The organism is Celerinatantimonas marina (assembly GCF_046054165.1).
Lineage (GTDB): Bacteria > Pseudomonadota > Gammaproteobacteria > Enterobacterales > Celerinatantimonadaceae > Celerinatantimonas.
On the sequence record NZ_JBFNXK010000002.1, the window covers coordinates 230,686 to 288,356 of the forward strand.

Here is a 57,671-nt window from a genome sequence, read left to right on the forward strand (position 1 = left end):
GGCACCACCAATGCCTAATTTAAATCCCAGCTGATAAAACCGCTGGGCCTGCAACAATGATCCCTGAAAGGCATGAACAATGCCACCGTGAGGAACAGAATGTTGTTTGAGCAATGAATAAAGTTCATCATACATTCGAACGCAATGAAGAATCACCGGCAGCTCATACTGATGAGCATAATCGAGCTGACGGATCAAAAGTTGTCGCTGCCAAGGCATATGAGAGACAAATCGGCGATCCAGACCACATTCACCAACAGCCACGATCTGTGAGCGATGCTGATCAAGTAACATTCCCAACGCATCAGCAGCGGCCATAACATCCCCTGAAGGCATAAAACAAGGATGAATGCCTAAGGCAATATGAATATTTGGAATTTTCCCCAATGCCAGAACGGACTCCCAATTCGAAGGCCCGACAGCCGGAACGACAAAACGGCTAATCCCCTGCTGTTGCCAATGAAACAGTTTATCGGCTAGAGGTTGAAAACAAGGAAAATCCAAATGGCAATGGGTATCAATCAGTTGCATAGAGGATCCAATACGATATAAACCTTCAATAATCTATCATAATTTGGGACCTAAATAAGTGTTCCTAACACTAAATCACATAGGCTAAACAACACCTTAGCGATCCTCACATATCATCGCCTGATGCCCCCAATATATCTCACGATTCTTCCTGTAGTACTTTAGCCTGTTTAGACTTATTCATATTAAATACAACAATTCCAATAATAATCATACAGGATCCTAAAACCATAACTGACGACATTTTTTCAGACAATATAAAATAACCCATAACAATCGTTGTAACTGGAACCAAATACATATATAACATTGTTTTGGAAACACCAATATATTCAACTGCTTTATTCCAAAAAATATAACAGGCTCCTGAAGCTACAATGCCTAAAAATAAAATATTATATAAATCAGAAGTAGCAAAAAAATGATGATTTAAAAACGATTCATTTAAAAACAACATGACAATGAAAATTGTAATAATAGCGTAGGCAAATATTTTTCTCACTCTAATGATAGTATCAATTTCATCATCAATACAATCCAGCGTAATTGCAAACAAAGACCATACAATCGCAGCGAGCAATGCTAAAAGATCACCTTTCGGATTAATATTGATATCCAGTGATCCCTCCTTAATGACTAAATAAACACCGATAATTGATATCAGGGTTCCTAATAAATTTTTTCGATTGAAATTATTTTGTTTAAATAAAAGAAAAATAAAAACAGTCGATATAATTGGGGAAGTTGTGACGATTAAAGATGCATTACTGGCATAGGTCATCTGGAGTGCATAATTTTCAAATAAAAAATAGATAGAAACGCCAAATAGGCTCGCTAAAAAGTATAACAATTCATTTTTTATGTTTATTTTATAAAAAAATTTCGGCCTAATTATAGCTAATACAATCCATGCCACAATACAGCGATAAAATAGAATTTGAATAGGCGATAAATCTTGCAAAAGAACTTTAGTGGAAATAAATGTACTGCCCCATACAATCACAGAGATAAGCGCTAATAAATGTCCATAATAACGTAAAAGCATAACTCCAACCTTCAATAAATCCTTTTTATTTTTACAATATGATTTAGAAATTAACCACTTAATATTTAGTTCCAATAGATTAAAATATAGGTCATTAATGTTCAGAAACCTTTTTTAATTTAACAATCATCATACAAATGTCAATGGTAGATAAAGATATATATAGTTTACTCTTTATAATAAGAAATATAGTTTTTTATACTAAATTTATGCTCTATTTAAAGTTGTTTTTATATTTATATTCACAATATAACTTAATTAGCAGTTATTTTATCGACTATTTTATTTCGACATCCTCTAAAGTTTACATTAAACTTTTTACATTTATTCACACTAATAGTGACAGACTGAACCGCATTCAGAGCACAACGTCTATTTCAATTCGCCAATACACAGGCCCAGAGACCATGCAATGGGATCTCAGAATGAATGGCAAAATATAAGGTTGTGTATTTGAGAGAAATAATGATAAGGACAGAAGATAAGAATGAGAGCTGCATCCTGTGATGCACATAGATCCAAGCAATAAACAGACATACCGGCCCAGATAACCGGTATGTCCAAACCAATTAATGCTCTCGGGTTTTACAAAATTCAATATCCGGATGACGTTCAATCGCCAAGTTTAGATTAACCATCGTGGGGGCCAGATAGGTCAAATTATCACCACCATCCAGAGCCAGATGTTCATGCGCTTTACGTGTAAACTCATCCACTTTACGCTCGTTCCCATAACACCAGCGAGCCGTCGCGACATTGATGGTTTCATACACCGCTTCCACTTTATACTCAGTTCTCAAGCGATGTACGACCACATCAAACTGCAGTACCCCAACCGCACCGACGATTAAATCGTTATTCCGCAGCGGCCGAAAAACCTGTACGGCGCCTTCTTCTGAAAGCTGGATCAATCCTTTCTGCAGTTGTTTTTGCTTGAGTGGATCTTTTAACCGAATACGACGGAACATTTCCGGTGCGAAGTTCGGGATCCCGGTAAATTTGAACGTATCCCCTTGCGTAAACGTATCGCCAATCTGAATCGTACCGTGATTATGTAGACCGATAATATCGCCGGCAATAGCGCGTTCCGCAGCGCTGCGATCCCCCGCCATAAAGGTCACGGCATCCGAGATACTTACATCTTTACCGATCCGAACATGGTGCATCTTCATGCCTTTAGTATATTCACCGGACACAACCCGCATAAAGGCGATCCGGTCCCGATGTTTCGGATCCATATTGGCCTGAATTTTAAATACAAAGCCACTGAACTTATCATCTTCAGCTTGAACCGCTGCGACATCCGTTTGACGAGGCATCGGTGCTGGAGCCCAAGCAGTCAGACCATCTAACATATGATCGACCCCAAAGTTACCCAATGCAGTACCGAAAAATACCGGGGTCAGTTCTCCCGACAAGAATAGTTTTTCATCAAATTCGTTCGATGCCCCCAGCACTAACTCCAGCTCTTCACGCAGAGCTTCCGCCAAGCCAGAACCAATAGCGGCATCAACTTTGGGATTATTTAACCCTTCAATCACCCGGCGTTCCTGAATCATATGCCCCTGACCGCTTTTATAGAGCACCACTTCATCACGCAGAATATGATAAACCCCTTTAAACTCTTTCCCGCAGCCAATCGGCCAAGTGATCGGCGCACAGGCAATTTTCAATTCATCTTCAACTTCATCTAACAGTTCCATTGGATCACGGGTCTCCCGGTCCAATTTGTTCATGAAGGTTAAGATGGGCGTATCGCGCAGCCGGGTGACTTCCATCAATTTGCGAGTTCGATCTTCCACCCCTTTAGCAGCATCAATCACCATCAAACATGAATCGACAGCGGTCAGAGTTCGATAGGTATCTTCTGAGAAATCTTCATGTCCCGGAGTATCCAACAGGTTGACAATACAGTCATTATACGGAAACTGCATCACTGACGTGGTCACAGAAATCCCACGCTCCTGCTCCATCTGCATCCAGTCTGATTTGGCATGATGACTACTGCCCCGACCTTTCACGGTACCCGCCGTCTGGATTGCATGTCCGAATAACAGCACTTTTTCAGTAATCGTGGTTTTACCCGCATCCGGGTGCGAGATAATAGCGAAAGTTCTTCGCTTATTGATTTCATTAAGAAAATCTTGGTTTGCCATGTATAAATTCTTTTAGTTTGTACACGGATTTGTACACACTTTTGGAAGTACTCTCTTTTCAGTTCTTCGCTGATCAAATCCGTTGTGTTAATCGTAATTGGCCGCTATTTTCGCCGATCTTGACTTTATAAACAATCAATGGTTACCTAATCGATTACCATTTACGCTCAGTATGCACCAATGCTCAGTTGTCGCGGTTTGTAATCGTTACTTCTTCAGCCCATGAACAATGGTGACTGAACCACGCCTCCATCGTTACCCAAAATCGATGATCGCTTGTCGAACTACACCAATAATGGTGCAATTACTGTTGATTGGTATGACAGGGTATTGAGGATTCAAAGGTTTTAGGTACTTCTGTTCACCCTCAATGATCAACTGCTTAAAGATAGCTTCTTTAGAATCGTCCAAACGCGCAACAACCAATGAGCCTGATGAAGCAGGCCATTCAGGATCGACAACGATCACAGCACCTTCAGGTATTGACTTTTTACCGCTTGGATTTTCCATACTATCGCCCTTTACACGAAGTGCGAAACAACCCTCATGCGCTTTCCCAGAGACTTCACGCCACTTCTCAATATCTTCATGGGTAAATCCCTCCGCTATTTCACTCCAATCACCAGCCTGAACCCAGTTAATAAGAGGAATTCTTCCCTTCATATCAAGCCCCACGTCTACATTACTGACCCCCAAGCCAATGTCACCCTCCCCGGTGGCGAGCCAATGAGCATTTACGCGAAGCGTCTCCGCGATCTGCATGGTGTAACGAGACCGAACCGATTTACCAGAGCAAATCTGGCTGATCGACTGCTGTTTGATACCAATGCAACGAGCCAGCTCAGACTGAGTCATCTCAGTAAGCTGCAAGGCATGGTTTAGTCGTTCGGATAAAGTTTTCATAAATCTATATTTTACAAATAAAACTGTAGCCTTTAAACAATTTTAACTGTTAAATTATCGATGGGGTAATCAGAAAAAGGTTCTACTGGCGCGCCAAGTGAAGCGCCTTTGCGATCTCAATAAAGTGTTCCAAGGCTGCAGAACGGCTATCTTTTCTCCAAACAAGCTCGATATTGACAGGTAAGTTAAGATCCTCAAGCTCGATAACGGAAAGGCCGGATGGCAATCCTTGCAACACCGTTCGGGGAACAATGGTGCACCCTACACCAGACGCCACAAGAGAGAGCATCGTGATAGCATCACTGCCTTTCTCAATAATACGTGGCTCTAGTCCCCGGTGTTGCAAAAACTGAAGTAATTGGTCATGAAAAATAGGGCTCTTCTCTCGTTCAAACCAAACAAATCCCCAATCTTGGATATCTTTAAGGTAACGAGGCCTCTGCTCAAGTAGTGGAGAATCAGACGGAACGACCAATGCCAATTGATCTTCGTACAATATCATGGAGTTTAGCTCGGGTAATGCCAGCGGAAACATCAATATTCCCGCATCCAACCGTCCCTTTAAAATCGCATCAAGCTGAGGCCCTGAAAGTAAGGTATCGACATCTAACATCACAGCTGGAAACGCCTTCCGATAACGCTTTAAGATCTGATTTATGGGCTCAAGCCAAAGAATCATAACGGTCACGCCGATACTCAACTGACCTTCCAAACCCTGTCCTACTTTCCTCGCTTTGCTTTTGGCTCTATCCAGCTGGGCTAGAACATCCTGAGTATCCTGTAGAAATACTTCACCAGCCGGCGTAAGTTCAACGCCTGATGAATGACGTAAAAATAAAACACAACCAATATCGTCTTCTAATAACTTGATTTGTCTGGTCAGCGCAGGCTGCGCGATATGAATCGCACGGGCTGCAGCAGAAAAGGACCGTGCCACTGCGATCGCATGAAAATAGTGAATTTGCTTTAAATCCATATCGCGTACATCCATATCAAATTGCTATTGAGGAGCAATAAATTAACTATTTTTATTATCGCACACCGCGTGCAACACTGCTAAATATCACCGCCTTAGTTTTAGAAAGGAATTATTTATGCAGACGTTTTTTGAATCATGCCTTGATGATCTTATAGCCCTCCGCCAAGACTTACATCAACATCCGGAACTTGGTTTTCAGGAAATCTATACATCGTCAAAAGTAAAAAGCATTCTAGAGGAACTGAATATTCCATACACTGATGGACTAGGTCATACCGGACTCGTCGCCACAGTTCATGGAACCCAACCGGATAATGGTAAAAAAATCGGTTTAAGAGCGGACATGGACGCACTCCCCATGACCGAGAAAACAAGCCGCACATACGGTTCAAAACACGCTGGTCGCATGCATGCTTGTGGTCACGATGGTCATACCACCATCTTGATTGGTGTCGCTAAATATCTGGCTCAACATCGAGATTTTTCCGGAACAATTTATCTGATATTTCAACCGGCTGAAGAAGGTTTTGGGGGCGGTGATGCCATGGTCAAAGACGGGTTATTCGAGCAGTTTCCAATGGATGCTGTATACGGACTACATAACTGGCCTTATCTCGAAGCAGGGAAAATTGCAGTCGTCGACGGTCCAGCGATGGCTTCCTGTGACCGACTAGATATTATCGTCAATGGCCTTGGTGGACACGGTGGGGCAACACCGCATTTAACCATTGATCCGATTCGAATTAGTGCCTCACTCATTCAGTCTTTACATACCATCATTAGCCGAGAAGTTGCGCCATCCGATCAGGCCGTGTTGAGCCTGTGCGCCATTCAATCAGGTGAGCTAAATGCTTTCAATGTAATCCCACAAAAAGCATACCTGAGTGGGACGATTAGAACCTTTGCTCCTCAAGTTCAGGATAACATTGAAGCAGCCATAAAGAGAATATGCTCAGGCGTCGCAGCTAGCTATGGCGCTCATATTGATGTCAACTATCAGCGAATTTATCCGGCAACGATCAATACCCCCCAATGCAGTCAATTAGTCAGGGAGACCATAGCGCACGTTTTTCCTCCGGGAACACTCGATAACTCAGTCGCACCAAGTTTGGCCAGTGAAGATTTTTCATTTCTGCTCAACGCCTGTCAAGGGGCCTATATTTTTCTGGGGAGTGCCCGACATGAAAACGATGAGCCACTGCACAGCCCAAATTACGATTTTAATGATGATGTTATTATGACAGGAGCAACGCTACTTGCCTCTACAGCATTAAACGCTTTAGCGTCCTAGGAAACCCAAAACGAATAGAGCGCTCAAACACTGAGCGCTCTATTCGAAGTAAGATTATTTTTCTGCGGCCAACCAACGAAATACGGTTCTGGAGCTGATTCCTAGGACTCCCGACACCGTCTCAACTTTCCACCCATTAGCCACGGCCTCCATCGCAATGGGTCTTAGTATAGCGTGAATGATCTTTTGTGAGGGTTTGATCTCTTCACGCGGCTTCCCCACCCCATTCATCAGGCCGCTCGACCTCCGAGATAAAGTTCACGAATTTCTGGATCGTTAAGTAAGTCTTTAGCTTGTCCTTCCAGAGCCACTTGCCCCATCGCAAGTACATAGGCCCTATCCGACATTTTCAAAGCTTCGATCGCATTTTGTTCCACCATCAGAATGGTGACTTGTTCCTGCTCACGGATCTTAACGATGGCATCAAATACATCCAGCAGCATTTTGGGCGACAACCCAGCTGAAGGTTCATCCAACAATAAAATCGATGGCGATGGCATTAATGCTCTGGCAAGCGCTAATATTTGTCTTTCTCCGCCCGACATAGACGATGCAGAGTCAGACCACTTTTTCTTAAGGATGGGATATTGTTCGCAGAGCGCTTCAATTCGTTGCACTTTCTCCTGCGGACTCATAAATAAGCCCCCGGTATGCAAATTTTCTTTTATCGATAACTGGGTAAAAACATTATCTGTCTGCGGAACGAATCCCATGGAACATTCGCGAATTTTTCGATGCACCGGGAGATGACCAACCGACTTTCCCTGCATCGAAATATCCCCTTCTCGGGGCAATAAAAAACCTGCAATAGTTTTAAGTAACGTCGATTTACCACAACCATTGGGTCCCAAGAGAGTCACGATCTCACCCTGCTCAGCATGTAAACTGATACCATTGAGAATATTAATTCCCGGAGTATAACCTGCAACAAGATCCTTCACGTCTATCATACTGCCTCCTGCATTTCACTAAAGTTACCGCCAAGGTAAGCACTGATGACTTCCTTGTTTTTAGACAGATCTTCCGGTAAACAATCCGCCACAATATCGCCACGATTTAAGACGATACAGCGATGGCACAGCTCACGAATGAACTGCATATCATGTTCAATGATAATCAGGGAAAGACCTTTTTTATTCAAACGCACCAAGGTATCGACAATACTTTTCCTTAAATTGGGATGAACGCCAGCCATAGGCTCATCAAGCATAAGCACATCAGGTTCGCCCATCAGCGCACACGCAATACCTAACAGTTTCTTCTGACCTCCAGAAATAGCCGATGCAGGCTGATGGCTTACTTTTGTCAATAACAGTTCTTCCAAAATCGCTTTGGCCTTATGCATTACTTTAGCTTCAAGCTCGGTCATAGAGCGCGTTTTGAACAGGTTTTGCCATAATTTATGTTGTTGTGTATCGGCTGCCATCACGACTTCAAGGACCGACATTTTTGATGGCATAGAAGGTAACTGGAATGTACGAGCAATCCCAGTGCGAATTATTTCATGAGGTTGGCACTTCTCAACATGAACGTTATTCAGTGCGATTTGCCCCGCGTCTGCTGGCGTAAAACCAGAAATGACATTGAGCAACGTACTTTTGCCTGAACCATTTGGACCAAGTAAACCCAATATTTCCCCCTTTTTTAAAGAAAAGGAAATATTCTCTAGCACATGATTTCCACCAAATGATTTTGAAATATGGGTGACATTCATTAACGAACTCATCGTATTTCCCTCACTTGTTCAGGTATCAATCCATCCGACTTTTTCAACAAACATAAAAGTAGAATAAAACCAATGAGTCCCAGACGTATAGCACCGCTGGTATCCGCACTGATATTAAAAATATCTTTGGCAAACGGGATAAAGTTGTAGAGCAATTCAATAATCAAACTCCCCAGGAGTACCCCCGATACGCGCCCTATTCCCCCAATAATGACCATACTCCAAATCACAAATGTTTCAGAGGACAGCAAATAATCAGGGCTGACGTAATTCATATAGAGCGCAAGTATCATTCCAGCTACAGCACTAATCATGCTACTCAGAACCAATGCTTGACACTTTATCGATAAAACATGGTATCCAAGACACATCGCTAATTGGGGTTCTTCACGGATGAGTCGTAACGCTCGACCAAATTTACTCATATAAACTTGTCTGCAGAGTAATGCCGTTATACACAGAAGAACGGCAGTAATAATGAAAAAGGTATAAGACGAACCTGCCGTATCATTGAATCCATGAATCACTATATGGCTGATCCCCTGAGCGCCCCCGGTTAGCTCATCTTCATTGAAGACAATCATACGAATGATTTCAGCAACGGCCAGAGTCGCAATGCCCCAATAATCTGCCGCCAATTTGCGGCCCAACATTCCTATCGCTAGTGCTAATAGCGCGGCTATTGCCAATCCCACAAGAATAGAAAGCAGTAGTGGAATATCCCACATCATGCCGATACCTATCGCATAGGCACCGATTCCCACAAATGCGATATGTCCAAAATTAAGGAGTCCCGTCCACCCAGCCTGAATATTCAGCGCTAAAGCGATCAAGCCATAAATTCCCGTCATGATGATGACATGCAATAAAAACTCAAACACGATGTAGCTCCTTGCTAAATAGCCCATGAGGTCTGACAAGCAAAGCGACAATCAAAACGGTAAACGATATTGCGTTAACATACATCAGTGGGATATAAAGAGGATCACCTCCGAATAACGCGCCAAAATCGATAGTTGTCGCCAGCGTTTCGGTTAAACCGATTAAAGCGGCACCAGCTACGGCACCAACAGGATTTCCAAGTCCTCCCAATATTGCAGCGGCCAAAACAGGCAACAGTAAATCGTTTCCCTGATTGATGTAAGCACTTGAATTCAACGCCAGCAAAGCGCCACCTAACCCTGCCAGAGCGCCCGCAATAAAGTTCACCAAAGGGATAATCGTCTGAGCATTGACACCAGATCCCTGAGCGAGAGCTTGATTACTGGCTAGAACACGAATAGATAAACCAAGTTTGCTACGAAACAGTAAGGCCGAAAACAGAACAACCGAGAGAAGCGAAATTGTTGTAGAGACAATTTGATAACTGGATATTCTCACATCACCCAGCACTATAATTTTGCTGATCGGTAAATTGTAGAGAATAGGTGAAGAACCCATGACCCCCAACATAATCGCCGTAATGACCATCGATACCGCCAATGAACCTATCATGGCATTTGCAGAACCCGATTTGGCCAAGGTCGTAAATACAGCCCGATGAAGTATGAGTGCGATGAGCCCACAAAGAATACAGGCCATCATCAGTGCGAGGGGGAATGGTAAGCCTAACTGTAATAATAAGGCGGTGCCATAGGCACCTACCATTGCGTATTGAACGAATGCAATATTGGGAAATTTCACCAAGCCATAAACGAGGCTAACACTCAAAGCAATCAGTGCTAAATCCGCCGTACGTATCAATACATCTGTAAAAAATTGCATCATATGCTCCTCCTTACCCGCGTGAACTAGCGCAATTCAATTTTGCCATCGGCAATTTTTACGCGCTTATAAGGTTGGGTGGTTCTCATATGGTCTTTATCTAGATTGAATGCACCCGTAATCCCTTCATAAGAAGGGGCAACGTCTAGCATCGCGGCTTGAACTTTGGCTGGCTCACTAGATTTTGCGGTTTCGATTGCCTTTGCGGCTAACATAACGGCGTCATAAGCAAAACTCCCATATGCGGATTGTGGTGCTTTGTGATACTCAGCGGTGTAAGCATCAACATAATGCTTGCCGTCAGGTCCTAAGCTTTGAACCTCCATACCTCGCTGGCCATTGGTGTATTCTTTCGGCGAATCTCCGGTACTCATCGTGAGATATTTTGCATACCATGGGGTTTGATTCAAACCCAGCTGATAAGCATCTCGATTTAATACGATCGCATCTTGCCCATAACTGGTATAAACATAGACATCGGGCTTTAAACGACTTAATCGATCGAGTTCACTACGATAGGTTGGTTGGCCCATTTTATACAACACCGTACCTAGGATTTTTCCGCCAGCCTCTTTGAAGAATTTAGAAAACTGTTTTACGGTTCCTTGTCCATAAGCGCCATTTGGGGCAATCACAACGGCACGTTTGTATCCGAGCGCATAAACATCTTGGGCTGAGAATTGGGAAGAAAGATTATCGAGCCCAATGACACTGTAGGAGTAATCACCGATCTTACGAATATCAGTACTCGTCCCCGATATATTGATATGAACTCGCTTTTGCTGCTCCAGATACTGACCAATGGGAATGGTCACACTAGAAGAAAATGAACCAATAACAACGGGAACATTATTCACTTGGACCAGCTTCTTCACCGCACCGAGACCTGTCATAGGGTTTCCGGCAGAATCTTCAAAAATAACTTTTAATGGTTCGCCAAGAACACCGCCTTTGTCGTTCAATTCTTTAACTGCAAGCTCGATACCTCTTTGCTGATCGATACCATTTTCTGAACTCCCTCCAGTCAAAGGTAAAATAGCGCCAAGCTCGATGTCCGCATGGGCCAAGCCGCTCACTAATACACTACCCGTCAAGCTCATTGTGACCAAAAGGCTTTTAAAACGTTTAAATTGCTTCATGAATCCATCCTTGTCATAAATTCTGACACCATGCACGTGATCTTTGAGTGCAAAATTAAGTCTACGCAAAGTGCATTACAAAGTGTATACACTTACTTATACACTTTAGGCATCAGATATGCCAAGTAATACGATCCTGTCTAAAAAACTCTCTTGTTGTCACATATCGTTTATTAAACATGTACAGCTTATTCATTGATAAAAATACAAATTAATTGTGTTTTTAGCTTGTGAGATGACTGACAAAAACAATTAAACAAGGTGCTACTATTAAACGGGTTGATATTAAAATACCCACTCACGCACGGATCTATTTGGTGCATTTTTGTTCAAATCAGTGCGGAAAATTAATTTATAAAGTGTATACACTTATTTCTTGCGTTATATTTATAGCTATGTTAGTTGTAAAAAAAGCGGTGAGTTATCTCACTGTCATCGGGAAGGAAAGTTATTGTGACAGAAAGCAAACGAGGTACTCGTAGAGCAGATAGCGTTGATAAAGTTTATTCAGAATTAAAAACTTTATCGATAGACTATTATTTTAAACCTGGAAAAAGAATTAATGAAGTTGAATTAGCTCAGCGATTTGGTGTGTCACGAACGCCTATAAGAGAAGCACTTAATCGTCTTGCAAAAGAAGGCTTTATGTATTTTGTGCCAAATAAGGGGTTCTATTCTCGAGATATGACGCCTAAAGGTGTCCATGAATTATATGAATTAAGAGCTATTATAGAGCAGGCTTCTTTTCAATTAGCCTGCCAAAGAGCATCAGATGAAGACATTGAGAGAGCCGCTCAAATATGGGAAGAGAGTTGCCGTAACTTGCCCCAACCCGATCAAATAACAGATTGGACTCCCATTGCCTTAATCGATGAAAAATTTCATATGGAAATTGCAAAAATGGCAAATAACTCAAGACTTTACGATACTCTTGAGAGTTTAAATGCATTGGGCCGTTTTTACAGAAGAATTGATCTGGAAACACCAGAGAGAAGAAACAATGCTTATGATGAACACGTTGAAATAATTAAAGCACTACGGAATAGAGATATTGAACAGGGTGTTAAATTATTAGAAAAACATGTTTCTTTAAGTTCACAACATGCCGTTAGTGTAACGAAAGAAGGATTAGCCAGAATATTTATTGGTGATATTAGTTTAGACGATATTTAAATATATTAAATCTAGCTAATATATTTATTTTTAACAATAGAAATGGATTTGAAAATATGGATATTAGCGAAAAAAAAAGTTTGAGCTTAGATCATATTCTACTAACTGTAAAAAATTATTACTCTGCATATGAAAACTTAAAAAAATTAGGTTTTCAAATGACACAAATAAGTAATCACCCATGGGGGACAGCAACAAGTTTTGCCGTATTTCAAGGAAACTTTATTGAATTAATTGGTGTTGTTGATGAAACGAAATTTGGTATTAATGCAACGAATGGTTTTTGTTTTGGCCGACAAATAAATAAATTCCATGCAAAAGGCGAAGATGGCATTTCAATGATTGCTTTACATTCAAAAGATACCGTAGGCGATTATTCCGAACTCAATGAACATCATAATGAAACACAAGGTATTGTTGATTTTCGTCGCACCATCACTCTAGAAGATGGTACTCCGGATGACGTAGTGGTCACTATCGGACTCTTCCTTGATTCTCAACATACCGAAGCGTCCAGTTTTATTTGTCATCAACACAGACCCGATCTCATTTGGAAAGATGAATGGATGGTTCATCCCAATGGCGCGATCAAAATTGAGGCGTTAACTTATATCGGAGAAGATCTGTCCTTTTTAGAAAATCGTTGGACCCAAGACTATGGTTGCATTGAAAAAACTGAGACTTCTTTTTCGGTCAACACCCAATCAGGCCTCTTGAGAGCCGTTTCGCCATCAGAGTTCCGACAAACTTATTCACAAATAGATCTGCCCGTATCAAACAACCCCACTCCGCATGTAGCAGCAGTCACCCTATCAACGGCCTCACTCGATCCATTGATTGCTATATTGGATGATAATGAAGTCCCCTACTACAGCGATCACCATCGAGTATTGGTTTCTCCGACATACTCAGGAAACGTAATACTTGAATTTATTCCATGGCAAGCAGCTAATTAATAAAGGAATAACCATGCTTACTCAACAGATACATTTTTTCGGTGCCGGACAAATGGCTGAAGCGATGATTCGCGCCACAATTAATAGCCAATGTTTCGCTGCGGATCATATTTCATGTTTTGATATTCGCCCAACCAGAACGGCCGAGCTATCACAGCGATACGGGATCCTTGAGCAAGAAGACTTAGAGATAAACCTCGCCAATACCGATATCATCGTGCTCGGCGTACGGCCTCAAGACGATTTAGTGGCTATTGCCAATAGAATTAATCAGTATGCAAAACCCAATGCCACCTTAATCTCAATCATCGCTGGTGTTACATTACAACAATTGGAGGATAACTTTGGTGCTGAGCGCCCTATCGCCCGCATCATTCCGAACACACTGACGGATACAGGATTAGGTTTTACGGGTGCTGTCTATAATAATTGGGTTGATAAAGAGGTCGTCGACACCTTTGTAACCAGTTTTGGTAAGATTATGCACGTGGCTGAAAATATGTTGGATATTTTTACGGGCTATGGTGTCGCCGGGATCAACTATGTTTACTTATTCATCGAAGCCTTGGTCGATGCAGGCGTGTTAGCGGGTATGCCTAGAGAACAAGCCAAAGCAATCGCATATGAAAATCTTATTGGCGCAGTAAAAATGCTCAATATCAGTAACTGCCATCCCCGCCAACTACTGGATATTAACAACTCACCAGCGGGGGTGGGTATCAATGGCTTGTTTGAACTCAATCAGAGCAATTTTGCCAGCGCCATTCAAAAAAGCGTACTCACTCAGGTTCGCCGAACCACTGAACTAGCCAAAGGCCAATAAATTAGGAACTCCTGCTGCTCGGTTAGACCACCGGCAGCAGGTCGATTCATTACTTTCCATATTCAATCGAATCAATGACCCTCTCTTTATCCCCATCAGGGCTTTACCACACATCGTCATCCACGGCTTTCTTTAGTCACGCACGTGCTATTGGCAAAATCATCGATGTAGTCTAAATCGCTCTTCTTCAATGCTTTCAAAGAAAGTGGCACGTCATCGAGATCGTCGTTATGACAAGGCGATGAAAGCTAACCCCAAAAAATGAGCCACACACAAACCGCTAGAGACAATTTCAGATATTCACACCCCAACAAAATACAATAAAATCAAATTATTAAGTATTTGTGAGATTATTTCATAACCTATTAATTTCCGCTGATATTGTCTATTTTCAACAAACTCTTATACTAGAGGCGGCTGAACCTTCATGATTAAATTTTGTTCAAATCAACCATATTTGGCACAGGGAAGCAATCTGCGTCTGATCGTTCAACTAGTCACATTTAGCTAAACATAAAAAATAAAAGCATTCCTGTTTTACGGATATCAATCATCATTCGCCGATAAGCCATATCGAGATCAACAACTCATTTATCCTGAATGGGTTGTTATCCCATATTCCCCATGCGATACCGGTCCGAAACTAAACCGTAAGGCTAATGATCCTGATCGAACCAGTGGATGCATTGCAGAGGTCATTTTTACATGAGCGCGGAGCGACTTTCATTGTCAACTCAAAACCATAAGTTCACATTTTTTAGTGCATCCTTATCCCTGATGACTATTTTTATTGCAGCGGGTGCCCCTATCCCGCTGTATGGGATTTACCAAGCCCAAAATGGCATTACCTACCTTGACCTATCACTCAGCTCCGTGGTCTATTTTGTCGGCGCCGTACTCTCTATGCTCATCTGTGGTCGGCTCTCCAACTATTATGGCCGACAATCCATTTCACTGCTTTCGCTGATCTGTGCCGCGATTGCAACCATTTCGTTTTTGCATGTGGACTCAGCCGCACCACTGCTGATTGGTCGTTTTTCTCAGGGGCTGGCAACCGGTTTAGCGTCGACCGCACTGGCGGCATGGATCGTCGATTGCTCTAAATCGGTTCCGGTTTGGATTGCGCCCGCAGTCATCAGCTGTGGTCCGATGACAGGGCTCACCATTGGCGGGATCGGATCCGGCATATTAGTACAATTTGCCCCCATGCCAAGACAGCTTCCGTTTTATATTGTGCTGGCACTACTGGCTATCTGTATCGGTCTCTTGTGTAAAAGTCAGGAAACCATGACTCGAAAATCAGGAGCGCTAGCCTCACTCAAACCTCGGTTTGGTCTGCCCCCATCGGCGAGAAAAGCTTATCCCTTAGCCGCGTGTACGTTCATCAGTACCTGGTCGGTGGGTGGTTTTATTCAGGCCTTTGGCCCAGCCATCGCGCAAGAACAACTCCATTCATCCAGTGCTATTGTGGCCGCACTGACCTTCGCATCTCTAATGGCTCCCAGTTCGTTAGGAGCTTCACTGGTGGGGAACTATAAACCGGAACAGACCCAGCAATGGGGGCTGTTGTTATTCACCGGTTTTCTATGGTGCCTGATTGGCTCTTTATTTGTCGGCTCACTGACAGCCTTTTTGATTGCCGGCATACTGACCGGTATTGCCATGGGGGCCACGTTAACCGGTGGTATTCAAACGATGGTACAAGGGCTAGAACCCGATGATCGAGCCAATGTACTTTCAGTGATCTATGTGACCTCTTACGTCGGCGCCGCAGGACCGACGCTCTTCGCCGGTCATTATGCCGAAACCTATAAACTGGCCAACATCACAGCAGGATATGGGGTGATGGCAATTATTGCCTGTGTGATTGTCTTTAGTGCCGGGGCCCATGCATTGCTGAAACATCACGCCATCCACTCAGAGCGATAACAATCGCTCTGCGGCAGCATCCAGCGTCGCTTCTTGTTTGGCAAAACATAATCGGATCAAACGATGGTTAAATTCACCATCACAGAAGACCGATAGCGGAATAGCGGCGACGCCGACTTCCCGAGTAAGCCACTGACAAAAAGCGACATCGTCTAAGTCAGAGACATCGCTATAATCAGCCAGTAAAAAATAAGTGCCTGAGCATGGCTGAACTTTTAGACGACTGCGACTTAAGGCCTGAGTAAAACGATCTCGTTTAGCCTGATAAAACGCCGGGAGTTCCTGATAATGTTCAGGCTGCGCGTTAAGCATATCCGCAATGGCCAACTGCGCCGGCGTATTTACCGAAAACGTCAGATATTGATGGACCTTACGAATTTCGCGGCTAATCGCCTCCGGTGCCACACAATAGCCCACTTTCCAACCTGTCATATGAAAGGTTTTGCCAAATGAAGAAACGGCCACACTGCGTTCACGTAGCCGCGAATGCGCCAGAACACTAGCATGCCCTTCTGGGGCAAAACAGATATGCTCATACACTTCATCGCTCAACACAAACACCGGGTAATCCGCAATCGCATGAGCTAACGCATCAAAGTCCCGATGGCTCCAAACCGTCGCGGTCGGGTTATGAGGCGTATTCAAAATCACCAGCCGCGTTTTATCACTGAGTAAGGCTTTAAACGCCTGCCAGTCGACCTTAAATTCCGGAGGTTGCAGAGCGATACGCTTTAGAATCCCGCCACTTAACTCAACGGCTGGCGCATAACTATCATAACTGGGATCAAAACAGATCACCTCATCACCCGGACGAACAATCGCCGTAATTGCGGCATATAAGGCTTCAGTCGCCCCCGCCGTTACCGTGATATCAGTGCCGACATCCGGCAGATAGCCATAGAGTGACTCCGTTTTAGCCGCAATCGCTTCACGCAGCGCCACCGCTCCAGTCATCGGAGCATACTGATTGGAGCCTTGGCTCACATGATAAGCCAATCGCTGCTGCAGATAACTCGGCCCATCAAAATCAGGGAATCCCTGTGATAGATTAATCGCCTGACATTGCTGCGCCAGCGCGCTCATTTGGGTAAAAATGGTGGTTCCCAACGAAGGCAATTTACTATCTAAGGATAACGACCGCTGACCCGACATAAAGAACACTCCTTGATTTGGTCATCTATACATATTCAAACCACTATATCACGCTCGACTTGTTTAGCAATCAAGCCATATAGATGGCTAAATAACAAATAGGAATAAATGACAGCCAAAAACCATAATCAGCAAACTCCTGATAAACTGAACAGATGAATAGATTAAAAGCGTACCGGCATATGCGATTCAAATCGGCTCTTTGGTTACTGCTGTTAACACTCTCCGGTTGTACCGGGATCCCCGCTCACGTCACCCCGGTGACCCCTTTTGATGCAAATCGATACCTTGGGAAATGGTATGAGATTGCACGCCTCGATCACTCTTTCGAAGCCGGATTAACACAGGTCAGTGCGAATTACTCGTTACGTCACGATGGTGGACTCAACGTTTTAAATCGGGGATTTAATCCAAAGACGCAGCAATGGAAACAAGCGCAAGGCAAAGCTTTTTGGGTCCGGGATCCAAATACGGGTTACCTGAAAGTCTCATTTTTTGGTCCTTTTTACGGCGCTTATGTGATCTTCTCTCTGGGAGCTGATTATCAATACGCTATGGTCAGCGGACCAAGCCATGACTATTTATGGCTACTCGCCAGAACGCCGCAAGTCTCCGAGAGATTGAAAACTCGTTTTATCTCTCAAGCAAAACAACGCGGATTCGATACTCAAAAAATAATCTGGGTCCAGCAGCCTTAAAACCTATGGATGAGAGTGATATTTATTTGATAAAAATCAACTTCAGCTATTGAGCTTCCTGTGGGTGGAAGCTCTACACTACCGTACTGTTGATGGTATAACTTGTGGTACATCGATTTCTCATGCAAAGCCTTTCTTTGCTTTTTTCTCATAAAATCGCTAAGCGACTCGCTTTATGGTTATTGCTAATCATTTTGAGTCTTTTAGGTTGGTGTTTGATCCATCAAAGCATCACGACTGCGATCGTCCCCATCCATCTATCGACTCCAGAAGCCTACAGTGATCAGTCCTCTCAAAGTGACTGTCATCCTGAATCAGCCTATTCCATTCAACAACATCTTCATATTTGTCAAGAACCACTACTCCAATCGTCTCCCAACAAACTCCATCTCGCTATCTGGGTATGGATTAGCCTGTTGCCGCTCTTTTTATCCCAAGTCCAACGCGTCCAATATACTCATCCTTTAAAACAGCAACCTCATATTGGCGATCCCCCACTTTATCTCACCACCGCCCGTCTGCGGCATTAAACAACACGATTTTCCAGATTCATCAACTGACATAACTGTCCGTGTTTTCTGATCTTATTTTTTAGGAATTCGCTCATGCGAGAATTATATTTGCTCGTCGCTAGCCTATGGCTGGCTCAACCCGTGCTGGCTGATACCTTGCCAGCCACTGATGATTTAACATTATCTCAGGCGACTACCGAAGCGATTCGGCAAGATGATTGGCTCACGGCTAATCGACTCCAACAACAGGCTCTTGAAAATCAGGCCATTGCCGCAGGGACGTTTGCCGATCCGGTCATTTCACTATCGGCCGCCAACTTGCCTTCTGATACTTTATCGCTTCATCAAGAGGGGATGACCCAGATGAAGCTCGGGATCAGTCAGAGTTTTCCACAGGGGAAAACCCTCAGTCTGACCCGAAAAAAGCTGCGGCAGCAAGCGCAAGGAATGCCCTTCGAGCGCGAGCTGCGCAATGCAACCCTGACACTAACAATTCGTCAATTATGGTTCCAAGCCTGGTTAGCCCAACAGAGTATGGCTTTAATTGGGGAACGTCGGGCCATTTTTGAACAATTAGTCGATGTCACTGAAAGTCGTTATCAATCTGCCACGGGTAAAACGCGCCAGCAAGATGTGATCAAAGCCAAATTAGCGCTCACTCGACTGGATGACCGAATCACCCAACTCCAGTTGCAATATGACACTGCCCATCAACAGCTCAGCCAATATCTCCCCGCCGAGATGCTTGCAGGGCCGATGGCCCCCCAATTGCCGATGATTAAGCTCATCCAAGATATCTCCGTTAACGACTGGCAACGACTAGCTCCAGCTTTGGCCGCACATCCACAAGTCCGGGCCTTTGATGCCAAGCTCAAAGCCAGTCAAACCCAGATCGATATTGCCAAACAGAAATACTATCCAGCTTGGGGCGTCAATGCCGGTTACGGATGGCGTGATGACAGCACCATGGGGGCCAAACGGGCTGATTTAATCTCAGTTGGTGTGCAATTTTCCGTACCGCTCTTTACTGCCAATCGCCAAGATCAAACGCTGTCAGCCGCACGACATAACGCCGCAGCCCAAAATGCTCGACGCAATTTAATCATCAATGCCCTACGAGCCCGTTATCAACGAGACCGCCAGCAACTGCAGCGGCTTGATGAACGCGACCACCGTTATCAACAAACATTACTGGCGCAATTTCATCAACAATCACAGGCGTCGCTTAACGCCTATACCGCGGATGTCGATGATTTTGCCGATGTCATGCAAGCCTATATTGCCGAACTCGATGCTCAATTACAGGCTTTATCTATTCACGCTGCCCAGCAACAAACCCGGGCCGATTTGGCTTATCTGTTAGCCGGTCTTGCCACTCAAGGAGAACATTAATATGCGTCGTTTTATCATCATGGGCATCACGCTTATCATCGGCATTCTCATTGGCGTGAGCGCTTACCGCGGGTTTACCCAAAACAAACAAGCCAACAATACGGAACGCAAACCTCTCTATTGGGTTGCCCCAATGAACCCAAGCTATCACAGTGACAAACCCGGTAAATCACCTATGGGGATGGATTTAGTTCCGGTGTATGCCGATGACAACTCACCAACGACCAATGACGCAGGTAACGTGACCATCTCATCCTCCGTAGAAAATAATCTGGGGATCCGTCTTGGCAAGGTCACTCGGCAACCGTGGGAAAATACGATTGCGACCCTTGGGATTTTTCAGATCGATCCCTATCAACAAGTCAATGTCACACCGCGAGTTTCCGGTTGGATTGAAAAACAATTCGTTCAATCCGTAGGCGATCCGATCACACAAGGCCAACCTCTTTATACGCTCTATTCACCCGATTTGGTCAATGCGCAACGTGAATTGTTAGTGGCCTTACGCCGGGGCGATCAAAGTATGATCCAAGCCAGCGAACTGCGCCTGCAAGCTCTGCAGGTTCCCGATGCCACGATTCGAACTTTGAAAAAACAACGCAAAGTACTGCGGTCGATCACTCTTTATGCCCCCGCCTCCGGCATCATGCATCAGATCACCGCTCAGGATGGAGACTTCGTCAAACCTGGGAAAATGCTATTTAGTATCGCGGATCTCTCCAAACTTTGGCTCAATGCAGAAGTGTTTGCCGAAGATGCGGCCGCAGTCCAACTAGGCGCCCCCGTTGAGATTACAGTCTCGGCCCTCCCCGGCCGACAATGGCTTGGTAAAGTAGACTACATCTACCCGGAAGTTGATCCCAGTCGACGAACCATCCATGTTCGAGTCGTCATTGACAATCGTGACAGGGCCCTTAAACCCAACATGTATGCCCACGTCATCATTCATGATACGCACACCGCTGCCGTGCTACAGGTTCCACAAGAAGCCGTGATCCGAACCGGAGCCGAAAACCGCGTCGTAATGACCGATGGGAAAGGCCATTTTAAATCTGTAGCTGTCGAAATTGGTCGCGTCAACGATCACGCCATTGAGATCCTGAAAGGTCTACAAGATGGCGACCAGATCGTGACTTCAGCTCAGTTCTTAATTGATTCCGAATCCAGTATTGACTCGGATCTGGCCCGAATGAGCCCCCCTTCATCGGCAGTCGCTCCCCAAATGGACACCATGAATGGGATGGATATGCCGACCGATCATTCGTCTCACACAGCACATCCGGCATCCCGATCCAACATGGATAACATGAATCAAGCTGCTCATGCGGTGGAACCGGCCGCCACTCATTCATCAGCCCCCCACCAGATGATTATGTCTGACGAACAGCCCCATCCAGTACATCCAATGTCATCAGACCTAAGTTCTCATTCAACTGCCACTCAGCAGGCTTCAGAAACAGCTCACGCGATGGAGCATATGCAGATGAACCACGGAGGTCAGCATGATTAAATCGATTATCCAATGGTCGATCCATAACCGGGTATTAGTCTTAATCGCTACGGCCATTCTGATAGGCGTAGGTATCTGGTCGCTGCAAAAAACACCGGTCGATGCGATTCCCGATCTGTCCGATGTTCAGGTGATTGTCAAAACGCATTATGCCGGTCAGGCACCGCAGGTCGTCGAAGATCAGGTCACTTATCCGCTGACTACGGCGATGTTGTCGGTTCCCGGTGCCCGGACCGTACGTGGTTTCTCATTTTTTGGCGATTCATACGTTTACATCATCTTTGATGATAAAACTGATTTATATTGGGCGCGTAGCCGAGTACTGGAATATCTCAGTCAAGTGGCACCTCAACTTCCTGCCGGGGCGCGTCCGCAGTTGGGACCCGATGCAACCGGCGTGGGTTGGATCTACCTTTATGCATTAGTTGATAAAAGCGGCCATCATGATTTAGCACAATTGCGCTCACTCCAAGACTGGTTCTTAAAATATGAACTACAAACCGTTCCCGGTGTTTCTGAAGTGGCAACCGTGGGTGGCATGGTGCGTCAGTATCAGGTTAAAGTCGATCCGGATAAGCTACGGGCCTATCATCTACGTTTGAAACAGGTCAACGAAGCGATCCGTAAAAGTAACCAAGAAGTAGGTGCTTCGGTCGTTGAGATGTCTGAGGCCGAATACATGGTGCGGACTAACGGCTATTTACAAAAACTCCAAGATCTACGTGATATTCCGCTCGCCAGCTCCCCAAGTGGAACGCCGGTATTACTCAAAGATGTCGCCGATATTCAAGTAGGCCCACAGGCAAGACGAGGTGTCGCTGAACTCAACGGTCAGGGTGAAGCTGTCGGAGGCGTGGTCATTATGCGCTTTGGCGAAAATGCACAGGCCACCATCAGCGGTGTGAAAGCCAAACTAGCGGAACTTAAGCACAGTCTTCCAGATGGCGTCGAACTCAAAACCGTGTATGACCGCTCCGGGTTGATTGATCGTGCCGTGGATAATCTTTGGCACAAACTGTTTGAAGAGTTCATCGTCGTAGCGGTCGTCTGTGCCCTGTTTTTGTTCCACTTACGCTCGTCACTGGTGGCGATTGTGAGCTTACCGGTAGGTATTCTCACTGCATTTGTCGTGATGAACCTACAGGGCATTAACGCCAATATCATGTCGCTGGGTGGGATCGCCATTGCGATTGGAGCCATGATTGATGGTGCGATCGTCATGATCGAAAATCTACATAAACACATTGAGCAAACACCGCTCACTGCCGAAAATCGCTGGCAAATTGTTGCCAAATCAGCCAGTGAAGTCGGCCCGGCTCTATTTTTTAGTTTACTGATTATTACCGTCAGTTTTCTGCCGGTATTCACGCTAGAAGCGCAAGAAGGACGCATGTTCTCCCCGCTTGCCTTCACCAAAACTTACTCGATGGCCGCATCCGCGGCACTGGCCATCACATTGATCCCCGTGCTGATGGGTTATTTTATTCGCGGTAAAATTCGGCCGGAACATCACAACCCCATCAACAAGATCTTAGTTGGAGCCTATATTCCCGCCATTAAACTAGTTTTAACATGGCCTAAAACCACGTTGGTATGTGCGCTGGCCATCACCATCATCGGCTTTTGGCCAGTCTCTAAATTAGGCAGCGAATTTATGCCCCCTCTGGATGAAGGCGACCTGATGTATATGCCGACGACCTATCCAGGGATCTCGATTGGTAAAGCACGGCAACTATTACAGCAAACCGACAAATTAATTAAATCGGTACCGGAAGTTGTTTCGGTGTTTGGTAAAGTCGGCCGAGCCGATACCGCCACCGATCCGGCTCCTCTAACGATGATTGAATCATTTATTCACCTCAAACCACGCAAACAGTGGCGTCCGGGAATGACGCTCGACAAACTCAAACAGGAACTGAACCAGCGGATCCATTTCCCTGGGGTCACCAATGCTTGGGTGATGCCGATTTCGGCCCGAATCGATATGCTCGCCACCGGGATCAAAACCCCGGTGGGAGTCAAAATATCGGGGCCTGATCTAGCGACTATCCAAAAACTCGGCAAACAGCTCGAAGCTATTATCAAACCGATTCCGGGAACCGCTTCGGTCTATTCTGAACGCGTGGTGGGAGGCCGCTATCTGGATGTCGATATCGATCGGATTAAAGCCGCCCGTTACGGACTCAACATGGCGGATGTACAACAGATTGTGGCTACTGCGGTCGGTGGGCAAAATGTTACGACTACCGTTGAAGGCGTGGAGCGATATCCGGTCAACGTGCGTTATCCACAGAGTTATCGTAATAGCCCCGAACAGCTCGCCAGATTGCCACTAGTGACCCCCAGTAAACAAACCATTACCTTAGGTGATGTGGCTACGATTAAAGTCGCTGCGGGTCCTGCGGGGATTAAAAGTGAAAACGCAAGGCGTAATGGCTGGACCTACATCGATATCGATCAGGTCGATATTGGTCATTATGTCGCAACCGCTAAAGCCAAAGTAGAACAGCAGCTCAAATTGCCGCCAGGTTATTCGCTAAGCTGGTCAGGTCAATATGAATATATGCAACGTGCGAAAGCCCGCCTGCAATATGTAGTTCCACTCACTGTGGTCATTATCATGTTACTGCTGTACCTTAACTTCAGACGCATCAGTGAGGTGTTGATGATTATGTTGACACTCCCAGTAGCCGTGGTCGGTGGGATCTGGCTGATGTACCTGCTTGATTATCACTTTTCGGTCGCCGTGGGAGTGGGTTTTATCGCACTCGCCGGGGTGGCGGTCGAAATTGGGGTCATTATGTTAGTGTACTTAAATCAGTCCTATCAACGCTATAAAGAAAGTGGCGAGCCACTAACGCAACAACGACTACAACAAGCCGTCATTGATGGCGCTGGGCTACGGGTTCGCCCGGTCATGATGACGGTTTGTGCCGTCATTGCCGGATTACTCCCAATTTTACTAGGATCAGGTACCGGCTCGGAAGTCATGAGTCGCATCGCCACCCCCATGGTGGGTGGCATGCTTTCAGCCGTAGTATTGACGCTACTGGTACTACCGGTGGTTTATTACCTCTGGCACTGCCGGGATATTCAGCAAAAATAAAACAGGAAGACCAAACAGCCGCTTCAGCAAGCGGCTGTTTTACCAAAATCATGATAAACACCAAACGACCTATGGATAGGGTTACATGCATAGCGCATGTTTAACACGCTTCAGATCCAGTCATAACGCCACATCCCTGTTATTCTCATTATGAATCGATTCTGGAAAATCAGATAACTCGCTCCACCGGCTCGTCGCAGCTTCGGTATCAAGAAGACCGACAAAACCGATATGGCAATATTCCTCTTTATTTATACCATGTATGGAATACCGGCAATGACTAAACAACGATTATTGTTAATCCACATTAATCACATAATAAATTGATCTTTTTATATTTTTTAATATTAACCCGTGATTTACTGCGGATCCTTAGCAACCTTCGTTAGCAGCTTTGGACGTTGCTGACGTAACTGCTGGTCGAGCGTTATCGTCTGAAATGCAATGGCATTCATGCGCTGGTTCAGTTCATCCAGTTGCTGCTGAGCCTGTTCATAATGCTGTTTGGTTAATAGATCCCGAATGTACTGCAATCGTCCATATACCGGCGATAAACTCTGAACATAATCGCTGAGCTGTGAGGCTAAATGCTGAGCCTGACTGAACTGATGCCGGGAGATCGCCTGTTCTAAATTGGCAAAGCGGCTGCGAATACTGCTAAAGCGGGTGAACTGTTCCTGATACAGGGATTGCCACTGCCGAGAGCGATTCTGAACCTCATCCACAAACTGTTTAATCGGCTGATCATTAGGGTAAATTCGAACTAATGTATCAGCCAGCGCCAGTGCTTGCTGTTGCTGAGCATAAAAGGGTTGTTTCAAGAGTTGTTCAGAGCGCTGCTGATATAACACCTGTAAATAACGCTGATGTGCATGTAGCTGTTGATCACTAAATTGGGCCCGAAGCGCCCGTCCTTGATTTAAACTCAAAATCTGCGGCTGCACGGTAGACTGAGTCACACTGGCGAGGAGTGGATTCACATCCTGATCGCTTCCGAATCGGGCCCAAGGAACCATCAGCAAAACACCGATCACAATCCCTAACAAGCTCCAACGCACTCGTAATGCAGGACTAATCGTCGGTTTTGATGGCAATGGAGCCTGTTTAAAGCCATTTTCTAGACGATCAATCTGCTCAAAAATCAGATAGCCCAACGCTTCTAACTCGACAGATTGCTCCGACTGCAGCTGTTTTAACCGTTCATCCAACTGTTGGCAGGCTCGTTCACAGCGATACATATCCCGCAACTGCTCCAAAGCGGGAGTCAACCGTTTCAGATCCTGTGTCAGCCGTGCCAGCTGCCACTGCAGTAATTCTCGGCGACGCTCAGGAGGGAAAACGGAGTGTTGATTAAATTTATCCAACACCGCAAGTTGCAGCTCTAATCCGCTCGCCAAACCGGGAAGTCCAGTCAATTTCGTACCAGCCACCGTAAAGTAGCAGGCCACCAATAGATCAACCCCTTCACTCAGTGCGATTGTCACACAATCGTCATAGACCTGTTGCCACTGGATCCCACCGGACAATGGATTAAAACGTTGATTGATCGCTTGCCGGATCTGCTGATACCGCTCCGATTCTCGAAGCTGCCGCTCATCATCAACTAGAATGAATGGCCGACCTTCACTATAAAACAACTGGCTCACTGTACTTTTTCCATAAAAAGCCCGCAGTATCACTCCGGGCCTTAGTGCTTAACGCATGCTTAATATAAATGCTGAGGTAATCGGAATGATTTAAACAACGCATCAGTAAATGGATTACCGTCGACCTCTGAGGTTAACCGGTACACCATCTGGCCTTTGTCGATATTGAATTGATAATCCACGCTCGTAGAACTCGCACCAACAATCCGCCCCTGTCGTAGCAGGCGGAAGAATGACCAAGGCCCTTGAATAGTAATGCTTCGTGGCGAAACATTCGCAGCCGTCGGCACCAGCGTCAACTTGGTCATTGCGGCATCTCGTAGGCTATTCGGCCATACCAGTTCCACACTACTCTGAGCGCCGTGACTGTATTCCACATACTGGCCATCAATATTGATGATACTGCGAATTTTATTACCACTGAGTCCCAAGGGTTCCAGTGAGAATTCCACATCCAGTACCCCTTTACGATTAAAGAAGGCATGCTGAATTTTCTCGGCATTATGGATTTGTTGCAGGATCTGAGCGTTAATCAGTTGCTGATGTTTCCCGGAAGAATCCGTCAGTACGACGTTTTCATCAAAGAACATTTTCAGTTGATGATCATAGAACTGGCTCAGTGTCCCATCCGGAGCAAAGAAGTCTTCGAAATCTTTCAGCGATACATCTTTTCTGGCACGTGGATCAAACGGATAACGAGACGCTAGTTTCTGCTGATATGGGGTGTAAACATCCTGCTGCCAACGATCCTGCAAGTAACGGATCGCTTCCTGCTTGAGTACAAACCAGCTTTCATCGGCTAGTTTATCCACCAGCTGTTTCATCGGTGACGGCAGATTGGAAGCTATGCGCTGTACCGTATAAATCGGGTCACTGTTTTCTAAAGTCAGCCGGGCTTTAGTTGCATCCAACGCGGCTTTCCCCATATTGGGAGCACTTTGTATCGCTTTCAGGTATTCATCTAACTGATTGACAGCATCGACCACTTCATTCATATAAGCTGGCTGATCACCCGATTTTAACAGCAGCGCATTAAGCTTATTGAACGGTTCGGCTATCCGCGCCGCCACCGCATATTTATGCGACTGCAATAGCGCCATCCGTGCTGAATCATCTTTAGGCAGATTCGGGAACAGCTGGGTATTATGTTGCACGCTTTGTAGTAGACGACTCAGCGGCTGCATACTCCCCGAAACATGATCCAGCACATTAATCGCATCATCCATATTAGTGAAGTATTTGATATCCACATGGCCTAGTGCATTGCGCCAGTAGTTGGTGTAATCAGCAATATAGAAATCACGAATTCGCTCTCTAAGTACATCTTTATCCGCTTCGCTATACTGAGAATTCTGGCGCTCGCCCAAAACCCAACTATCGATCAATGCTAACCCGGAGACCGACGAGAGCTGTGGCAGAAAATAGTCATTAAAACCTTTCTGAGTAAACAACTGCGGGATCAGCAGATCGTCGCGATTGGGGGTATTAGTCTGCGTAGATGGCGTCGTAATACTTTCTGTTCCCGGAGTATGCTTCGTGGAGGTCGCAGTCGATATAACGGGCGTTGCTGGAGCCCCTTGCGCAAACACGATATTAAATACCGGCCCAATCGCTTTCGGCAGATCCAGCGGTGCTCCCAACACTAATTCAGCACTTTGTTTGAGATTTCGATACACCCGTTCGGCAACCGGAATTTGGCTCAATTGCTGCTGTGTTTTCTCAATCAGAGAGGCATAAGGCTGCATAGCCAACTGAGCTTGACGGATCCCCCGACTACGGTCATCTTCCAGATTGGTATGCTCCATTGCATAATCCAGATGGCTCATCAGCATCTGCTGCGTCTGGGGCTGTCCGGGATACTCTGTTTGCCAAACTTTTGAGAAATAGTTTTCAACATAACTTTTACGCCGACCACTTTGATCGGTCATCATCCGGTAGACCCGCAGCAAACTCAGCCGCTGTTCATCATCAGTCGCCCGGGTTAAATCCGCGATCACCTGTCGCATCAATACCGGTAAATACTGTCCTTTCAGCGCGCCAAGATAACTGGTTTCGACTTTCGGACCAATTGTGGCCCCCTGATACAACCCCATATCCGCCAGCACAGGAGTCCGCTCCCGATAAAAACCGAAGGCGAGTGTCGCATCACGCAGCATATTCAGCGGTGCCAGCAACGATTGTTCATTTTGTCCCTGCCAGTCTATCCCAGCATATTGCTGTTTATACACAGCGACCTGATTTAGCACTTCGTCGGCCTGATGACTATTTTTCAGATAATAACGCTGCCAACCACCGACGAGTAACACCGACGCAATCACGCAGGTCAGCGTCGAAAGTGTCATCAACTTCCGCTTATGCTTAGCGGCCCGGAAATTATCCGATGCAAGCCCCGCTTCCGGATAAACAATCCGCTCAAACAGTTGCCGAGTAAAGAAAGTCGTCGAGTTATCCGCATCCTGAGCGCTATTAATGGTTTCGCCCAGTCCATAACGGCGAGCCGCGGCATCCACAAAGGCATCGGTCGGAACCCCCTGCTGATAAACGGAGGTAAAATACACCCCACGCACTAAGGCTGAAGTTGAAAACTGATCGCTGGCCAGCGCATCCTGAAAAAACTGGCTCAACACATCAAATAGACCGGCCAACTGCCGGGTAAAACTATAGATAGCGGTACGCTCAGCCGCATCTTCAGCATGCTGCAACGCTTTAGGTAACAGCCGATTCAGCCGTTCAATAAATTGCTGATAGGCACTCGAAAATTCTTCGAGCCAGCGATCAAAATTTTCGACCGAATCCAACGTAAAGGTAAAACCAAGCACTTCGTCACGCTGCTCTTTGGTATATTCCTGAAAAAACGGCTCAAATCCATACAACAGATCCAATTTGGTCAGCGTGACATACACCGGCATTCGAGTCGCCAGATTTTCCATCAATTCCCGCAGCCGGGCTCGGATCAGGCTGGCATAAGCGCGTCGCTCCGAAACCGATGCCGTTGCCAAATGTGAGATATCCAGTGCCAACACCACGCCGTTTAAGGGGCGGCGACTGCGGGTTTGTTCTAACCATTGAATAAAGTTCAACCATAACCGCCGCTCCAGCTCACCATCATTCTCGGCCTCGTTATGCCGCTGGGTCAGCAGTTCACCATCCGGGTCGATCAGGACCGAATCATCACCAATCCACCAGTCAAAGGAATAGGGGTTTTCACTTTTACGCCCGGAAGCTCGCATCACATTTGAAAATACAAAATTCTGACCGGAACGATTGATCAGGCTGGTTTTCCCGGCTTTTTCCAGTCCTAACACCAGATACCAAGGTAAGGCATACAGATAATTGCGCCGATTCAGGCTGTGCTGCATATTTTGCATCACCTGATCCAGTTCGAAGCGCTGCCGCTCTTCATAACGCTGGATCGGATCGGCCTGTAGCTGCACCTGATGGCTCTGCTCTTCTTGCATGTCATGCAATCTGCGCCACTGCAAAAATCCCCACCATCCCAACAGCAACAGTGTCCATAACGCACTGGCCAAACTCCGGGATAACACCGACGAAAGCGGATGTGAACCATGATAACTTAGCCACGGACCAGCCCACCAGATCGCCACATGCACCAGAATAAAAATGGCCGCAACCAACAGAGGCATCGCCGATTGGAATGCCGCCAGCAACGGCTTGGCTAATTGTTTAAAAAAAAGTTTTAAGTATCGAAACATACAATATCGTTCCTGCGTTAATCGGCTTGTTGCTGTGCTAAATACTGGATCAGTGAAGGTTCCCAATCGGCGACCTTCATCTCGCTAAATTGTTGGTATAAAGCATGATAGGTTTGGCCTGCCATCGCGCCTAATTGATGCTCCCGCATCACATCGGCACCCAGCATTTGCCAATAACAGCGCTCGCGAGGTTCTTTAGCGGTATTGAGGCCATCATTGAGCATGGCCAGCGCCACTGAGACACCGCCTTCATGAGCTAACTGCATTGACTCCCGGCGTTTTTCATCCCAACTTCCCGGAGACTGTGTGGATTGACCACTTTGCTGCTGAGCCTGTGCCAACCAACTCTGCGTGGCTTCGCTCATAAAAGGCGCTCCGCCTTTAAAACAATAGCGGGTCAATTGGGGCAGCCGTTCAGTAAATTGGACAACCTCCTGCATAATGGCGGCGGCCCATCCCGGCTCACCCAATTGCTCGGCAATTTGCGCACTCAGATAATGACCATCCAACCAGTATGGAGCGACAGTGAGGCTCTGCTCAACTTTACGCCACAGTGCTAAATCAGCACCTCGCTGCCATTGCTCTTCATACTCACGGACGCGATCGCCTGACACCGGCATCAACTGGGTTTCACCTTGACCATTCGCATCAGGTAAAGAAGTAATCGAAAACCAAATAGCAAATCGCCGCAATCGCAGCCCTTGTAAATCGGCGACGCTATTCCCCATTTCACTCAGAAAATCAGCGACTTTCAGCAGCGCCTGTTTAGTCGCCCGTTCACTGCTGCCATCGATATGCAAACTCGCCGTTGTAGCGGTAGTCACCGCTCGCTCCGGAGCACTCTTCGAAGCAGGCAAAGACTCGGGAGTCGTAGTGACTTCCGCCGCAATCGCTTCAACCGTCGTTTTTCGCTGGATCAGAGCCACTAAAGCCACTAAATCTTCATCAGGTAATCCGGCCTCTTGGACCACAACCAACCATTCTTCAACAGCCGCTTGAAGCTCTTGTTTTTGCTCAAAATCGAAAGTGGCTATCTCCAGTTTTTCCGCCGACTGACGACTCCGCTGGACGATTTGCGAGAAAAATTTACGCCGAGGCAATGCCCCGCGTTTGCCCGGAGCCGGAAAACAGCTCTCCCAGTATTCCCGGATAAAATCGGCGCAAATTAAAACCGATGCGATATAGCGTTCGGCAGTGGCTTGATTTTGTAAGCACTGCAATAAAATCGTCAGAATTTTGAGATCTTTAGTCCGTTCACTTAACAATTTAAGAGCACTGGATTCAACCTCATGCCACTGCACTTCAGCATGTGATAACGAGCCGACTTTGATCATCTGGGATTCAATAAAATCCAGCAGTGGATCTTCTCGCAGCCGTTCTCCAACCGCCTGTTCACCAGCTATCGGCTGGGCCACCCGTGCCCGGTATTCAGAAATCTTCATCATCAGTTACCAATCACAGGCTTGCCGGAGGACCTGAATCGAATCATTCAGCCCCTGAGTATCAAACGTTAAACCATCGATCTGAGGCTGATTCGATCGCAACAGCAATGATGAACTGTGCGTCATCACTTTCATCAGGCGAATCGCCAGCAATCCCCGTCCAGCTTCTAACACCAATCCTGAGTCATCATTGAGCCAGCGCTGGGTATCGGTGGTCGTTCCCAATACTGAGATCGATACCCGCCCCGGCGCAATCGGCTGCGGTAAAATCAGAGCAACCCGACTAATCTTATCCATGCAACTCAGCATTAAGATCGGGGATGCCGGCGTAGTAGCATGTTGCGACGGTGTGTGTCGAGCGGTTGTGGTTAACCAAATGCCTTGCTCAGGTCGGGATGAATTGAGCATGCTTAAGTGAAAACCACTCGAAGCCGCAGCCTGCTGTTCACTATCCACGGCCCGCTGCCAAATAAGCGGGACATCCTGCGACACCGCAGCACTTTGTGATGGGCGAACTGGCGTAGCAAAAATGTGGTCAAAGCATTGCAGCCGTTTCAATCGCTCCGGGATCTGGGTACACCGCTTGGCACTCACCACTTGTTCCGAAGGGGCTAGCGTCTCAGGGCCAGCGGCTCGGGTCTGTAACGGATACCCCAGTAATCCCCCAAGAGTGATCAACAGCCACCCGCTGGCCGCGTATTTCAATTGCATTAGTGATCGATCTCCAGTTTCTGACATTTGTGCGCTAAGGTTCGTTTCGGCAGACCTAAACTCTCGGCCGCTTTGGCCCGATCCCCGTTAAATTGCTCCAGACGAGTACGGATAATCCGAGTTTCATAACAACGCACCGCTAATTTCAAGTCATGGACCTGCGCACAAGCAGCTGAATTTTGGGGGATGGATTCCGGTGCCTCCGCCTGTAGGGAGGGTTCATTGATGAGCATTTCCAAGCGCGGCCCCAAATGCGGCAGTTGCAATTCTTCATCGTCATTAGCTTGGGCACAGCCATATTCGATCAGGTGTCGAAGTTCCCGAACGTTTCCCGGGAAAGTGTACGATTGCAACCGATCCAGAACACTGTAATGGATCCCTCGAACCTGCCGCTGTTGCTGCTGATTAAACTGATCGACAAAGTGTTCAGCGAGTAGCTTTAAATCCGCCAGACGTTCTCTTAACGGAGGTAACGCCAGCGGATATTGGCATAACCGATAATACAGATCTTGTCGGAACTTTTTACTTTTAACCTGATCCGCAAGGGCAACATGGGTCGCCGCGACCAATCGAAAATTAGAACTGACTTCACGGCTACCACCAATCGGACGAAACTGCCGTGTTTCTAAAACCCGTAATAATTTAGCTTGCAGTGTCAACGGCATATCCCCGATTTCATCTAAAAACAACGTGCCCCCATCGGCCTGTTGAAGCAGTCCTTTCTTCGCCGTCGAAGCGCCTGAAAACGCGCCCTTCTCATAACCAAATAGCTCACTTTCCAACAGTGAATCCGGAATAGCCGCACAGTTAATCGCAATAAAAGAGTGTTGGGCACGATCCGATAACTGATGCACTGCTCGGGCAACCAGCTCTTTCCCAGTACCGGTTTCACCTTGGATCAACACCGAAAGGGCCGATTGAGCCGCCTTAATGGTCTGTTGGTGTAAACGCTGCATCGGTTGACTCTGCCCAATTAAAAAATGGGACAGCTGGAATGAGAGTTGATCCCGCTGCCGCTCTTCCTGCATCCGAGACAGTGAAGCTCGCAACACATCATGTTGACTATGTTGCTGAGTCAGTTCCGTCAAGAGCAGCCACTGATGCATAAAAATATGACTAAACTGACGCCAAGCCGATTGTAATAGCAGTTCACTCAAGATGGTTTCCTGACCGATAAAGACCACAAAAGCGCGGATCTGCCCCCCATTTCCAGGGAGTGGACAGAGCAACACCCCATCACCGCTTCGGCGCACAGCCGTCAGTTCAGCAAACGCACTATCCCCCAGCCAATAGGGCAACTTATCCGTCCCCAATAACATCGGCTGTCGATGCTGCAGAATATGGGCAAACGGATGCTCAAAGTTATCAACTTCCCAGCTTAACGACGGATGCGAACCCACCACCTGCAACTGACGCCCATCGACACACGGAGCCACTAGATGACTTTCTGCAATCGACAGTAATTCGGTTAACGCATGCAGATAGTGTTTCACCAATGAAGTATCATCCCGGAAAGCCAGCATCTGCGCCGCATACTCTAGCCAACTGGTCATGACTTAGTGCACCTCACCCACAAATTCGCCTTCAACCACCCGCATAGCGACATGCGTGACCGGTTCCTGACGAGCTAATTTGTTCAGCAACGCCAACGATACCGGCGGTAGCAGCTGTCCTTCGATGATCGCTTCCAACATCCGGGCCCCATTTTCACTGCGGGTGGCTCGGCGCTGAATTTCAGCGACCAGTTCATCGGCAATCTCGACACTGGCGTGATAACGCTGTTTAAACAGGGTTTCAAGCCGGGCTAATTTGGCCCGAATGATCCGTTCCAACACCTCGTGGCTCAGTGGCAGATAAGGGATCACTTCCATCCGAGCCAATAACGCGGGTTTGAAGAACCGCGCCAATTCCGGATATAAATTCGGTTCAATCGCTTGGGGTTGATCGGCATAATCAACAATGGTCTGATAGCCTAAGTTCGAGGTTAAAAAGAACACGATGTTCTGACAGTCGATCAAACGGCCTTCACCATCGGCTAACTCGCCTTTATCAAAGGCCTGATAAAATAGATTCAGCACTTCCGGATGCGCTTTTTCGACTTCGTCGAGCAATACAATCGAATACGGCATTTTTCGGATCGCTTCGGTTAATACCCCGCCTTCGCCAAATCCGACATACCCTGGAGGAGAACCAATCAATCGGGATACCGTATGTTTTTCCTGATATTCCGACATGTTAATGGTGGTTAAAAATTGTTGTCCGCCATAAAGTTGCTCGGCCAACTGCACCACTGTTTCGGTTTTGCCAACGCCACTGGGGCCGACTAATAAAAAGGCGCCTTTGGGTCGTCCGGGACGGCGCAAATCCGCCCGCGCGGTCAACAGATGTTTATGGATCCGTTCAATCGCCAATGATTGCCCTTTGATCTGCGCCTCTAGAATCGCCGGTAACTGAGTAATTTTTTCCAGTTCATCGGCATGCATCTGATCAACCGGCACCCCGGTCCAGTCCGCAATCACCTGCGCAATCTGCTGCCGGCCAACCTGCGGATACACCAGCAGTTGTTGATGATCAATGGCATCCAACTCCTGATAGCAAGCCTCTAATTGCGCTTCGATGCTGAGCACTTCGCCCGCTTCATCATCGCCGTCATCCATCTCTTCAAATGTTGAGAAAGCCGCCGCTTCAGCCGCCTCGATCGAGGCTTCTAATTGTTGATTGGTTGGCAAATAATCCACAGCGTCTTCAACCACAGCTTCAACTACGGGCCCTTTCTCCTGTTCCTGAGATCCCTGCGTCTGGGCCGGCTGCGCTCTTTCAAGCAACGCCGAGCGCAGCTCAATAATTTTTTCAACTTGCTGTTTTTGAGTCTGCCAGGCCTGATATAGAGCATCATAAGCAGCTTGATCCGCAAGCTCCTGCTGCTCTAATTCAGCCAAATGCGCGGTATCAACCGACTCTTGTAACAACTGTTGACGATGCAGAATCGTCAGTTCCAGTTGTCGTTGATGGCTGGCATTTTCCAGTTCGGCTAATCGCCGAGGAGGTGCTGTTAAGTTAATCGCAATCCGGGCACAAGCGGTATCGAGCACATCAATCGCTTTATCAGGTAACTGTCGTCCGGAAACATAGCGATCCGAAAGCTCTGCGGCAGCCTGCAAGGCTTCATCACTAATTAAAACCGCATGCGCTTGTTCATAAACGCGATGTAACCCTCGCAAAATATTCACGGTCGCCGCTGCAGATGGCGGGTCGAGTTTCACCAACTGGAAACGCCGAGTCAGCGCCGGATCTTTTTCAAAATATTTTTTGTATTCTTTCCAGGTGGTCGCAGCAATCGTCGACAGTTCCCCGCGAGCCAACGCCGGTTTCAGTAAGTTCGCCGCATCACCACCGCCTTCCTGATTGCCTGCACCGATCAAGGTATGCGCTTCGTCGATGAATAGGATTATCGGCTGCGGCGCATTTTTAACTTCATCGATAATGCCTTTCAAGCGCCGCTCAAATTCCCCTTTGACGGAAGCTCCAGCCTGCAATAATCCCAGATCCAGCGACATGAGTTCCACGTTTGCCAATGATGCGGGCACCTGACCGCTCACGATACGCTGCGCCAATCCTTCAACCACCGCACTTTTACCAACGCCTGCTTCACCAACGACAATCGGGTTGTTTTTTCGGCGTCGACACAGAATATCGATCATCAAACTGATCTCATCATCTCGACACAGCACCGGATCGAGCTCACCTTGACGCGCCAATTCGGTAAAGTTGCTGCAATAGCGATCCAGCGCCGTTTCCCCTTGCGCACTCGGACTGGCCATCGCCACCGCTTTTTCCAGAGTTTCCTGAGTTGGTGATTCGGAAGAATGCTGCGTTAACCCCTGAAACTGACGGCGCAGAGTTTCACGATTCAACGCCGCAAATTGTTCCATCATGGCCACGCTCAAATAACGTTCAGGGCGCATCAGCGCAGCAATAAAAATAGCCCCGGAGCGCAGCTGATTTTCATTAAGTTCAGTTGTGGTTAATAGCCAGGCATCCTGCAACAGCTCCACCAACAACGGTGAAAAAGCCGGGTAACTCTGGAGTCCTTGTTCCCGGGAGCGAGCCTCTCCGACTAACTGTTTCACCTGATGATGATCCAACTGACAGGCTTTTAAGATCTCACGAACATCCGAAAGCGGATGATCCAATAACGTAAATAACAAGTGCTCAAAGGTCACTTCCGGGTTTTGCCGGGCCATACATTCAGCGGCAGCTTGCTCTAACGCCAGTTTGGTCTGGCTGTTTAATTTTTTTATTAATGTAGGGAGCTCAATTTGAATCACAGGGCCGTCCTTTAATGCAAAATCTGATTAAGTTGTGCCAGAACATCGACTGACTTTTCATGCAGTGCCAATGAATAACCGATAAAGATCAATACCCAGAACACCCCAAAACCGGCAAATACCGACCATAACGGCAGCTGTTTACCTAATTTTTGCTGAGTTGCGACCACATGATCCGTTGGCGATGTTAACGGCCCCGGTTCTTCATCTCGCAGCCTAGCCAGAGTTTGATAAAGATTTCGGATCACTTTCTGATATTCCTGATGGCCGTTATCCATCACTTTGTAACGCCCCTCAAAACCGAGTGAGAGGCACAAATAGATAAACTCAAGTAACTGCTGATAACGCGTGGGCTCACCAATCAACCGGGATAAAATGGTAAACACCTTCTCTCCACCCCAGGTTTCATTGTGAAATCGGGTCAAGAGCGAATGTTCAGCCCAAATACTGTCGGCCCCCCAAGCCGTATTCATCACGGCTTCATCAACAAACGAGCACAGGACATAGCGATAAGCTAAAATCACAGCATGTTCATAGCCAGCTTCAGTCAGCTCCACTTCGATCGCTTTCACTTCATCTACGGCTTGCCGGTAGACCGCATCCACCTGTTCGCAAAACGATAATCGGCGAATACGAACCGCCATCCCCAGCAGAGGCGTCGCCGCATCGATCATCGGATTAATATTTTCACCACGCAGCTGAAACCAGTAATCCTGGTCTTTATCAATGTTGCGAACCTCATCAAACAGCAACCCGTCAAAACTCTGCAGCTCCCGTGAGCCAACTGTTAGCAAATCTGTCATGGTCTAACTCCGAATTGCCCAAAATTGCAGTTCAATCTCTGGAAATTCCCCTGCCACATGGAAGGCAAAACCACTGGCATTCACCAGCATGGTCCAGGCCTGACTGGTTTTATCGAGTTGGTAATAGGTATAACCGGCATGATAGGGGAGCTGTCTTGGCGCGACCGGCAGCGGTGTTAATGGAACACCGGGCAGTTGCAATGCAATCAGATCTCGAATTTTCTCAACGGAAGCGACTTTAGTCTGCTGAATGAACAGCCGTCGCAGCTCATCTAATGGCATCCGAGCTTTCACAGCTAAAATAAATTCTGCATGATCAATGAGTTGTCGATCCTGCAATGGCGCAACCATCAACCCATATTTACGTTTCTGCAATTGCAGGGATACAGCTTTCGGTTCCAGAACAATGCTCAGGGATTGTCGTAACAATCGCATCACATGTAAAAAATTATCCGTCGGTAAATCATGGTTATAATTTCCCAACTCTGGAGCCATCCGGCTTTCATCGGTAAACGTAGCCAACTCGCCACACATCATCGACAAGGCTTCATAAACTCGTTCCGGATGCACTCGACCTAAACCCGCTAAGTGATGCAGATGGGGCTGCATCCGGTTTAAAGCTTGCAACAGCATAAAATCTGAAACATCGGCGACGCCCCCCTGCCCCGGAGAACCAATCCGGGTTGCGATATTGCTGGCGCGTTCACGCATCAGTCCGGAGACCTCATTAATAAAACGCTGTAAGGCGCTAATCGCTCCGATGTTAAAATGGCAGGGAATAAAATGCTCATCCAGCAATACGCTGCCATCCGGACGTTTCTCTAAAATTTTTGCAATCGCAATCGAGCTATAAGCACTACGATCTTCACGCCCCAACATCAATTTGAGTTGCACCGGACTGACATCGATATTCGCCTGAGCGCCCTGAGAGGAATGCACATCTCGCACTGACTGCGAAATCGATTTGTACCGACCGGACCCCGCTTCATCCGGCCAACTGATTTCGGTAATCGCATCGCTCCGTAGCGGAAGCGCCAGATAGATAATCTGGTTTGCCATCGAATCATCGGTCACCGCCAACGGTTCCGGCAGTTGATCTTCCTCGGGAATATTAAACACAGTACCATCGGGCATTACCCCAATAGCCCGGGCAATAGCGATCGAGCCAAAACTCAAATATTCAGGATTTAAGCTCAATTCGGTCACGCCATATAAATAGCGACTGACGGACTGGATCCGCTCATCGATAAAATATTCAAAGTAACGCTGTTGCTGTTGAAAATGCTGGGGCTTGATAAACAGCCCCTCATTCCAAACCACTCGATTTCGGGAAGCCATCGATCATTCAACCTTTTCTACAACCACATCGTTAGATTTCAGTAATATCAACAGATGATATTCATGACCTAACGGTTTCACCTTAACGACTTTTTTCCACTGGCTTTTATCGGGATCAGAATAGCTGGCCATCACCCCGATATAACGGGTATCGTCATCCAACTGGATCGGATCGACAAATTTAAACTGACCGGGTGTCAACATGTAGTCGTAGTCGTCGACATAGTTGCTTTTCAGGGCCTTCTTATAATGATTGGCTAGTTGCTCATAATCCGCGGCTTTAAGCATGGAATCATCTTCCAGCTCAAAGACTCGCACCTGGATCGGAGTCGCAGTGCCATCCGTAGCATTCGGATTAACATCATCCGTGGCCGCCAGACTGAATGTCACCGTACTGGGCAGTGATGCATAATCAATTTTGTCATCACTACTGCCGAAGCTACAGCCTCCCAGTAATAACAATCCGCATAAAATGATGAATACGCGACGCATAATTAAACCTCCTGTTGTTTAAGGCGCAGCTCTCGATCGTAAGATTGATCGAAAATTTCCCAGAATAATTTTTCAAATCCATGCTGGCGGTTTGAAGTTAGCTCTTGATAGTAACTACGGTACATCTGCCAGGCCCACGAATCGGTTTCCACTGAAGCCGGTTGATTGCTGCGACGATAGTTGTGAAATCGTTTCATCAACACATCCGGTGAAAATGCGCGCAGGATCTGCGCCAAAGCCTGAGTGGTCGCCGTCTGCACCGCTTCATTGTGGTGTTTCACGGTCCGCAAACTCTCCTCAATGGCGGCCGGAGCCGATAAATGCACCATGCTGCGTTTGGCATCAAACATCGTCTGAATGGTTTCGTCATACGACAGTCCCAACCGCAACGGATTATCTTCGATAGGTTGTAAATTTTTATTCATCAGCCCATAGCGACTCTCACTCACCTGCTGATGCAACTCGAGCAACCCTTGAATGGCCGCGCGCAATGACGCCCCCATTTCTTCAGAAAGTGCATGCATCTGCCCCATATCATTCGGGTCCCCAGCATGTGCCCCTAGTCCTTTCAGCATCGGACCTGTGACCATGTGGTTTACTTCACTATCGTCTTCCACTTGCAGGTCCGGTTGTTGAAAGCCGCTGTAGACGGAAGCACTCTCACGGGCAGCCGACTGTTCCTCGCTGACGCGTCCAAGCTCCTGTTCTATTTGATCCAATGGGTCTAAATCCTGACTATTCATTTGAAATTGCTCCTCATGAGGTAAATCACTCAGCAAATCGAGAGGATGCTCGATTGAACGAGGGTGTATCGAGGGTTGAACCGGACGATCCGCGCGAGTATGGACCATAACATCCTGTTTTAACTCGATAGCGGCATCATCATTACGTTGGTTATCGGCCTGAACCAACAGCGGTGCTCCAACCCAAATTTGATCTTCAGCACTCAGGTAACGACGACGTTCATCGTCATCATCTACCGTTTGATCTTGCAGGTAATCTTCTAAAGTCAACTCTGAAGCGGTGAGCTCATCTAAGGCACTTAAGGGATCATCAATGGTGGGCATATCCATCTCGAGCATGGCCTGTGGATCCCCATCCTGTTCCCAAGCCATTCCTTCCTGAGGTTCCAAAAGTGAGTCTAAATTGTGGCCAGAATGCAACACCGGTAAGCTAGAATTGTGCTCGAAGCTCACCCGAATTGAATACGGGCCAATGCCAACGACATCATTGTCATTGAGCCGGGCATGACGACCATAACCAATCGGCATCGACGCACCATTCATAAAAGTTGTGCCACATACATCGGTAATGCAAAACTCGTCATCCAACAGATGGATCAAGCAGTGGCGCGGTGCAATTCGACCTTGACGATCCCGCAATACCCATTGCTGAGAGGGATCTGCACCAATGGTTCCCCCCTGCTGATCAAAGCTCATCACAGCCGAACCACCTGCATCCAACTGTTCGGTATTGGTGACCACCAAAGTGACCTGTGAAAATTCCGACATCTCACCTTTTCCTATCGAATATGAATGAGAACCTGACGATCTCGTTCGCTACCACCCATGAACGAATACCATCCCAGCGACGAACAATGACGGGCACTGAGCTGTAAAGTCGGGATCTCGTCACGCTCTAATTCCAGAGCCAGATCGAATGCCATCTGTTCACGTAAAATAAATTCCATTAATTTACAAAAGGTCTGATATTCCTTTCCGGTCGGTAAAAAATCCTTAAATCGCTCAAACGAGAGGGATTTAAAACAAATGACGAATTTCCCCATACAATCGGTGATCTGATCACCAATGACGGTCTCTACGCCTAAACGAGCATTGGCCATTCCCAGCGAAAACTTTTGTTCCGGAGCAATCGCAACATGCCGCACTTGCCATTGCTGGATTGAGACATCCGGCAAGTCGAAATAATGTGACACAATACCGGCGACAACCTGTGGGGAACGACTGCGTCCGGCCAGAGTCCCCGCATAAGAGAGCATTTTGCACCAGTTGATATTGGCTTCCCGGCGCAACTCTTGATCGGCTAAACCAACCAGAGCGAACAACTGTTCGGAAAACGCATCCCCGGCTTCTTCCCGAAATCGAACGTAATAGCGATATTTACGCCAAATCTGGTACACCAAGGTGATCAATCGGTGATTAAAAAAATCCAAAAACGGCTTTCTTAAACCCTGCTCACCTTCGGTCGCGATCTGCTCTAAAAAGAACCCCGGCAGTGGCGACTGCGCACCGGATAAACCAAAAAAGGAGGTCTGCAGCTGATAACGTCCCTCTTGTGAGCATGACAGCTCCCGGATATCGCTGGCGGCAAAGCCTAGGCTTGGGTTGCCATGAAATAGTAAATTTTCACTGACCCCCCCGGCTTGTTGCTCCGGATCGTCGCCCAACATCCGATGCAACACTTCCACCAGCTGGTAAAAGTTATAAGATTCGATATGCGACGGAACAACCCGCGCTGCATCGCTCTCTTTTAAATCAGAGGTTGCTGTCCGACCTGCGTTCCCCATGAATACCTTTCACGATTATCAGCATTAATCACCACCAGCTCATGAAACGAATTGATACTGGCATACAAAGAAAAAAATCGGCTCAAGACCGTCCCAAACAGGTACAGCTCGCCTTCAGAACCAAATGATTTTTGAGAGAGCGTTATTTCAGAACGGAGTCCACGGATCGGAAGCCCTCTCAAAACCTTTTCGATCGGTTTAGATTGAATATCCTTAATCCCTTCCAAGCGGTGTCGTGCTATTTGTTCAGCCTGTCGATCCACCAGAGCGCGAAAGTCATAAGCCCGTAAAATCGAGCTCAACGCATCTTTGGATAACAGCGATAAATAGTTCAGGGATAGATTTGAGATCAAAGTCCACAACAAACTACCATCTAAAACCGGATGCAGTGGCTGAGTCGGCTCGGTAATATTTCGAAACGAAGCAAACGAAGGTGAACTCTGGGTTTCAACACTTAAATCACCTTTGCCTAGCTCCAGCGGCAATTGTCGGTTGGTACAGGTCAGTTGTAGTGAAATTGCTTCGGTGAGTCCTAAATAGTCGGTTTCATCACTGCGAACAAATGAAATGAAATGCTCGAATCCATCATCCCGGATACTATTTTTAACCCGCAACCGGTAATAAAGTGCCCGGCGCTCATTGGCTCGCTCAATCTCATGCTGGAAACTTTCAAATGGGGTATAAATACGCTCCTGTCCCCGTTCCCGGCCCGTAGTTGTCGAAGCCCAACCTTCAACCCGATCTACACTAAAAATTTCAAAATGAGCGGGATAACGACTGGAAGGGATCACCCGATATTCAGTTTTACGACCATTTAAATCAATGGGATCCGCATCATGGGCGAACAAGTTAATCGCCGGTGTACAGTAAAGCTGAAAACTTTCTTCCCGGATCCGCACATCGGCAGGTAACGTTTTTCTGAAGGTGAATTTAAGCGTAAATTGCCCGCGAATCGATGGTGAAACGCTTTTTCCAATACGACAAATATCAAAAAATAGAAATGCTTCCGGAAAGGCTAAATATTCCTGCAACACCCGATAGCCTTCATAGACATTCTTTGGATAGGGTAAAATACTGTCAGCTGATTCAAATCCGACCGGATGAAAACAATCCGCCGGTAACCGGTAAATATCATCACCCACGACGACATCAACCTGCCCTAAATAGTGGCTCATCCACAAGTAGAGCATCTGGGCCGAATAACTCTGTCCCCCCAGATAAAAACGCAGATCCTGCAGATCAATTTCAGCCAGACTCTGATCCCCAAGAATTGCCATATCCAGTTCGATAATGGATGCATCACGCGTGTGATGCACACTGACCCCAACATTTTCCAACGGATAAATATCCACAGCTCGACAGGTGGTAAAATGACAGACTGTATTCAATACCGGAATACTATCCATCTGCACTCCGGACTCAATTCGCTGCCGGGTACTAATGGCTTTATCGTTAGGGCTAAATTTCGTGATCGTTAAGCTGGGAATGGGCCGTAAATAATTAGGCCACAGCATATTGATGATCGAATGAGTCAGCTCCGGAAATTCATCATCGACTTTCTCCCGCAGCCGACCAGTCAGGAATGCAAAGCCTTCCAACAGTCGTTCGACATCCGGATCGGTGGTTCGTCCATTCAAAAAACGAGACAACTGTGGATACAACTCGGTAAACACTTGTCCCTGTTCTTTTAAGAACGCCAGCTCTTCACGGAAGTATTTATCCTGTGACACTAGATCACCCTATATTTGCGACTATTATCCAGCAGCAGATCAATCTGAACACCATCATGCAGTGCTCCCCGATTGATCTGGGCAGTAACATGAAAACGCAGATTCAATGGGCTATCCGGGTCATTCAAAACCCGAACATCCAGCTGATTCAAGCGTGGTTCATAGAGTTTCAGGCATTTACGAATCGCCATACGGATTTGCAACGCTAGATCACGGCTACCTAGTGTTGCATCGTTAAAATCGATCAATCCCAACAGTGGTGCACTCATTGACTCCCCAATCCGGGTATTCAGTACATTTGAGATATTGCGCTTAATCGAATCTAAAACGTCCTCGGCTTTTGGTCCTTGAGTCATGGAACGCGCTGGGGCGTCAGCTTCTAATCGTTCAAAAAAGCTGACACCATACGCACTCTCTTCCAGAGCAACGTATCCCATAATTAAGCCTGATCTAAGCGTCCGACCAATGACAGCTCAAAGTTCGCACCCATATATTTAAAGTGCGGACGAACCGCTAATGACACCTGATACCAGCCAGGATTTCCCTCAACGTTCATCACTTCAATACGTGCGGCACGTAGTGGGCGACGACTGCGGACATCTGCGGGTGGATTTTCCTGATCGGCAACATACTGTTTGATCCAACTGTTCAGTTCCCGTTCCAGATCTTGACGTTCTTTCCAAGAACCGATCTGCTCCCGTTGCAGGACTTTAATGTAGTGAGCCAGACGGTTAATAATCATCATATAAGGGAGCTGAGTACTCAGTTTATAGTTGGTTTCAGCTTCCTGGCCTTCTTTCGTTTTCGGAAAGACTTTCGGTTTCTGAATCGAGTTGGCCGAGAAGAAGGCGGCATTATCACTGCCTTTACGCATAGTTAAGGCAATGAACCCTTCATCGGCCAGTTCAAATTCCTTACGGTCGGTAATCAATACTTCCGTTGGAATTTTAGCCTGCAACTCACCCATCGCTTCAAACAGGTGCACGGGTAGATCTTCTACAGCGCCCCCACTTTGTGGACCGATAATATTCGGACACCAGCGATATTTTGCAAAGCTGTCACTAAGACGGCTAGCCAATGCAAATGCGGTATTTCCCCACAAATAGCTCTCGTGAGTACCTGCCACATTTTCCTCATAGTTGAATGAGCTGATCGGATTTTCAACCGGATCATAAGGGGTACGTAATAGAAATCGAGGGGCTGTCAAACCGATATAACGAGCGTCTTCCGACTCGCGCAATGAACGCCATTTGGTATATTTAGGGCTTTCGAAAGTCGCTTTCAAATCTTTAATGTTCGGCAGATCTTCGAAGCTATCAACGCCAAAGAATTCAGGTCCGACCGAAGATAGAAAAGGCGCATGTGCCATCGCCCCAACAGCACCGACATACTGAAGTAATTTCATATCGGGTGATGCTGGTGTGAATGAGTAGTTCCCAACAATCGCGCCAATAGGTTCCCCACCGAACTGCCCATATCCAGATGAGTAAATATGTTTATAAAAACCGGACTGACTGGTTTCCGGAGCAAATTCAAAATCATCTAACAGTTCATCTTTGGTGGCGTGTAACAGTTCGATTTTAATATTTTCACGAAAATCAGTACGGTCCACGAGCAGTTTAAGGCCCCGCCACGATGACTCGAGCTGTTGAACTTTCTGATCATGAAGGATTTCATCCATCTGCGAACTGATTTTCTTATCCAGCTCGACGATCATTTTATCCACCAGAGCCTTATTAACAGGCTCCTGAGTTTGACCATTATCTAATAACTGACTAATAAACGCGGCAACCCCTTTTTTAGCAACATCGTATCCTTCATCGCTGGGTGCCATCCGGGTTTGAGCCATCACTTCATCAAGTAGCCCGAGTTCACCGGTGGATTGCGTCTGCGCAACCTGCTCTTGAGTTGACATTATCGTGTCCTTCCTAAGTCTTCAGTTAATTTGAGTTATTCGGCTGGGGTTGAATCGCCACCGACCAGTTCCAGTTCGGCGAGAAGTTTGTCGCGTGATTCATCCGATTCTAAAAGTTCCTGCAACTGACGCCGAAACGCAGGAATATTGCCAAGAGGGCCTTTTAAAGCGACTAATGCTTCGCGCAACTCAATCAATTTTTTAAGTTCAGGGACTTGATTAGCAATGGAATCCGGTGAGAAATCTTTCATAGATTTAAATGAAATATTAACCGAAAGATCTTGATCGTCTTCATCCACTAGGCGGTTAGGAACTGAAGTGGTCACGGATAGCTCGCTATCACGCATCACCGCTTCAAAGTTATTTTTATCGATAGAAATCGCAGTGCGTTCTTCAATCGGAGTTTCTTCAGAATGACCTTTAAAATCTCCTACAACTAAAGTTTTTAAAGGTAATTCAACTTCTGTTTGAGCATCGCCAACAGCAGGAACGTATTTAATATTGATGCGTTCCTTCGGTGCAACACTTCCTTCTTTAGACATAATTATCCCCGTGGTTCAACTGATTAACTCAATATTTAAACAACTGAAATGACTCAATCATTGTGATTTATTAAATTTATCATTTAGCTATAAAAAGGTCGCAAGAACTTCCTTCGAAAATATAAACTTCAAAGAAAACATATATGTATAAATAATAATTTATACTCAGGAGTCCCCCCTGAATATAAATTATTATTCAAATCAGTAATATCAGATACAATACAAACCTAGTTACACGAAATATCAACAGCACTGAATGAAATATGCTTTAATTTTTATTGACCATTTAATAATTTGAGAATTCTATTCTAATCAAACATGATATTCAACAGCAAATAGCTATCTATTTTGATCACAAAAATCATTTCTTAAAACAGAAAATCCAAATGTAATTCAAAATATACAGCTAGAAACAAAACTATTAATAATCGATTTTATAGGACTGCGTCAACTATAAAAATTTTCCAAAACAGCTCATGGATGAACTCTTATTGACAATAAAAAAATTAGGTTGTCTGCTCATTTTTTTGATAAGATTATGTTTTACATGATTTTTTAATACTTTTCCAAACAATAGTACTTTTTAATTAGTCCCTTTGTGTGAGATATCTCTTACAAAAAAAGAATCAAATATCCTAACCCTTCTTAAATAAGTTATTGTAAACAACATCCTATATCTGAGTATGTCACGACTTACAAGTGTGATTAATTTTTATACAATCCCAAAGCAAAACATGGCTCCGTTGATGTGTGTATTTTTTAACCACACTTTCAGCAGTCAAAAAATCACCTTTTCAATCCACAAATGCGGCTCATTGGCTCACAGATGAGGGGCCTAATCGCCGAAATCAGGATAAAATGAAAGGATGGAACCGATTCTAAATCAACTATTAATGAAGTTTGAGAGCTATAAATATCAAGTTATATAACTATATATCTGAACGATCTTATATATATAAACATGATAAATAGATTATTAAATAATAGACATCTCAATTATTTAATATAATTTATTCGATATTATATCAATTATATATAAATTCAGAATTAAATAAAAAAACACATAAAATTATATTAATTAATGTTCATCTCTATACAGTTAAAACGCTCACGAGCCCCATGACACCTATGCTGACCACCAAGAGTGCATCATGCATATTTCTGATGCCTATAGTTCACTAGAAGCGGCTAATTGATACTGTTCATTGAATGAGATATGGGATATAAGTTAATTAATGCCATATCTCTTTTAGACGATTACAAATATAGCGAGTCCATCGAAATGGAAGATTATAGATTTATATTGAATCCCATCAAGATAGATTGATATTAAACAATAGACCCCATAGATCACCTGTCATCCATTGAAACAGACGTTCTCTGCAACACGTTACACGAACAGGAAACAAAGTAAGGTTCCCAAAGCGGGTCTCTATTCTTCCCACAGGACACATCATAGCAGCGAACAAGCAAGCTAATCTCAATGGATGTAGCTCGTTCATCGTTAAAGCGGTTCAATACAACATATTTGCGCAAGGTGTAGCCTGTGACGTTTCATGAGTGAAGTGAAGCCACAAGGTAACCTCTAACGGGCAGGCATAAAAAAGTCGCAACAATATGTTGCGACTGTAGTCTCTTGGGGGAAGAAACTTAAAAACTAAGCGAGTACGCTACGAACAAAGTCAGTTAATGCAGCATCCTGACTGTTTTCCAGAAAACAACTCTGAAAACGTTCACCACCAACAGCTGTTTTGACTAATTCAGGATCCAACGCTTTTAATCCTTCCAAATAATCTTTAGCCACAGCGTCTTTAACACCATTTAGAATGGCGGCATTCTGAACCTGTGAAGCCTGACGTTCTGGTGGATAACCTAATCCTGTTTCACCCGTAAAGGCTTTTTCAAAAATATAACGAAGGTTCAGCTCAGCTCCCCAGCCAAAACCTTTAGCAAATGGAATCGCCAGTGCATTCCCATTATTGATTTGTGCAAACAGATAGGCATCAGCCGGATCAATACAATAACCGCATACCACCCCTGGATAGGCGTTTAACGACATTAGCGCACCCTGACCAGTTCCACATCCGGCAATCACAAAATCAACGGCTTTTGAATTCAATAGCAGGCTGGCAATGATCCCTAAATGGATATAGGTCAATCGATGATCATTATCCCCATTCATCCCTACATTAAAAACCTGATGTCCCTGTTCATCGGCAACAGCCTGTAATTCATTAAGAATAATAGGGTTTTTAGCCGCCTGGCTGAATTCATTCATCAATGCAATTTTCATCTTGAACTCCCTGTTGAGTCATGATTTAAATACTTAAAACAATGTTTCATTTAAAATACCACGATGATTCAAATATAGAAACTGGTTTCTGTATTTCAACTGAAATCAGTGATCCACCTCACTATTTTAGTCACTACTCAACAAATTAAAGATCCATATTTCCCGCGATACACGCAAGAGACACCACACAAGAAAGTATATGTGGGATGATGCTCTCCGTGATTTCAACCCCACCTTGATAAGAGACCGATCTATCGGTTACAGATCCCCTTCACGGCTTTTCCTCTGCGAATATGTAAGATTTAGCAGACTGCAATAAACATTTAAGAAACATTGGTCCACTGTTACAATCGTTAATTAGGGACAGTTACCCCTGTCTTTTTATGGTTTTTTGGAGATATTCATGCCGGGTTTTACCTCAACACCTCATGCGCTGTACCAGCAGGTCAAATTACATGTAAAAAAACATATTAATTCAGGCGAATGGACTCCCGGCACCATGATCCCCTCAGAACACCAATTGGTTGACCAACTGAAAGTATCCAGAATGACTGTCAACCGGGCACTACGTGAACTTGCTCAAGAAGGAATTATCAAACGAGTGGCGGGTGTCGGAACGTTTGTTGCCGATAAAAAACCTCAATCGAGTCTGTTGATGATTGCCAATATTGGCGATGAAATTCATCAACGCGGCCATCAATATCGATGTGAGCAGCTCTATTTACAGAGGGAATCAGCCTCACTCCCTATTGCAGCCGCTTTAGGGATCCCGACTGGTCAATCGGTTTACCATGTGATCTGTATTCACTATGAAGAAGAACTCCCGGTGCAACTCGAAGATCGCTATGTCAATCCCATAATGGTTCCCAATTTCATCAATCAGCAGTTTAATGCCCAGCAAACACCTTCTCGGTATCTGCTCAACCAGCTGCCTGTCGAAGAGATGGAACATATCGTTGATGCCACTCTCGCTGACGAACACCAAGCTGAGCAACTCCAGATCACCCATCAGGAACCCTGTCTGATATTAATGCGCCGGACCTGGGCTCATGAAAACATTGTCACATATGTACAGTTTTTGCACCCGTCATCACGCTATCGATTGGGCGGTCGCATGAAAGTGACCCCGGAACATGCGGCTGGCTAATTCAGCGCGTTTGGAAACACATAAGTTGCAGCTCAGCCAATGACAACTCTTTGCCAAAATGTTGCGCAATATGATGCCGGTTGAAAGAATCTTTCTGAAACTGCGAAAATGCTCCGGCGACTCCATATTCGGCTAAAACATCCCGACAATCTGGATAATTCATCCTATCACCTCATCTAAACCGGAATGGCCTTGTTGCCAAGGCGACGAGGACAAGGCCTGCTTTAACAAGGTTAAAAAACCGGAAATACGCGCCGATCGTTCTTGTTCAGAACCACTGACTAACGCCACTATGTTGGCATCCGGCAACTGATAATCTGGTAATAATCGAACCAGTTCTCCGCTGTCGAGTTGCGGCTGCACATCCCACTGCGAACGCATGATGATCCCCAGCCCAGCCATTGCCCATGCTTTAATAACCCGACCTTCATTCGTGGCCAGATGCGGATTTATCCGAAGGGTATGCCGCTTTCCAACATGGTCCATAAACGACCATACTGTGACATCTTCGTTATTTTCCCGAAGCGCGATACATTGGTGATGATGCAAATCCTCTGGAGTTTGGGGCATTGGATGTTGCTCTAAATAAGATGGTGCCGCACAGATAAATCGCTGATTGGGGGCTAACGTAATCATTCGTAAAGATGAATCATGAAGTTGCCCGATATAGATAATGACATCCCATTTCTGATGGCTAGTCCATTGCGGCGTGTCAGAGAGTTCCAGTTCAACATCAAGCTGCGAATGAGTTTGGCTATATTGGCCCAAAAGCGGCGCAATATAATCATTACCAAATCCTAAAGGCGCTAATACCCGGAGCTTGCCACTCACCCGCTCCCGGCGCTGGTCTAATTTATCTTGTAACGCCCCCAGTTCCCATAAAATAGCCGCCCCACCATCGACTAATAATCGCCCTTCTTCTGTTAGACTCACTCGACGAGAAGGCCGCTGTAACAGCTGGATCGAGAGTTTATGCTCAATATACTGGATCCGCTGCGTCACCGAAGGTGGGGTAATATTCAATGTTCGAGCAGCCTCGGCTAACGTTCGATGCTGAGCAATTGTCGCAATAAAACGCAGATCATCGGAGCTAATCATTAATAAAAAACCTAATCATTAAATTATATTTAATTAATATAAATGAAAACTAATTGCATCGATACTCTGTTAAAACGTCCCTTGATAAAAGAACAGGATAAACGATGCGTGACCAACCATTGCCACCTCAATTAGCAAAGATCTACCAGCGTCTAACCACCCCTTATCTGCTGATCGACAAATCGATCTTAGCGCGTAATCTCCACCGACTCCGGCATAAAATTGAAGCGGCCGGTTGCCGACTACGCCCTCACTTTAAAACCCTCAAAAGTTTATCCGCAGCCCCTTATCTACTGCCGCGACTAGACGCCCCCATCACCGTTTCAACCTTAGCAGAAGCCGAAGCATTAGCCGGACAGGGATACACCAACATGATTTACGCCGTTGGCATCGTGGGGGAGAAGCTACTCCGAGTCCAACAGCTATTACAGCAAGGCGTAACTCTCCACGTTTTACTGGATAGCCCGGAGCAAGCCGCGATGGTCAATCAATTCTGCGATATACAACATTGCCAAATCAGTGCGCTAATTGAGATTGACTGTGATGGTCACCGTGCAGGATTATCGTTAGATGATCCGCGCTTACTCCAAATAGCTCGATCCCTGCATCACGGAAATGCCGTACTTGCAGGGATACTAATCCATGCCGGAGAGTCTTATCACTGCCGTGATCCACAGGCCTTACATCAAGCCGCTGCTCATGAGGTTGCCGTCGCCAATCAAGCCAAACAGTTCTTATTAGTCCATCAGCTTCCTTGTGATATCGTCAGTATCGGTTCAACTCCCACGGCCTGTAGCTATTCTGATCTTACTGGGATTAGCGAAGTGCGCGCCGGCGTTTATAGTCTGTTTGATCTGGTCATGACCCAAGTGGGAGTCTGCACTTTAGAAGATATTGCCGCACGGGTCGTCACGACCATCATTGGCCATCATAAAAACAAAGGATGCCTATGGATCGATGCGGGGTGGATGGCGCTCAGTGCCGATAGTGAACCCAACCCATGGCGTAACGGAGAGTTATATGGCCGGGTCATCAGCCCCGACGGCTCATTATCAGAGAACTTGTGGGTGACAGGAGCCAATCAGGAACACGGCATGATCACCGCCCTCGATGGCGCACCAATCCGCTTTGAGGACTATCCCATTGGCTGTCGGCTGCAGATCTTGCCCCACCACGCCTGCGCCACGACGGCGATGCATTCTCACTATTATTTGTTTGATCGCCCGACGGACCACCATGAAATCTGGTCACGGATCCAGGGCTGGTGAACCCAATTTACGACATCATTCATAAAGCGATGCAGCCGCTTCCAGATAAGCTTTGAGCATCTGCATGATTACGGCTGATACCGGGGCAGCCAATGCTTCACGATACGTAAAAGGTGGCTGCTCATCCATATAAATAGCCTGCGCCATCTCTAATTGAATGGCGTGCAACTGCTGCTCCGGACGCCCAAAATGGCGAGTAATAAATCCTCCTTTGAAGCGGCCGTTGTGTACCCAACTATAGTCCGAATCTTCACAAACCTGACTAAGAGACTGCACCAACGCCGGATCACAACTCATCCCCTGATTACTCCCAAGGTTCAGATCCGGCAATCGTCCTGCAAAAAGATAAGGAATTTCAGAGGCAATCGAGTGGGCATCAAACAATAACGCATAACCAAAGTGGGCTTTGATCCGAGCCAGTTCATCTTCAATCTGCTGATAATAAGGCTGCCAGATCGATTCGATGGCCCACTGATGTTGCGGCTCACTTACCGGTGAATGCCACATCGGCTCCCCACTAAATAAGGTCTGACTAAATAATCCGGTCGTAGCACCTTGATAGAGAGGTGCATTATCTTGCGGACGATTCAAATCGATCACATACCGCGAATAGTTAGCCCGGATCAAGCTAGGTTGAAACTGTGCTGCCTGCTGATATAAACGAGGCAAATGCCAGTCAGTATCCGGTAATAAGCGGGCCGCATCGGTTAATTTGGTAGCCACTTCATCGGTCAGTTCAGTCCCGACATGTGGCATGCTAATCAATAGCGGGCTTTGTCCCTGACTAAATTCAAAAGCATCAAGCATGACTCACTCCTTAAATACTGACGGCAGGCAAACAACCTACGCCCCACGAATTAGACCTTTAACCCTAAACCAATTTATCTTTCTTGTATATACAGCAGGCCTTTTCAGTCATTCCCAAAATCTGGATGTCGATCACGAATAATCCCCTGTGTACTGAACCATTTGCGGGTTTACAGCGCCATCCAAGTTACTGTATATGTATATACAGCAGATTCAATGAGAGATCCTTATGACGCAATTCTATGCTCCAATCGCCCGTCTCCCCAGTGGCTGGCAACCGCATGTAGCCATTGATGTTGATCATGCCGGCACCATCACGCGGGTTCGTCCACATGCCGATCAAGCGACTGCCGATCAGATCCTACAAGGACCGATTCTCCCCGGGCTAGCCAATGCGCACTCTCATGCTTTCCAACGCGCGATGGCCGGACTGGCTGAACACCGCTTAAATCCAACTGACAGTTTCTGGAGTTGGCGGGAACAGATGTACCGAATTGCGCTACAAATCTCACCGGACCAGTTATACGATATTGCACTCTATCTTTATATCGAACTGCTTGAAGGCGGATTCACCTCCATCGCCGAGTTTCACTACTTGCACCATCAGCTCAGTGGAGTCCCTTACACCAACCCGGCCCAGATGTACGCCGCGATAAGTCAAGCCGCCGCTGATGCCGGGATCGCACTAACTCTATTGCCAACGCTTTATAGTTATAGCGATTTTGCACAGCAACCCGCATCCGAGCAACAACGTCGCTTTATCCAGCAAACCGATCAGTATCTACGGCAGTTAGCCGATGGACAGGCCATCATTGAGCATCAGCCCCAGCAACGCCTTGGCGGTTGTTTTCATTCACTACGCGCCTGCAGCATCGAACAGATCCAAGACGTCATCACCGAACTCCCCAGTGACTGGCCACTTCACATCCATATCAGCGAACAGCAGCGGGAAGTCCAGCAATGTCAGGCCGTCCACGGAACGACTCCGGTTCGCTGGCTCAACCAGCATATACCGTTGGATCCACGTTGGACGCTGATCCATGCTACCCATATCGATTCGGAAGAAAGGTCACTGATCGCCCAAAGTGGAGCGGTTGCCGGGATCTGCCCAACCACAGAGGCCAGCCTCGGTGATGGTATATTTGCCACGCAAAGTTATCTGCAACAGGGAGGGCAACTCGCCATCGGTACCGATAGTCATGTTGGAACCACCGCAACCGAAGAACTACGCTGGCTGGAATATGCCCAGCGCTTAAGCCTCCAGCAACGTAACTGTCTGGCCGGAACAGAAACGACTAGTACCGGCGATCATCTGTTAAATCGGGTTTATGAAGGCGGGGCTCGCGCCCTGGGTCAAAAAATTGGGAAATTAGCCGTTGGATTTCGAGCCGACTGGCTTGAATTAGACACCCAAAATCCTTGGTTCAATACTGCTGATAGCTCGCATCTCACCGACACCTGGATATTTGCGACCCAATCGCCCTTGATCAAGAACGTCATGGTCGCTGGCGCGTGGAAAATTCGAAACTTCGAACATCCTCGCCGAGAACAGGCCCGGATACAACTGGAAAAAACACTACATCAGTTGCGTCAACGTCAAGCGTAAATTTCCAGCTCGTCAGCCGTCATTCGAGCACGATCTGAGTTTCCAAAACGAGGGCGTGCTCAAGTGACATGGCAAACAGATAAACCGCTTAAGCCACTTGATCCCCCCCTCAAATTCAGCTCACTATGAAATAGCGCACGAGCATGGAGGCACTCATCACCACAACCAGCCAACGCAGATAATTGGGATTAATCCGAAACAGGATCCGGCTTCCTAAACAGGCACCGATCATCTGTCCTAACAGCATCACTCCGGCAGCTAACCATAAGATATGACCTGAAATCAGATAAATCACCAGTGAAGCAACATTAGAGGCACAGTTTAAAACTTTAGCCCGCGCCGTAGCATCCACCATCGACTGCCCTAATAGCGATACCCCGGCCAATGCAAAAAAAGAACCCGTAGCCGGTCCAAAAAAACCATCATAAGCACCGATCAGCGGTACCGCGAAACGCCGGTATATCCACGTTGAATTTTCCTTCAGTGGACGATTTTCAACCGGCCTCGGTGCAAATAGAAAATAAGTGACGATCACACATAGGACAACCGGAACAATCCAGCTGAGCCACTGTGTATGGATCTGCTGAACGAGTAATGTACCGATCACCGCTCCCACCAAGGACCCCAACATGAGCCCTCGAACCTGATGCCACCGAACGCGACCTTTACGAAACATAATCCAAGACGCGGTTGCCGTACCGACGCTTCCCTGAAATTTATTCGTTCCCAATGCCCATAGCGGCGGAACGCCACACATCATCAGCGCCGGAATCGTTAGCAATCCCCCTCCGCCAGCCAGCGTGTCGATCGTTCCGGCCACCACCGCGATTAAAAACAAAAACGCAATGCCCTGCCACGTTAAAGAACCTACTAACGGATCCATAACAACATCCATGATTCACATCCTATGACCTAAATTTAATCCGCTTATAAAAAGAAATTATTAATTATTTTTAAATAGTTATATCAACTGCAATGAGGGCAAAAAATCAGTACGGCATCATGGCAATGACCGATCCGTAGCTGTTTTATCCGTAAAGAAAATGTTTTTATATGATAAATCATCTAGTTAATTTCTAACATTAATAAAATAAATCCTCAATTCAGTGTCATAAAAAAGATTCAAAAAGACTTGAAAACCATCGAGACCACCTCTATATATCAGTATTCTATTGAGAAAACCGATTAATCTAATCGCGAATAAGCAGTTCTCAATAAGTTGAAATTTTGTTAAATTGGGTTCCGTTTCACGAGGAGCCTCTGGACTCATTTTCATCATCACGCATGCTGACAGGTCGATCATCTTACAGGACCCTTTCATTATTAGTACGGTATCGGTTCACTCGGCGTATGGGTCAACGGGAATAATATATGAATAAATTAGATAATAACTGCATTGCTATTTTTGGGGCATCAGGCGATTTAACGCAGCGGAAGTTAATTCCGGCGCTTTATCATCTGTATATCACCGAGCAATTATCGGACTCGTTTTCTATTCTCGGAATTAGTCGCACCGAATATAGCGATACCGACTATCAAGCTAAGATCAAATCCGCCCTCAAAGACAGTGAAAAACTAGAAGACTCGGAACAGCTCGACACCTTCTGCTCCCACATTCACTATCAGCCACTCAACACCGCTGATGCAGAGAACTACGGCCAACTTAAAACGCGGTTGGCTCAGTTAGGTGAGCAATATCAAACCGGGGGCAACATCATCTTCTATTTGTCTACCCCACCGAGTCTTTATGGTGTCATTCCTGAATGTTTAGCCGCACACGGCTTAAACTCGGAAGAAGATGGCTGGAAACGACTTATCGTCGAAAAACCATTTGGTTACGATAAAGCATCCGCTCTGGCTTTAGATGATCAGCTCCACCGTTTCTTCCAGGAAGAGCAAATTTATCGTATCGACCATTATTTAGGCAAAGAAACCGTGCAGAATCTACTGGTATTTCGATTCTCAAACGGTTTATTTGAACCACTTTGGAACCGTAACTACATCGATCATGTTGAAATTACCGCCGCAGAAGCACTCGGCGTGGAAGGTCGTGGAGGTTATTATGACGGTGCCGGAGCGATGCGCGACATGTTCCAAAACCACCTATTACAAGTGCTAGGGATGGTGACAATGGAACCCCCAGCATTGATCAATGCGAATTCAATCCGCAATGAAACCGTCAAAGTGTTCCAGAGTCTACACCCACTCGATGAACGAGCCTTAAATGAAGACCTCATTTTAGGTCAGTATACTTCCTCTAAAGTTCGAGGGGATGAACTACCAGGCTATCGTGAAGAGAAAGGAGTAGCCGAAGATTCTCGAACAGAAACTTATGTCGGATTGAAACTATTCATCGATAACTGGCGCTGGAATGGGGTTCCATTCTATGTCCGTACCGGTAAACGTCTGCCGACTCGCGTCACTGAAGTTGTAATTCACTTTAAGAAAACGCCTCATCCGGTCTTTGGTCAAAACACTCCCGAAAATAAACTGGTAATTCGTATCCAACCAGACGAAGGCATTTTGATGAAGTTCGGTCTGAAACAACCCGGTGCGGGCTTCCACTCTCAAGAAGTCTCCATGGATTTCCGCTATGACAGTTTAGACGGCGCTCAGGTTTTGACAGCTTACGAACGATTACTTCTAGATGCCATTAAAGGTGATCCCACCTTATTTGCCCGAAGTGACGCCGTGCTGGCTTGTTGGGATTTCGTACAACCTATTTTAGATTTTAGCCGAAATAACCCAACACTTTACGGGTATGCTTGTGGAACCTGGGGACCGAAAGAAGCCGACGAATTACTCAGTCGGGATGGCCGTGAATGGCGATTTCCCTGCAAAAATTTAACTGATACAGAATATTGCGAGCTTTAAATCATGATTAATCATAAAGTATTTGAAACAGCAGATGCTGTAGTTCGTTCATTATCAGAACAACTTGTTGAATACAGTCAGCGCAGCAAACCAGTTCATATTTCGCTTTCTGGTGGCAGCACCCCAAAATTGTGGTTTAAATTGCTGGCTAAAGAATATGCCGATAAAGTCAACTGGAATAATCTGCACTTTTGGTGGGGAGACGAACGTTGTGTGGCACCTGATGATGCCGAAAGCAACTATGGCGAAGCGAAAGCCTTATTGTTCGATCACATCCAGATGAATGCAGAAAATATCCATCGAATCCGGGGTGAAAATGATCCGGAAGAAGAAGCGCAGCGTTTGGCGGAAGAGATCTGTGATACTCTGCCCAGTGCTAACGGCCTCCCTTCATTTGATTGGATCCTATTAGGGATGGGCGGAGACGGACATACCGCGTCTTTATTCCCTCATCACACTGATTTTAATGAACCCAATTTAACCATCGTCGCAGCTCACCCGGAAAGTGGGCAGCTCCGAGTCTCCAAAAGTGCTCGTCTGCTCAGTAACGCAGAACGGATCACCTATCTGGTATTAGGGGATAGTAAAGCTGAACGGATTCACGAA

The 57,671-nt window shown here is 46.2% G+C and carries 47 protein-coding genes (2 of these 47 only partly in view); 15 read left to right on the plus strand and 32 right to left on the minus strand.

Annotation, left to right across the window (positions count from 1 at the left end):
- The 5 genes from ABUE20_RS03440 to ABUE20_RS03460 form a co-directional block, all read right to left on the minus strand.
- Positions 1-531 carry the 5' portion of a TatD family hydrolase gene (locus ABUE20_RS03440; RefSeq protein WP_408618436.1) on the minus strand. It extends 234 nt beyond the left edge of the window, so 531 of the gene's 765 nt are visible here — the first part of the coding sequence; its start codon is at positions 529-531; its stop codon lies off the left edge, out of view.
- Positions 532-670: 139 nt separating this feature from the next.
- On the minus strand, positions 671-1,576 hold the full coding sequence (locus ABUE20_RS03445) for a DMT family transporter (RefSeq protein WP_408618438.1): 906 nt from the start codon (positions 1,574-1,576) through the stop codon (positions 671-673).
- 569 nt (positions 1,577-2,145) lie between these two features.
- Entirely contained in the window at positions 2,146-3,732 is a 1,587-nt protein-coding gene (gene prfC, locus ABUE20_RS03450; RefSeq protein WP_408618439.1) for a peptide chain release factor 3, read from the minus strand.
- Positions 3,733-3,987: 255 nt separating this feature from the next.
- Entirely contained in the window at positions 3,988-4,635 is a 648-nt protein-coding gene (locus ABUE20_RS03455; protein WP_408618441.1) for a LexA family protein, read from the minus strand.
- An 82-nt stretch (positions 4,636-4,717) separates the two neighbouring features.
- The gene (locus ABUE20_RS03460) at positions 4,718-5,611 is read right to left on the minus strand and encodes a LysR family transcriptional regulator (protein WP_408618442.1); all 894 of its coding nucleotides are present in this window, start codon (positions 5,609-5,611) and stop codon (positions 4,718-4,720) included.
- A 118-nt stretch (positions 5,612-5,729) separates the two neighbouring features.
- On the opposite strand from ABUE20_RS03460, the gene ABUE20_RS03465 reads away from it, so the two are divergent.
- Positions 5,730-6,905, plus strand: coding sequence for a M20 aminoacylase family protein (locus ABUE20_RS03465; RefSeq protein ID WP_408618444.1), 1,176 nt, complete (start codon positions 5,730-5,732; stop codon positions 6,903-6,905).
- Positions 6,906-6,959: 54 nt separating this feature from the next.
- On the opposite strand, the gene ABUE20_RS03470 is transcribed toward ABUE20_RS03465, so the two are convergent.
- From ABUE20_RS03470 to ABUE20_RS03495, 6 genes are read right to left on the minus strand one after another with little or no spacing between them, the layout of a single operon-like run.
- The gene (locus ABUE20_RS03470; protein ID WP_408618445.1) at positions 6,960-7,136 is read right to left on the minus strand and encodes a helix-turn-helix domain-containing protein; all 177 of its coding nucleotides are present in this window, start codon (positions 7,134-7,136) and stop codon (positions 6,960-6,962) included.
- A complete protein-coding gene (locus ABUE20_RS03475) occupies positions 7,136-7,855 on the minus strand; it encodes an ABC transporter ATP-binding protein (protein ID WP_408618446.1) in 720 nt (239 codons plus the stop codon). Before ABUE20_RS03475 ends, ABUE20_RS03470 begins: the two co-directional genes overlap by 1 nt.
- A complete protein-coding gene (locus ABUE20_RS03480; protein ID WP_408618448.1) occupies positions 7,852-8,631 on the minus strand; it encodes an ABC transporter ATP-binding protein in 780 nt (259 codons plus the stop codon). Before ABUE20_RS03480 ends, ABUE20_RS03475 begins: the two co-directional genes overlap by 4 nt.
- Entirely contained in the window at positions 8,628-9,512 is an 885-nt protein-coding gene (locus ABUE20_RS03485) for a branched-chain amino acid ABC transporter permease (RefSeq protein ID WP_408618449.1), read from the minus strand. Before ABUE20_RS03485 ends, ABUE20_RS03480 begins: the two co-directional genes overlap by 4 nt.
- Complete coding sequence (locus ABUE20_RS03490) at positions 9,505-10,398, minus strand: branched-chain amino acid ABC transporter permease (RefSeq protein WP_408618450.1); 894 nt, start codon at positions 10,396-10,398, stop codon at positions 9,505-9,507. The genes ABUE20_RS03485 and ABUE20_RS03490 overlap by 8 nt, the downstream gene beginning before the upstream one ends.
- A gap of 23 nt (positions 10,399-10,421) precedes the next feature.
- Positions 10,422-11,534 carry an ABC transporter substrate-binding protein gene (locus tag ABUE20_RS03495; protein ID WP_408618451.1) on the minus strand — a complete coding sequence of 371 codons (1,113 nt, stop codon included), beginning with the start codon at positions 11,532-11,534 and terminating at the stop codon, positions 10,422-10,424.
- A gap of 453 nt (positions 11,535-11,987) precedes the next feature.
- Here ABUE20_RS03495 and ABUE20_RS03500 point away from each other — a divergent pair, with 453 nt between their 5' ends.
- The 4 genes from ABUE20_RS03500 (at position 11,988) to ABUE20_RS03515 (ending at position 16,415) form a co-directional block, all read left to right on the plus strand.
- The gene (locus tag ABUE20_RS03500; RefSeq protein ID WP_408618452.1) at positions 11,988-12,707 is read left to right on the plus strand and encodes a GntR family transcriptional regulator; all 720 of its coding nucleotides are present in this window, start codon (positions 11,988-11,990) and stop codon (positions 12,705-12,707) included.
- Positions 12,708-12,763: 56 nt separating this feature from the next.
- Complete coding sequence (locus ABUE20_RS03505) at positions 12,764-13,663, plus strand: VOC family protein (protein ID WP_408618453.1); 900 nt, start codon at positions 12,764-12,766, stop codon at positions 13,661-13,663.
- Between the two features lie 13 nt (positions 13,664-13,676).
- On the plus strand, positions 13,677-14,486 hold the full coding sequence (locus tag ABUE20_RS03510) for a pyrroline-5-carboxylate reductase family protein (protein WP_408618454.1): 810 nt from the start codon (positions 13,677-13,679) through the stop codon (positions 14,484-14,486).
- Positions 14,487-15,212: 726 nt separating this feature from the next.
- Complete coding sequence (locus ABUE20_RS03515) at positions 15,213-16,415, plus strand: MFS transporter (protein WP_408618455.1); 1,203 nt, start codon at positions 15,213-15,215, stop codon at positions 16,413-16,415.
- Here the strand turns inward: ABUE20_RS03515 and ABUE20_RS03520 are convergent.
- Positions 16,404-17,567: a pyridoxal phosphate-dependent aminotransferase gene (locus ABUE20_RS03520; protein WP_408618456.1), complete on the minus strand. Its 1,164-nt coding sequence runs from the start codon at positions 17,565-17,567 to the stop codon at positions 16,404-16,406. The two genes, ABUE20_RS03515 and ABUE20_RS03520, sit on opposite strands and share 12 nt — an antisense overlap.
- A 182-nt stretch (positions 17,568-17,749) precedes the next feature.
- Here ABUE20_RS03520 and ABUE20_RS03525 point away from each other — a divergent pair, with 182 nt between their 5' ends.
- The 5 genes from ABUE20_RS03525 to ABUE20_RS03545 all read left to right on the plus strand — a co-directional run bounded on the left by ABUE20_RS03525 (position 17,750) and on the right by ABUE20_RS03545 (position 24,785).
- Positions 17,750-18,265, plus strand: a complete 516-nt coding sequence (locus ABUE20_RS03525; protein WP_408618457.1) for a lipocalin family protein — start codon at positions 17,750-17,752, stop codon at positions 18,263-18,265.
- Between the two features lie 122 nt (positions 18,266-18,387).
- The gene (locus ABUE20_RS03530) at positions 18,388-18,795 is read left to right on the plus strand and encodes a hypothetical protein (protein WP_408618458.1); all 408 of its coding nucleotides are present in this window, start codon (positions 18,388-18,390) and stop codon (positions 18,793-18,795) included.
- A gap of 75 nt (positions 18,796-18,870) precedes the next feature.
- A complete protein-coding gene (locus tag ABUE20_RS03535; protein WP_408618459.1) occupies positions 18,871-20,169 on the plus strand; it encodes a TolC family protein in 1,299 nt (432 codons plus the stop codon).
- Position 20,170: 1 nt separating this feature from the next.
- Positions 20,171-21,679, plus strand: a complete 1,509-nt coding sequence (locus ABUE20_RS03540; protein ID WP_408618460.1) for an efflux RND transporter periplasmic adaptor subunit — start codon at positions 20,171-20,173, stop codon at positions 21,677-21,679.
- Complete coding sequence (locus ABUE20_RS03545; RefSeq protein WP_408618461.1) at positions 21,672-24,785, plus strand: efflux RND transporter permease subunit; 3,114 nt, start codon at positions 21,672-21,674, stop codon at positions 24,783-24,785. The genes ABUE20_RS03540 and ABUE20_RS03545 overlap by 8 nt, the downstream gene beginning before the upstream one ends.
- A 359-nt stretch (positions 24,786-25,144) precedes the next feature.
- Here the strand turns inward: ABUE20_RS03545 and ABUE20_RS03550 are convergent, their stop codons facing one another.
- From ABUE20_RS03550 to ABUE20_RS03625, 16 genes are all read right to left on the minus strand, one after another.
- Positions 25,145-26,431, minus strand: a complete 1,287-nt coding sequence (locus ABUE20_RS03550; RefSeq protein WP_408618462.1) for a type VI secretion system ImpA family N-terminal domain-containing protein — start codon at positions 26,429-26,431, stop codon at positions 25,145-25,147.
- Between the two features lie 59 nt (positions 26,432-26,490).
- On the minus strand, positions 26,491-30,144 hold the full coding sequence (gene tssM, locus ABUE20_RS03555; RefSeq protein ID WP_498038920.1) for a type VI secretion system membrane subunit TssM: 3,654 nt from the start codon (positions 30,142-30,144) through the stop codon (positions 26,491-26,493).
- A gap of 17 nt (positions 30,145-30,161) precedes the next feature.
- Positions 30,162-31,586, minus strand: a complete 1,425-nt coding sequence (gene tssA, locus ABUE20_RS03560) for a type VI secretion system protein TssA (RefSeq protein WP_408618525.1) — start codon at positions 31,584-31,586, stop codon at positions 30,162-30,164.
- A 6-nt stretch (positions 31,587-31,592) separates the two neighbouring features.
- Complete coding sequence (gene vasI / locus ABUE20_RS03565; RefSeq protein ID WP_408618463.1) at positions 31,593-32,297, minus strand: type VI secretion system-associated protein VasI; 705 nt, start codon at positions 32,295-32,297, stop codon at positions 31,593-31,595.
- Positions 32,297-33,850 carry a sigma-54 interaction domain-containing protein gene (locus ABUE20_RS03570; protein WP_408618464.1) on the minus strand — a complete coding sequence of 518 codons (1,554 nt, stop codon included), beginning with the start codon at positions 33,848-33,850 and terminating at the stop codon, positions 32,297-32,299. The genes vasI and ABUE20_RS03570 overlap by 1 nt, the downstream gene beginning before the upstream one ends.
- A 3-nt stretch (positions 33,851-33,853) precedes the next feature.
- Entirely contained in the window at positions 33,854-36,625 is a 2,772-nt protein-coding gene (gene tssH, locus ABUE20_RS03575) for a type VI secretion system ATPase TssH (RefSeq protein ID WP_408618465.1), read from the minus strand.
- Between the two features lie 11 nt (positions 36,626-36,636).
- Entirely contained in the window at positions 36,637-37,428 is a 792-nt protein-coding gene (icmH, locus tag ABUE20_RS03580; protein ID WP_408618466.1) for a type IVB secretion system protein IcmH/DotU, read from the minus strand.
- A gap of 3 nt (positions 37,429-37,431) precedes the next feature.
- The gene (gene tssK, locus ABUE20_RS03585; protein WP_408618467.1) at positions 37,432-38,766 is read right to left on the minus strand and encodes a type VI secretion system baseplate subunit TssK; all 1,335 of its coding nucleotides are present in this window, start codon (positions 38,764-38,766) and stop codon (positions 37,432-37,434) included.
- Between the two features lie 3 nt (positions 38,767-38,769).
- On the minus strand, positions 38,770-39,258 hold the full coding sequence (gene tssJ, locus ABUE20_RS03590; protein ID WP_408618468.1) for a type VI secretion system lipoprotein TssJ: 489 nt from the start codon (positions 39,256-39,258) through the stop codon (positions 38,770-38,772).
- Between the two features lie 2 nt (positions 39,259-39,260).
- Entirely contained in the window at positions 39,261-40,769 is a 1,509-nt protein-coding gene (tagH, locus tag ABUE20_RS03595) for a type VI secretion system-associated FHA domain protein TagH (RefSeq protein WP_408618469.1), read from the minus strand.
- 11 nt (positions 40,770-40,780) lie between these two features.
- Positions 40,781-41,785 carry a type VI secretion system baseplate subunit TssG gene (gene tssG / locus ABUE20_RS03600; protein ID WP_408618470.1) on the minus strand — a complete coding sequence of 335 codons (1,005 nt, stop codon included), beginning with the start codon at positions 41,783-41,785 and terminating at the stop codon, positions 40,781-40,783.
- Positions 41,749-43,515, minus strand: coding sequence for a type VI secretion system baseplate subunit TssF (tssF, locus tag ABUE20_RS03605; protein WP_408618471.1), 1,767 nt, complete (start codon positions 43,513-43,515; stop codon positions 41,749-41,751). Before tssF ends, tssG begins: the two co-directional genes overlap by 37 nt.
- Positions 43,515-43,952 (minus strand): type VI secretion system baseplate subunit TssE, encoded by a 438-nt coding sequence (gene tssE, locus ABUE20_RS03610; protein WP_408618472.1) that lies wholly within the window; start codon positions 43,950-43,952, stop codon positions 43,515-43,517. The genes tssF and tssE overlap by 1 nt, the downstream gene beginning before the upstream one ends.
- 2 nt (positions 43,953-43,954) lie before the next feature.
- Entirely contained in the window at positions 43,955-45,430 is a 1,476-nt protein-coding gene (gene tssC, locus ABUE20_RS03615) for a type VI secretion system contractile sheath large subunit (RefSeq protein WP_408618473.1), read from the minus strand.
- A 35-nt stretch (positions 45,431-45,465) separates the two neighbouring features.
- Positions 45,466-45,972, minus strand: a complete 507-nt coding sequence (tssB, locus tag ABUE20_RS03620; protein ID WP_408618474.1) for a type VI secretion system contractile sheath small subunit — start codon at positions 45,970-45,972, stop codon at positions 45,466-45,468.
- 1,657 nt (positions 45,973-47,629) lie between these two features.
- The gene (locus ABUE20_RS03625; RefSeq protein ID WP_408618475.1) at positions 47,630-48,265 is read right to left on the minus strand and encodes an RpiB/LacA/LacB family sugar-phosphate isomerase; all 636 of its coding nucleotides are present in this window, start codon (positions 48,263-48,265) and stop codon (positions 47,630-47,632) included.
- 403 nt (positions 48,266-48,668) lie between these two features.
- Between ABUE20_RS03625 and hutC the strand changes: the two genes are divergently transcribed.
- On the plus strand, positions 48,669-49,412 hold the full coding sequence (gene hutC, locus ABUE20_RS03630) for a histidine utilization transcriptional repressor HutC (RefSeq protein ID WP_408618476.1): 744 nt from the start codon (positions 48,669-48,671) through the stop codon (positions 49,410-49,412).
- 1 nt (position 49,413) lies between these two features.
- Here the strand turns inward: hutC and ABUE20_RS03635 are convergent, their stop codons facing one another.
- Entirely contained in the window at positions 49,414-49,575 is a 162-nt protein-coding gene (locus ABUE20_RS03635; protein ID WP_408618477.1) for a hypothetical protein, read from the minus strand.
- The gene (locus ABUE20_RS03640) at positions 49,572-50,510 is read right to left on the minus strand and encodes a LysR family transcriptional regulator (RefSeq protein WP_408618478.1); all 939 of its coding nucleotides are present in this window, start codon (positions 50,508-50,510) and stop codon (positions 49,572-49,574) included. Before ABUE20_RS03640 ends, ABUE20_RS03635 begins: the two co-directional genes overlap by 4 nt.
- Positions 50,511-50,614: 104 nt before the next feature.
- On the opposite strand from ABUE20_RS03640, the gene ABUE20_RS03645 reads away from it, so the two are divergent.
- Positions 50,615-51,778: an alanine racemase gene (locus tag ABUE20_RS03645; protein ID WP_408618479.1), complete on the plus strand. Its 1,164-nt coding sequence runs from the start codon at positions 50,615-50,617 to the stop codon at positions 51,776-51,778.
- A 15-nt stretch (positions 51,779-51,793) separates the two neighbouring features.
- On the opposite strand, the gene hutG is transcribed toward ABUE20_RS03645, so the two are convergent.
- On the minus strand, positions 51,794-52,585 hold the full coding sequence (hutG, locus tag ABUE20_RS03650; protein WP_408618480.1) for an N-formylglutamate deformylase: 792 nt from the start codon (positions 52,583-52,585) through the stop codon (positions 51,794-51,796).
- Positions 52,586-52,814: 229 nt separating this feature from the next.
- On the opposite strand from hutG, the gene hutF reads away from it, so the two are divergent.
- On the plus strand, positions 52,815-54,191 hold the full coding sequence (gene hutF, locus ABUE20_RS03655) for a formimidoylglutamate deiminase (protein WP_408618481.1): 1,377 nt from the start codon (positions 52,815-52,817) through the stop codon (positions 54,189-54,191).
- 115 nt (positions 54,192-54,306) lie between these two features.
- On the opposite strand, the gene ABUE20_RS03660 is transcribed toward hutF, so the two are convergent.
- Positions 54,307-55,074: a TSUP family transporter gene (locus ABUE20_RS03660; RefSeq protein WP_408618482.1), complete on the minus strand. Its 768-nt coding sequence runs from the start codon at positions 55,072-55,074 to the stop codon at positions 54,307-54,309.
- A 488-nt stretch (positions 55,075-55,562) separates the two neighbouring features.
- On the opposite strand from ABUE20_RS03660, the gene zwf reads away from it, so the two are divergent.
- Positions 55,563-57,065, plus strand: coding sequence for a glucose-6-phosphate dehydrogenase (gene zwf, locus ABUE20_RS03665; protein ID WP_408618483.1), 1,503 nt, complete (start codon positions 55,563-55,565; stop codon positions 57,063-57,065).
- Positions 57,066-57,068: 3 nt separating this feature from the next.
- On the plus strand, positions 57,069-57,671 hold the 5' portion of the coding sequence (gene pgl / locus ABUE20_RS03670) for a 6-phosphogluconolactonase (protein WP_408618484.1). 105 nt of this gene lie beyond the right edge of the window; only the first 603 of its 708 coding nucleotides appear in the window; it begins with the start codon at positions 57,069-57,071; its stop codon lies off the right edge, out of view.

Excerpts from the sequence above, each read along its gene's own strand:
- ABUE20_RS03445 (WP_408618438.1), bottom strand. The coding sequence starts at position 1,576 with ATGCTTTTACGTTATTATGGACATTTATTAGCGCTTATCTCTGTGATT.
- prfC (WP_408618439.1), bottom strand. The coding sequence starts at position 3,732 with ATGGCAAACCAAGATTTTCTTAATGAAATCAATAAGCGAAGAACTTTC.
- ABUE20_RS03455 (WP_408618441.1), bottom strand. The coding sequence starts at position 4,635 with ATGAAAACTTTATCCGAACGACTAAACCATGCCTTGCAGCTTACTGAG.
- ABUE20_RS03460 (WP_408618442.1), bottom strand. The coding sequence starts at position 5,611 with ATGGATTTAAAGCAAATTCACTATTTTCATGCGATCGCAGTGGCACGG.
- ABUE20_RS03465 (WP_408618444.1), top strand. The coding sequence starts at position 5,730 with ATGCAGACGTTTTTTGAATCATGCCTTGATGATCTTATAGCCCTCCGC.
- ABUE20_RS03470 (WP_408618445.1), bottom strand. The coding sequence starts at position 7,136 with ATGAATGGGGTGGGGAAGCCGCGTGAAGAGATCAAACCCTCACAAAAG.
- ABUE20_RS03475 (WP_408618446.1), bottom strand. The coding sequence starts at position 7,855 with ATGATAGACGTGAAGGATCTTGTTGCAGGTTATACTCCGGGAATTAAT.
- ABUE20_RS03480 (WP_408618448.1), bottom strand. The coding sequence starts at position 8,631 with ATGAGTTCGTTAATGAATGTCACCCATATTTCAAAATCATTTGGTGGA.
- ABUE20_RS03490 (WP_408618450.1), bottom strand. The coding sequence starts at position 10,398 with ATGATGCAATTTTTTACAGATGTATTGATACGTACGGCGGATTTAGCA.
- ABUE20_RS03495 (WP_408618451.1), bottom strand. The coding sequence starts at position 11,534 with ATGAAGCAATTTAAACGTTTTAAAAGCCTTTTGGTCACAATGAGCTTG.
- ABUE20_RS03505 (WP_408618453.1), top strand. The coding sequence starts at position 12,764 with ATGGATATTAGCGAAAAAAAAAGTTTGAGCTTAGATCATATTCTACTA.
- ABUE20_RS03510 (WP_408618454.1), top strand. The coding sequence starts at position 13,677 with ATGCTTACTCAACAGATACATTTTTTCGGTGCCGGACAAATGGCTGAA.
- ABUE20_RS03520 (WP_408618456.1), bottom strand. The coding sequence starts at position 17,567 with ATGTCGGGTCAGCGGTCGTTATCCTTAGATAGTAAATTGCCTTCGTTG.
- ABUE20_RS03525 (WP_408618457.1), top strand. The coding sequence starts at position 17,750 with ATGCGATTCAAATCGGCTCTTTGGTTACTGCTGTTAACACTCTCCGGT.
- ABUE20_RS03530 (WP_408618458.1), top strand. The coding sequence starts at position 18,388 with ATGCAAAGCCTTTCTTTGCTTTTTTCTCATAAAATCGCTAAGCGACTC.
- ABUE20_RS03535 (WP_408618459.1), top strand. The coding sequence starts at position 18,871 with ATGCGAGAATTATATTTGCTCGTCGCTAGCCTATGGCTGGCTCAACCC.
- ABUE20_RS03540 (WP_408618460.1), top strand. The coding sequence starts at position 20,171 with ATGCGTCGTTTTATCATCATGGGCATCACGCTTATCATCGGCATTCTC.
- ABUE20_RS03545 (WP_408618461.1), top strand. The coding sequence starts at position 21,672 with ATGATTAAATCGATTATCCAATGGTCGATCCATAACCGGGTATTAGTC.
- tssM (WP_498038920.1), bottom strand. The coding sequence starts at position 30,144 with ATGTTTCGATACTTAAAACTTTTTTTTAAACAATTAGCCAAGCCGTTG.
- tssA (WP_408618525.1), bottom strand. The coding sequence starts at position 31,586 with ATGAAGATTTCTGAATACCGGGCACGGGTGGCCCAGCCGATAGCTGGT.
- vasI (WP_408618463.1), bottom strand. The coding sequence starts at position 32,297 with ATGCAATTGAAATACGCGGCCAGCGGGTGGCTGTTGATCACTCTTGGG.
- ABUE20_RS03570 (WP_408618464.1), bottom strand. The coding sequence starts at position 33,850 with ATGACCAGTTGGCTAGAGTATGCGGCGCAGATGCTGGCTTTCCGGGAT.
- icmH (WP_408618466.1), bottom strand. The coding sequence starts at position 37,428 with ATGACAGATTTGCTAACAGTTGGCTCACGGGAGCTGCAGAGTTTTGAC.
- tssK (WP_408618467.1), bottom strand. The coding sequence starts at position 38,766 with ATGGCTTCCCGAAATCGAGTGGTTTGGAATGAGGGGCTGTTTATCAAG.
- tssJ (WP_408618468.1), bottom strand. The coding sequence starts at position 39,258 with ATGCGTCGCGTATTCATCATTTTATGCGGATTGTTATTACTGGGAGGC.
- tagH (WP_408618469.1), bottom strand. The coding sequence starts at position 40,769 with ATGTCGGAATTTTCACAGGTCACTTTGGTGGTCACCAATACCGAACAG.
- tssG (WP_408618470.1), bottom strand. The coding sequence starts at position 41,785 with ATGGGGAACGCAGGTCGGACAGCAACCTCTGATTTAAAAGAGAGCGAT.
- tssE (WP_408618472.1), bottom strand. The coding sequence starts at position 43,952 with ATGGGATACGTTGCTCTGGAAGAGAGTGCGTATGGTGTCAGCTTTTTT.
- tssC (WP_408618473.1), bottom strand. The coding sequence starts at position 45,430 with ATGTCAACTCAAGAGCAGGTTGCGCAGACGCAATCCACCGGTGAACTC.
- tssB (WP_408618474.1), bottom strand. The coding sequence starts at position 45,972 with ATGTCTAAAGAAGGAAGTGTTGCACCGAAGGAACGCATCAATATTAAA.
- ABUE20_RS03625 (WP_408618475.1), bottom strand. The coding sequence starts at position 48,265 with ATGAAAATTGCATTGATGAATGAATTCAGCCAGGCGGCTAAAAACCCT.
- hutC (WP_408618476.1), top strand. The coding sequence starts at position 48,669 with ATGCCGGGTTTTACCTCAACACCTCATGCGCTGTACCAGCAGGTCAAA.
- ABUE20_RS03635 (WP_408618477.1), bottom strand. The coding sequence starts at position 49,575 with ATGAATTATCCAGATTGTCGGGATGTTTTAGCCGAATATGGAGTCGCC.
- ABUE20_RS03640 (WP_408618478.1), bottom strand. The coding sequence starts at position 50,510 with ATGATTAGCTCCGATGATCTGCGTTTTATTGCGACAATTGCTCAGCAT.
- ABUE20_RS03645 (WP_408618479.1), top strand. The coding sequence starts at position 50,615 with ATGCGTGACCAACCATTGCCACCTCAATTAGCAAAGATCTACCAGCGT.
- hutG (WP_408618480.1), bottom strand. The coding sequence starts at position 52,585 with ATGCTTGATGCTTTTGAATTTAGTCAGGGACAAAGCCCGCTATTGATT.
- hutF (WP_408618481.1), top strand. The coding sequence starts at position 52,815 with ATGACGCAATTCTATGCTCCAATCGCCCGTCTCCCCAGTGGCTGGCAA.
- ABUE20_RS03660 (WP_408618482.1), bottom strand. The coding sequence starts at position 55,074 with ATGGATCCGTTAGTAGGTTCTTTAACGTGGCAGGGCATTGCGTTTTTG.
- zwf (WP_408618483.1), top strand. The coding sequence starts at position 55,563 with ATGAATAAATTAGATAATAACTGCATTGCTATTTTTGGGGCATCAGGC.